We start from the raw sequence: 51791 nt of genomic DNA on the forward strand, positions 1-51791 counted from the left end.
GACAGCCCCGTGACCGCACTGCTGCGGGACGGCGAGCGCGTGTGCGGAGCCGAGGCGCGCGGCCGGCGCTTCGAGGCCGATCACGTCGTCAACTGCGCGGGTCCCGACGCCGGACACATCGCCGCACTGGCCGGGGTGCGGCTGCCGCTGCGGCAGATCCCCGGCCTGGTGGGCGAGTCCACTCCGCTGCCCGGACCGTTGCGCGCCATCGTCGCCACGCCCGGCGTCGATCTGCGCCCCGCCCCCGGCAACCGGGCCTGCGCCATCTCCTGGCCCGTCGACGCCCTCCTCGACCCGACCTCGGCAACCCCTGTCCCCGCCGAGGCGGAGCTGCTCACCCGGTGCTCCGCGGTCCTTCCGGCCTTCCGCGCCCTGGGCGGCACCCGCATCGGCGTGCGCCCCGTCCCCGAGGACGGCCTCCCACTGGCCGGTCCGCACCCGCGGGCCCCCGGCCTCTACACCCTCGTCAGCCACAGCGGCGTCACGCTCGCTCCCCTCCTCGGCGCGCTCGCCGCGCAGGAGCTCACCGGCCGGGCGCCCGTTCCCGAACTCGCCCCCTACCGCCCCGACCGCGACACCTCGCACCCGGTCCGCGACGAGAGTCTCGCGGTGATGAGTGGGCACCGCCCTCCCTCCCCCTGACGGGGCGCTTCCCTCCTGCGGGTCACAGCACCGCCACCGCTGCAGCGTTCAGCACCAGGGCGACAAGAGACAGCGCGGTCCGCAGCAGGTGCCAGCGGCGCCAGAGAGGGCGGGGGTCCTCCCAGTCGTGGGGCAGCGCGGTGGGGTCGGCCACCGCCTTGACCCGCCGGTTTATGGGAACGTTGGCCAGGTGGGAGACGGCGGAGACGCCCAGCAACAACACCGCCGCGACGGCGAACAGCACCCGGGCCGAGGGGTCGTCGGCGACGAAGGCGAGGGCGGCGGCCAGCACCGTGGAGGTCAGTACGACGACGGGCATGGTCGGGTCCCAGTTGCGTCCCAGCAGCTTGTGCGCGTGCACATAGGTTCCCGTCTCCATGGCGAACAGCGCGGGCAGCACGCTGAGCGCCACGGCGAAGAGGACCCCCGCCGTGACGCCGCTGCCGAGGAGAACGGCCACCCCGAGGACAGCGTCCACCCCCATCGGTTCAGCTCCCGGCCGGGTGCGTGTCCACGGTCAGCTGAGCGATGGACCGCATGGTGGCGTCGCGGAAGTAGGCGGCGAACGCCTGGGGGGAGGCGGTGTCGCGCTGCTCCGCGAGGTAGGGCTGGAGCTTCTCCTCCAGGAGGTGGACGCCCTTCTGCTGGGCCATGTGCTTGCCGACGGCCGCGAAGTCGCCCTCGTAGTGGATGACGCGCACCATCACGTCGTCCTTGATGAACACGCCGGTGCCCAGCAGCCGTCCGGCGGCCCGGCCCTCGTCGCCGGGCAGGTCGGGGGTGTCGACGCGCTCGAAGTTGGCGAAGATCTCCGCGATCTCGTCCTCATGACCGGGCTTGACCCGATAGGTGATCGCCGCGTAAGGCATCAGATTCCTCCATCTACGGTGAGCGTGGCGCCGGTGATGTAGCGGGAGGTGTCGCCCGCGAGGTAGAGGACCGCGCCGGCCACGTCCGCCGCGGTGCCCAGCCGGCCCAGCGCCGTCATTCCCGCCAGGCGCTCGACGAGCTGCGGCGGCAATCCCGCGCCCGGCTCGTCGTCGGTCGCCGTGACGCCGGGCGCGACGGTGTTGACGCGGATGCCCCGGCTGCCGACCTCCTTGCACAGCGCCCGGCCGAATCCGACGAGTGCCGCCTTGGAGGCGGAGTAGTGGGTGCCCAGCGCACGCCCCCGCAGCGCGACCGAGGCGCCGACGTTGACGATCGAGGCGCCGTCCGCGAGCAGCTCGTGGACGGCACGGGTGACCAGATAGGCGGAGGTGACGTTGGAGTCCATCAGCCGGTGCCATTCGGTCTCGTCCAGGTCGGCGAACTTGCTGTGCCCGTCGACACCGACGTTGTTGACGAGCACGTCCAGGCCGCCCAGGTGCGCCCCGCACTCCTCGGCGAGCCGGGCGGCGTCCTGCGAGGCGGTGACATCGGCGCGCACCAGGTGGTGTTCGGCGCCGGTCGCCGCCAGCGCCTCGGTCAGGGTGCGCGCGTCGTCACCGGCCGTGCGGTGGGCGACGACGAGCCGGGCACCCGCCTGGGCGAAGGCCAGGACCGTGGTACGGCCGATGCCCCGGGTGCCGCCCGTGACCAGGACGCGCTTGCCGGCGAGCCCCGGCGCGGGCAGCACACCGGTTTCCGGGCCGGCGGCGCTCATACCGCATCGGGCAGGTTGGCGTTGATCATCTTGAGCAGCAGCCGGGGCGTCTCCGCCTCCACCACGGCGTCGTCGGACAGTTCGACGCCGTACTCGCGCTTGATGACACCGGTCACCTGGAGCAGCGCGAGCGAGTCGTAGCCGAGTTCGAGGAACGGCACGTCCAGGGCCGCCTCGTCGGCGATGTCGCAGCCGTCGGCGTACTCGGCCTCGCCCGCGCACTCCTGCAGCTTCTCGGCCAGCTCGCGCTGGGTGAACTCGCTCACCGGGTCCTCCCTGAGTCTTTCGTCCATACGTAGAACGGGTTCGCCATCGCGTCCTTGGGCTCCTGCCAGTTCGGGTCGTAGGGCGACACGCACTGCGCGAGGCGGGTGTTGATGTCGTCGTAGAGGGGGTGGCTGCGGGCGCGGTAGAGATTGGGGGTGATGTCCTCGTCCGCCTCGACGAGGTGGAAGTACAGGTCGTGGAAGGTGAAGAGCGTCCGCCGCGCCACCCCCACCATGTGGGGCAGCTCGGTCGCGTCCGACTCCTCGAAGATCTGCGCGATGGAGTCGGCCTTGCCCGGCTCCATCCGCGCCACTATGAGCGTCCGGTGTGCCACCGTCGGCCTCCTTCGGGAAGGTGTGGAGCAGCCCGCCCCGGTCGGTCGGCGGGCCTGCCGGGCAGCGTGCCAGCGGCCTCTACAGCCCCGCTCGATCCGTGCCTCGAAGGGCGCGGGGAATTGCGCGACCAGCCACTGGGGGCACTTCCCGGACAACGGCTGGAGGAGGACCGCAGCCTGCGGACCTCGGGGCAGGGCACCCCGAACGGCTACCGCAGCGGCCCCGTGATCACCGTGCGGCGCTGCGCGGCCTCGTGCGACAGCAGCAGCGGTCTGCCGATGAGCCGGCCCTCCCGCCGTACTCCGGCGGCCCGCACCCCGTAGCCGCCGAAGGGCTGGTTGCCGTCCTCGATGTCGAAGGGGGTGGCGTCCCGCAGCACGACGGCCGTGCCGAGGGTGCGGCCGGTCAGCCGGGGCTCGCCGAGTACGGCCGCGTACATGCCGCGCTCCAGCTCCAGGGGGTGCCGCGCCCAGGCGCGCAGCAGTTCCGGGTCCTCGTAGGGGACGACGCAGAACAGGGGTCCGGCCAGCTGGGGCGGGTGGAAGCCGGGGTCCTCGTCGAAGACGAGGAGGGAGGGTTCGACCTGCATCCGTTCGGGGTCGGTGCCGCCGCCGGCCACCACCCGGTCGGCGTGCTCGGCCAGGAAGCGGGCGGCGCCTTCGACGGCCTCCCCGTAGGTGAGCGCGGTCAGTGCGGTGTCGGGCCAGCGCCGGGCGCCCACCGTCAGCACGGACAGCTCCGCGCGCAACTGCTCGACCAGCGCGTTGAGCCGCAGCCGGTGGACGAACAGCACATCGGGGCAGAGCCGGTCCTGCCCGGAGTTGTGCAGCCGGGCACGCAGTACGGCACGGCAGGCGGCGGCCGGTTCGGCGCGCGGTCCGACGATCAGCGGGTTGGGCCCGTATCCGAAGTGGAGGAAGAGCGGGCCGTCCCCGGTCTCGGTCATCAGCTGTCTGCCGGTCTCGGCGGAACCGGTGAAGACGACGGCGTCGGACGCGGCGCACACCGGGGCGAAGTCGCGCTGGGCGGCGTCGGTGAACCGGATGCGCGCGGCCAGTTCGGGGTCGAGCCCGCGGCTGACGGTCCGGTGCACCTCGTACGCCGTCTCGCGGATGCGGGGCGTGGGGCGTACGACGACCTCGTCGCAGTAGAGGGCGGGCACCAGGCAGTGGCGGACATAGGAGTAGAGAGCGGTGTGCTGCGGAAGCACGACCGAGAGCCGGGACAACTGCGGCACCCCGGTGCGGGCGAGCTCCCAGGGAGCTCCGGCCACCGCGCGCAGTGAGCGCAGCAGTTCGTCGCGGGCACTGGCGTAGGTGGCGAGCCGGGTGAGGACCGCCAGCAGTTCGGTGCGGCCGTGCAGCAGCGCGGCACCGGCGCCCGTGGCCCTCTCGTGCGCCGCCTCGATATCGGGCCACGAGCGGGTGACGGATTCCAGCACGGGCATGGAGGGCTGGGTCATATGACGACTCCTCGGGCGCGGGTGGGGTCGGGTCCGACCGGCTTCAACCGGCGCTCGACCCCGCCGGATTACCTTTCCCTGCGGCTCACCGCCGCATTTCCGAGGAATCACCGATGTCGTGCATGTCAGCTCATGACGGTGATTTCAGCGTAAGGGGACGAGGACGGGGTGTCGAGAGGGCGGCCCGGACAGCGGGCCGACCGGACCAGGAGGGGGACGTCCATGACTCTCACCGCGCACACCGTCCGCGACGCACTCACCGGCCTTCCCGCCCACGCGGGCGCCGCCGCGACCGGAGCCGGGGCGGGGGCCGGGCAGCGGGCGACCGTGTCCCGCGACCGGACGGCGCCCACGGTGCGACCGCTGACCGAGCGCTGGGAGACCGTCCGCGCCCTGGTGCGCGCCCTGCACGAGCGCACGGCCGCCCCGGCACCCGCTCCCCCACGGGACGCCGCCGTCTTCACCCCGGATGGCGAACTCCCCACCCTGGACGGGCCGCTGCGCGACCTGCTGTCCGCCGCGACCGCCCGCGTCACGCGGCTGCCGGACCACCGCGGCACCCGGCTGCACCTGCTCGACCTGCGCGGCGACCCCCGGGCGCACCCGGCGCAGCCGGCCGGGGCGCTGCTGGTCGTCGCGCGTGCCGTGCAGCATGTGCGGCGCACCGGCCGGCGGATCACGCTGCTGGCACCCTCGTCCGGCAACACGGCGACGGCGCTGCGCGAGGCGGTGCTGCGCGCCCAACGGTGCGGGCTGGCCCACCCCGACCAGATCCGTGTGGTCGCTCTGGTGCCCGCCTGCTCCCGCCACAAGGTGGCCGACTCGCCGCTGGCCCGGCACCCCCAGTTGCGCCGCCGCAATCCCTTGGTCGTCTACCACGGATCGGAGCCGGCCGCGGTGCACGAATTGGCCGCCGCCTACTGCCGGGAGCGCGCACACAGCCTGCGCACCGCGACCGGCACCGACCTGTGGCACGTAAGCGACCCGGTCGACCACCGGGCCGCCGACGCGCTGCGGGCGTTCGTCGAACACGACGCGCTCGGCGCCGCCGACGTGCGGGGCCGGCTGCACGCCCAGGCGGTCGCCACCGGATCGGGTCTGCTGGGGCACCGGCTGGGCAGCACACTGGTGGAGCCGCAGGACGCACCCGGGGCCGCCGCACCGCGCTATCTGCTGGTACAGCACCTGCGCACCCCCGACCTGGTGCTCCATCTGCTGACCGGCTCGTTCTCCCGCGAAGGCGTACCGCCGTACGTCCACGACCGGGCACGCGGCGTCCACCGGCAGCCCATTGACGGGCTCGATCCGCACTTCCCGCACACGGCCCACCACCCCCAGGAGGTCCTGGACCCCACCTTCTTCACCCGCGCCCCGGGCACCGCACGGGAAGTGAGCTCGCTCGTGCGCACCCACGGCGGCGACGGGATCGTCGTCTCGCGCTACGAGTGCCTGGCCCGCTATCCGTCCGTACGCGCCATGCTGCGCCCGGCGGGTGTCGAACTCCCCGCCGACCCGGCACGGCTGGGCGAGTGGTCGCTGGTGATGGCCATGACCGGCGTCCTGAACGCGATCGACCGGGGCCTGGTCACCGAGCCGGAGGTGGTGGTGCACGGCACCGGCTCGTACGGCATGGACGAACGCGCCCCCGTGCCGCCGGCGTCGGCACGGTACGCGGACTCCGTCGACGAGCTGCACGCCGTCCTCACCCGGGCGCTCGCCCCGCTGGGGCGGCGGTCATGACGGCGGCCTCGCACCGGCCCGGCACCCGCCCGCTGCCCACCGGGCCGTTCGTGCTGCCGCGCAGCCGCTACGACGAGCTCTTCGACACGACGGCCGCCTTGCTGGCACTGGTGCGCCGGGCCGTGCTGGCACTGGCCCCGACCTGGCCGGAGCGGCTGGTCGCGCTGGGCGCCGACCCCGCCGACCATCCGCCCCACTCGGGCCTGGAGGCCGCGGAGAGCGAGCACTGCGCCCTGCTGGCCGGCGCCGACTTCCTGGTCGACGAGACGGGGCCGCGGCTTGTGGGCCTGGACCCCGGCGGAGCGCTCGGCGGAGCGCGGAGGACCGGGATGCTCACCTCCGCCCGGCTGCACACGCGCACCCCGCCGCAGGACGGGCCGCTCTTCGGCCACGACCCGCGGGCCGTGCGCGCAGAGGCGCTCGCCGAGGTGTGCGCACACCGGGGGCTGCCGCGCACCGTGGCCCTGATCGGGCCGGGCTTCCACCCGCAGGACGTGCACGACCTGACCGAGCACGGCTTCGCGGCCGATCTCCTGGCCCCCGCCGACCTGCCGGGCGCGCTCGGCCGCCCGGGCGGACTGCGCTACGCACTGGGCCTGCTGGGCAGTGCACGGCGGGCCGCCGGCGCGGACCTCGGCCCCCTACGGGACACGCAGCGCGCCGGGACGTTGCTGCTGCCGCCGCTGAGCAGCGGGCTGCTGGCCGACAAACGGGCGCTGGCCCTGGTCTCCGAGGGGCTGCCCTGGATGACGCGGGGCGAGCGTGCCCTGGTGGAACGCGGGCTGCCGTGGACCCGGATCACCCTGGCGGGCCGTACCCGGTGGCACGACGGCGAAAGGGAGCTGCCCGGACTGCTGCTGGCGGAGCGCGAACGGTTCGTGCTCAAACCGGCGGTCGCCGGTGCCGGACCGGTGCTGGCGGGTCACCGGACCGACGAGAGCACCTGGGCGGCAGCGGTGCGGCAGGCCTTCGGTCAGGGGGACAGCGTGGTGCAGGAGCACATACGCCCGGCGCCGTACCCGCTCCGGATGGGCGACGGTACGGACACCTGGACGGTACCGGCCGCGCCGGTGCTCAGCCCTGTGCTGTTCGCCGGACGGCCGGGCGGCTGCCGGGTGCGGTATCTGACGTCGGCCGGCGGCTCCCTCCCGGCCGACGCCGTGCTGGCCCGCTAGGGACTCAGCCGCCGCGCAGCGCCCTCAGCGGCCCCCCGCTGCCGCTGAAGGCCGCCTCCCGGGCGGCGCCGCTCAACTCCAGCTCGACCGCCGAGTCGAGCACGGCGCACTGGAGTCGCTGCAGATCGGGTGAGGGGTCCAGGCCCAGTTCCCGGGAGAGGACGCCGCGCAGCCGCTGGTAGACCTCCAGCGCGTTGCCGCGTCTGCCCGAGCGGTAGAGGGCGAGCATCAGCTGCGCCTGGATGCCCTCGTGCAGCGGGTGCTGGGCGGCCAGCCCGGACAGTTCGCCGACCAGTTCGTGGTGCCGGCCCAGGGTGAGGTCCACCTCGATGCGCTGGTTGAGAATGCCCAGCCGCGACTCCTCCAGCCGGGTCGCCTCGATCTCCAGCAGCGGGCCGCACTGCACATCCACCAGTGCGGGACCGCGCCACAGCTCCAGCGCCCGGCGGAAGGACGCGGAGGCCCCCACGAAGTCGCCCGCTTCCAGTGCCCGGTGTCCGGCGCCGGAGAGCCGCTCGAACTCCAGGGCGTCGACCATTCCGCCCTGGGTGTCGAGCAGATAGCCGCCGGACTCGGTGATCAGCACGCTCTTGGCGCCGTTCGGCAGGTCGGCCGGGAGCCGGTCGCCCAGCGCCGCGGCGATGAGGTTGCGCAGCTGCAGTACGTACGTCTGCAGTGTGGTCTGGACGCTGCGCGGCGGGGCCTCCCCCCACAACTCCTCCACCAGGGAGGCGACGGAGACCACTTGGTCCGGATAGAGGGCCAGCAGGGCCAGCACCTTTCTCGGTTTGACCGCGGTCGGAACGACGGAGACCCCCGATTGGACGACCCTGCAGGGTCCCAGCACGCTGATGTCCATCTCTCGCTCCCTTCGGGTGCGTTGGTGCGCTGTGTAGGACTACATGGATGTCTCGGACAGGTGCGAGGCGCGCTCCGGGAAACCGGTGCGGCGCAGTTGGGCCGCCAGCAGTTCCAGGAGCGCGGTGTCGCGGACGAAGAAGTGGCCGCCGGGCACGCGGTGGAGGGCGAACGGGCCGCTCGCCCAGCGGCGCCACTCGGCGACCGCGGCGGGCGGGGCCGCCTCGTCCCGGGTGCCGGCGAAGGCGTGCACGGGGCAGTCGAGCGGCGCGTCCTGTTCCGCCTCCGCCGCGCCGCCGACCGCGCGCAGACTGGCGGCGAGGCGCAGATCGTCGCGCATGGTGGACAGCAGGGTGCGCAACCAGTGGGGGCGCTCGAACAGGTACCCGGGCAGTGTGCCGTAGCGGTCGAGTGCGGCCAGCAGTGCCGCGTCGGGCATCTCGCACTGGTCGGTCAGCGGCGTCGGCAGGTGCGGTGGGGGGCAGGCGCCCAACCCGACCAGCACCGGCGCCGGGCGGCCCGCGCGCCGCACCCGCTGGGCGAAGCGGTAGGCGACCAGGGCCCCCAGGCTGTGCCCGTACAGCGCGTAGGGCTGCTCCAGCAGCGGGCCCAGCTGCGCGTCGAGTTCGTCCAGCAGCAGGCGCCCGTCGGTGATGCGGGGCTCACGCAGCCGGGTCTCCCGGCCGGGGAGCCGGATGGGCAGTACGCACACGGCGGGGTCGAATCCGCGGCGCCAGCGCGCGAAGGTGAGCGCGCCGGCACCCGCGTGGTGGAAGCAGAACAGCCGCAGTCCGGCACCGGCGAGCGCCTCTCCCGCGGGCGGGGCGTCCGTCGGCCGTCTTCCGGGAGGTGCCGCGAGATACGCGTTCATCCCTCCCCCCTTCCCCCGTCCCCGTGACGGGGCCGGTCGTCAAGGGCCAGATCCTCACGACCGGCACTGGACGACAGCTCGAAGCGGGGTGGACCGGGCCCGGGGCGGGCGCATCACCCCGCGAGGCCGGCGGCCTCGCCCGATCCCGTACCGCGCCAGGCGTCCAAGGCGTCCTCGCCCCGGAGAATGGCCTGGTGGAGGCGGTCGATCCGGGGCGAGGGCTCCAGGCCCAACTCCTCCACGAGGGTGCCGCGCAGCCGCCGGAAGGCGATCAGCGCGTCCGAGGAGCGGCCGTCCTGGTGGAAGGCGACCATCAGCAGCGCGTGCAGGTTCTCGTAGAGCGGATAGCGGCCGCGCAGTGCGCACAGTTCGCCCAGCACCTCGCGATGCCGTCCCATGTGCAGGTCGGCGTCGATGCGTCGCTCCAGCGCGCCCAGCCTGCTCTCCTCCAGCCGGGTGGCCTCGATGGACAGGTGCCTGCCGTGCGGGAGGTCGGCGAGCGCGGGCCCGCGCCACAGTGCGAGCGCCGCCTCCAGCAGTCGCGAGGACTTGGCCATGTCGCCCGCCTCGTAGGCGGCGTGCCCGGTGCGGGTCAGCTGTGCGAACTCCAGCGCGTCGACGTCGCTGTCGGCGATCTCGAGCTGGTAGCCGCCGTGCCGGGTGGCCAGGATGTCCTTGTCGCTGGGCGCGTACGGGTCGCGGGCAGCGGTGCCGGTCCCGGGCAGCGGCCCCGGATCGCCGAGCGCGGCGCGCAGCCTGCGGCGCAGTTGCAGGATGTAGGTCTGGAGCGTGGTCGGAGCGCTGCGCGGCGGCCCGGCGCCCCACACCTCCTCCATCAGGTCGGACACCGGCACGATGTGCCGGCTCTGGAGAGCGAGCAGGGCCAGGATCTGCCGCGGCTTGGCCGCGCTCGGCGCGATCGAGACGCCCGCCGTCTCGGCGTGCAGAGTTCCCAGCACCCTGATGCGCATCTGGGGCCTCCCCGTTGGCGGTTCCCGCTGAAAAGGTCGCTGAAGGTGGCGAAGGTGTCGCCGGCCGGTGTCATCGACATCTGTCGCCGACCTCTCACCACGTACGGTCTGGAGAATCGCAGCCGTCCGCGCCGCGCAACAGTGAGCAACTCACGATCTCGGCGCGAAGATCGGGCGGGGAGGGCCGTGAGTTTTTCACATGGAGGGTCGTGAAGCCTCCACTGGCCCTCGCCCGGGGTCCCACTCACACTGCTGGTGCGCACCGGACCCACACGATCGGGCCACTCCCCACACAGCGTCGCCCCATGAGTCCACGGGGGGCCATGGGTTCCTCTCTCCAGACGGGAGACGTCACGATGTCAGGTCACGCGCTCGCCAAGGTCACCGTCAGCCGTGCACACGGCGCCGCGGACGTTGTCGACCACGACTGGCGCTTCGCCGAACTGACCGCCCAGTGCTGCCTGGACCCGGCGCTCGCGGTGCGCTACGCGGTCGAGCCGCGCAGTGTGCTGGCCGAGTTCGGCATCCCCACCGACGAGCGGACCCGTATTCCGGCGCTGCCCACCGGGCCCGGCGCCGAGGTGTCGATCACCAGCCTCAACCCGGGCGACGCCGTCGGACACGCCGCTCTCTGCGACAGCTGGACGTTCGCACTGCCGACCGAGCCGGAGCTTCCCACTCGCTCCCTCTCGCCGGCTGAAACGGCCCTTTGACGCCCGAACTCGGCACAGAGCGGGGGAGACAGAATGGAGACGAAAACCGAACTTCCCAGATTGGGATTCCGTAAGAACCTGCGACCGGCCGTCGTACCCGGCGATGCCACCTATCTCGTCTCCGAGCAGGGTGTCACGGCGGTCGAGGGAACCGAGGTGGCCGCGCTGGCGCCGCTGCTCGACGGCAGCCGGGACCTTGCCGCACTCGCCCGGGAGACACGCGGGCTGCTCTCGCCCGGCAGGCTGGGCAGCATCCTGGGCCAGTTGACGCAGGCCAACCTGGTCGCCAGCTTCGCCCCGCCCGCCGGGCAGGAGGTCGGGCGGGGCGCCGGGCTGCAGCCCGGCCCGTCGGACGCGACCGCGGCGTTCTGGGAGTCCGCCGGGCTCGATGGAACGCAGGCCGACGCCGGACTGTCCGCGGGGCGGGTACGGCTGCTGGCCGTCGGCGGCGAGGAGCAGCGCGCCGCCCGGGACGCCTTCCGCGCCGCCGGGATCGGGCTGGCCGAGCCGGAGGAGGAGGGAGAACACACCCTCACCGTGGTGCTGTGCGAGGACTATCTCGCGCCCGCGCTGGCCGACATCGACGCCGCCCAGCGGCGCACCGGCCGGCCCTGGCTGCTGGCCAAGCCGGGCGGGGTCGAGCCGTGGCTCGGGCCGTTCTTCCAGCCGGGTGAGGGCGCCTGCTGGCACTGTCTCGCACACCGGCTCAGACACCACAGGAGCGCGCACAGCTATGTGGGACGGGCACTGGGGCTGGCCGCGCCGGTCACTCCGCCGCGCGCCCACATCCCCGCGAGCCGCGCCTGCGCTCTGCATCTGCTGGCGCTCCAGGTGGCGACCTGGCTGGGCGGGTTCCGTGACGAGCGGCAGTCGGCGGTGTGGACCGTCGACAGCCTGCGCGGCGAGGGGCGCCACCACCCGGTCGAGCGACGGCCGCAGTGCCACGGCTGCGGCGATCCGGGGCTGGTCGCCGCACGTTCCCGGCAGCCCGTGCTGCTCACCTCCCGTCCGAAGGTGTCCACCGGCGGCGGGCACCGGTCGCTGACGAGCCACCAGATGCTGGAGCGGTACGAGCATCTGGTGGGAGAGGTCACCGGTGTCGTACGGCTGCTCCAGCGTGACCCGCGCTGCCCCACCGGCCTCAACGCCTTCGTCTCCGGCAGCAATCCGGCGCTGCACGGCAACGGGCTGCACACCCTGCGTTCGGCGCTGCGCAGCCACAGCGCGGGCAAGGGCGTCACGGAACTCGACGCCAAGGTGGGGGCGTTGTGCGAGGCGCTGGAGCGGTACTCGGGCACCTACCAGGGTGACGAGGCCCGCATTCCGGGGCGGTACGCCGAACTGGGCGAGGCCGCCGTGCACCCCAACTCCTGCCAGCTGTACGACGAACGGCAGTTCGCCCGGCGGCGGGAGTGGAACGCGCGGCACTCGCCGTTCCAGTTCGTCTGCGACCCGTTCGACGAACAGGCGCTCGTCGACTGGACACCGGTGTGGTCGCTGACCGAAGAACGGCACCGGCTGCTGCCCACCTCGATGCTCTACTTCGCCGCCCCGCAGGAGACCGGCGCCCCGGTCTTCGCCCGCGCCGACTCCAACGGCAACGCGGCGGGCAGCAGCCTGGAGGACGCCATCCTCCAGGGCTTCCTCGAACTGGTGGAGCGCGACGCGGTGGCGCTGTGGTGGTACAACCGCACCCGGCAGCCGCAGGTGGACCCGGAGTCGTTCGGCGAGGAGTGGGTCCCCCGGATGCGTGCCTCCTACGCCGCGATCGACCGCGAGTTCTGGGTGCTGGACCTCACCTCGGACCTGGGCGTCCCGGTGATGTGCGCGGTCTCCCGGCGCACCGGTGCGGCCGACGGCGGGGCGGACCGGGAGGACATCGTCTTCGGCTTCGGCTGCCATCTGGACCCGGCGCTGGCACTGCGCAGGGCCCTGACGGAGATGACGCAGATGCTGCCCGCCGTGCTGGACACCCGGCTCAGCTTCCAGGATCCGGTCTTCCGCGACTGGTGCACCCGGCACACGCTCGCCGACCAGTGCTATCTGGCACCGGACCCGGAGGCCGTCGTACTGGGGCCCGGCGACTACGCCTACACGCCCCGCGCGGATCTGGCCGAGGACGTGGCGGACGCCACGGCGCTGCTGCGCCGGCACGGTATGGAGATGCTGGTGCTGGATCAGACGCGGCCCGATCTGGGGATTCCGGTCGTGAAGGTCGTCGTGCCGGGGCTCAGACACTTCTGGGCCCGATTCGCGCCCGGAAGGCTGTACGAAGTGCCGGTCCGGCTCGGACGCCGTGCCGAGCCGATCGACTACGACCGGCTCAACCCCGTCCCGGTGTTCGTCTAGCCGATGGTCGCACCCGGTCCCCTCGCCTATGCTGTGCTCACCTTCGGCGGGGCGAGGGGAGAGCCCGGAGTGAGCTCAGGGGGCAAGCGCATCTCTTTACACCGGCAACGACCCGGTGCGCGGCAACCGCTCGTGTACGGAGTCGACGCCGCCATGGCTCCCCGCATCGTGCTGACCGTCTTCGTCGTGGCACTCAGCGGCATTCTGGGCGCCGCCGTGCTGCATCTGCTGACCATCGGCGGCTCGTTGAAGCAGATCCTGGTCGGCGGCGCCGCGATCGTCGTGATGTTCGCCACCCAGGTGGCCCGTACGACCCAGCGGGGTATGCGGCTGAGCCGTGCCTGCCAGCACTGGGTACTGGGGGTGCAGGCGTTCTGCACGTTCGTGCCGATGCTGCTGCTGGGAACGGCCTGGGTCGGGCTGCCGGGGCTGCTGGCCGGATCACTGCTGCTCACCTTGCGGAAGCCCTGGTCGTGGCTGGGGATGGCCGGCTGCCTGGCCTGTGTCATGATCGTCACCTCCTCCTCCGGCTGGCCGGCGCTGGACGTCGCCTACAACGGGGTGTCCACCCTCACCACCTGCGCCGTCGTCTACGGGCTCACCAAGCTGTCCGAGATCGTCATTCAACTGCGCGCGGCCCAGCAGGAGATCGCGCGGCTGGCCGTCGAGGAGGAGCGGCTGCGCTTCGCCCGCGACCTGCACGACCTGCTGGGCTACAGCCTCTCGGCGATCACGCTGCGCAGTGAGCTGGCGCACCGGCTGGTGGACGCCGATCCGCCGCGCGCCAAGGACGAGGTGACGCATGTGCTGGAGATCTCCCGCCAGGCGCTGGCCGACGTCCGCGCGGTGGCGCGCAGCTACCGCAACATCTCGCTGCCCGCCGAGATCTCCTCGGCCGTCTCGGTGTTCGAGGCGGCCGGGATCGAGGCGGAGGTGGACACGACGCTGGAGAACATCCCGGAGACGGTGGGCACGGTGCTGGCCACCGTGCTGCGCGAGGGCGTCACCAACATCCTGCGCCACAGCAAGGTCCGCCGGTGTCAGATCACCGTGTGCGGCGACGCGAACTGCGCCGTGCTGCGCCTGGTCAACGACGGTGTGCAGCCGCTTGCCGACCCGCTGGACCCGACCACGCCACGGCCGGACAACGAGGGTGGAAGCGGCATCGGCAACCTGTCCGCGCGGGTGGCGGCGATCGGCGGCACCCTGGAGGCACAGGTGCGCGAGGACGGCTGTTTCCATCTGGAGGCACGGATCCCGCCCCCGGCGCCCGGCCGGGCGGTGCCCCCGAACGGGGCCTCGGGACGTGCGGGGCGGCCGAGCCGTCCGGCCACGGCCTCCGGTACGGCTACAGCCAGCCCTGTTCCCGGGCGATCCGCAGAGCGTCCACCCGGTTACGGGCCCCGAGCTTGATGACGACGGCCGTCAGATAGTTGCGCACCGTTCCCACCGACAGGAACAGCCTGGCCGCGATGTCCGCCGCCTCCTCGCCCTCGGCCGCCAGCCGCAGCACCTCCGTCTCCCGCGCGGTGAGCGGGTTCTCCCGCGCCGACCAGGCGTCCAGGGCCAGTTCGGGGTCGATGACGCGCTCCCCGGCCCGCACCCGGCGGATGGCGTCCGCCAGCCTGCTCGGTGGCGCGTCCTTGAGCAGGAAGCCGGAGACATGGGCCTCCAGCGCGCGGCGCAGATTGCCCGGCTGGCCCAGGCTGGTGAGGATCAGGGTGCGGCAGCTCGGCAGCTTCTGGTGCACCTCGGCAGCCGCGGTCAGCCCGTCCATGCCCGGCAGGTCGATGTCGATGACGGCGACGTCGGGGCGGTGCGCGAACACGGTCGGCAGGATGTCGTTGCCCGAGTCGACCTCGGCGACGATCTCGATGTCCGTCTCGATGTCCAGCAGGGCCACCAGAGCACCGCGCACCATGTGCATGTCCTCGGCGAGCACCACTGAGATCATCGTCGAGTTCCCCCGCGGACTCGGCCTGCCTGACTTGCGGTCGAAGACGTGAGAATACCCCGTCCGGTCCTGCCCGACACCGACTCGACCACGAATCGAGGTCAAAGGTCAACAGTGTGTACATGGCCCAGGACTCCGCCGCCCGCGCCCGCCCCTACCCTCCGCCGCGCCGCTCGGCCACCGAGGTCCCCGACGCCTACGCGCGGCTGCGTGCCGAGGAACCGGTCGCCGAGGTCACCCTGCCCAGCGGCGACACGGGGCACCTTGTCAGCCGCTACGACGACGTACGGGCCGTGCTCGCCGACCCCCGCTGCTCGCGGGCGGCGACCGTGCTGCCCCAGGCACCGAAGCTGACGGCCGTCCCCTTCGACGCGGGCGGCCTGTTCACCATGGACCCGCCCGAGCACACCCGGCTGCGCGCGCTGGTCTCCCGCGCCTTCACCCCCCGCCGGGTGGCGGCCATGCGGCCCCGTATCGCCGAGCTGGCCGGGGAGTTGGCCGACGCCATGGCGGCCTCGCACCGAGCGGACGGCGGCGGCCCGAGGGATCTGAACGCCGCCTTCGCCTTCCCGTTCCCGGTGGCCGTCATCTGCGAGCTGCTCGGCGTCCCCTACGCCGACCGCGAGCGCTTCCGCACCTGGTCCGACGCGGTGGTGTCGCTGACCGCGCACCCGCCCGAGGAGATGCTGCGGCACAAGCGGGCGCTGCTGGCCTATCTGGGCGAGCTGGTCGCCGCCAAGCGGCGCGCGCCGGGTGAGGACCTGCTGAGCGCGCTGGTCACCGTGCGGGACGAGGAAGGCGGGCTCAGCGAGACGGAACTCCTCACCATGGCCATGACGCTGCTGATCGCGGGGCACGAGACCACGGTCGGGGTGCTGGGAACCTCCGTCTTCACCCTGCTGCGGCAGCCCGGACGGCTCGCGCTGGTGCCGGACGACGAGGAGCAGCTGGCGGCCCTGGTCGAGGAGTTGCTGCGGATCAACCCGATCGGGGACGGCGGCCCGCTGCGGGTCACCACGGCACCGGTCGAGGTCGCGGGGCGGGTGCTGCCCGCCAACAGCGCGGTGATCGCCGCCATCTGCTCGGCCAACCGGGACGCGGACCGCTTCACCGATGCGGACGGCTTCGAGCCGTACCGCCCCTCCCCCACCCCCCATCTGGCCTTCGGCCACGGCCCCCACTACTGCCTGGGAGCACCGCTGGCCCGCGCCGAACTGGCCATCGCCCTGCGCGTACTGGCCGACCGCTTCCCCACCATGCGGCTGGCCGTGCCCGCCGACACCGTCACCATGCACACGGGGTTGCTGGTCAACCGCCTCACCCGGCTGCCGGTCAGCTGGGACTGAGGCCGCGCCGCACCCGGGTCACAGACGCGACCCGTCCCGGGCCCGGGGGCCGTAGCCGAAAGCGCGGTCCACGGCGACATGGGCGAGCCAGCCGCAGGCGGCAAGGCGCAGATCGCGGCTGCCCAGGGCGTGCGCGGCGCCGAAGAGGACGAGCGGGACACCCGGCGAGTGCAGCACGTTGTAGGGCCGCACGGCACGGCGCGGGAGCGGATCGAAGGTGGGCGCCGAGGCGGCCCCGTACAGCAGGGCGACATCGGGCAGCACCGCACAGGTCCACAGCACCCGGCTGCGGGCCCCGCCCAGTCGTACGCCCGCGTACAGCGCCGTCACGCCGACCGTGCCGCTCAGCAGGCGGCCGCGCGGGCTGCGCCATGTCCAGCCGTTCATGTCCGCACCCGGCCGCGCCGCACCCCGCGCACTCCGGCCACCGTGGTGAGAGCCGCTCGCCGGACGGGGTGGAGGCCCAGCCCGCGCAGGGCGGAGCCCAGCAGCACGGCGCGGACCCGCGCCAGATGGGCGGGGGCGCCGTGTTCGTCGTCGAGTACGAGCAGTTCCCGCCGGGCGGCGGGGTCCCGGGCCAGCAGCGCCGCGTCGCCGAGCGGGACGATGTCGTCGCGCAGTGCGGCGACATAGGTGACGGGCAGAGCGGTGAGCCGGGCCAGCTCCGGCGCTGACAGGGCCCACTCCCCGAGCGACGCCGGCACCTGCGCCGGTGGGCGGCCGGTCAGCCGCGCGAGCGTGTGCACCGTGGTCGCGGGTATCCCGGCGTGCCAGTCGCCGTCCGTGAAGAAGTGGCGTACGGGTGCGCCCACCGTGGAGACGCCCACCAGCCGGGGGTCCGTCAGCGCGGCACGCAGCGCCAGGTGGCCGCCGAAGCTGAGGGCTATGGCGTGGGTGCGGCTCACCTCGGCGCGGTCGGCGAGGTGGTCGAGGAGGGCGCCGACCATGGCGGGGGCCGCGGTGTCGTAGGGCAGCGTGTTCTCGCCCACGCCCGGCAGTTCGGTGACGGCGACGGCGGTGCCCAGCGCGGCGGCGCGGGCCAGCAGCGGTGCCCACTGCTCCTTGACGGAGACGATGCCGCCGCACACCACGAGCAGCGGGCGCGGCGTCCGGCTGCTGAGCCCGGCCGTCCACGCGGTGAACCGGCCCGTGCCCGAGGGCGGTTCGATCTCCTCACGGCCGATACCGGGGCGGTCGGTCCGCCACTGGTCGAAGGAGCGCACACACAGCCGCTGGGCCCGCTCGCGGGCGGGCCCGTCCGGGTAGGGGAAGCGGGCCAGCGCGTAGTGCCGGGCGGCGTCCAGATGGCGGCCGCGCGCCGCGAGGGCGTCGCCGGCGCGGCTCCAGACGGCGGGCCAGGAGTCGGCGTCACCACCGTGTGCGCTGCGGATGCGGGAGAGGACGGCGCGGCACCGGTCGGCGGGGATGCCCTGTGCGCGGGCGTGCAGGGGCGCCAGCGCGCGCAGCTCGGCCAGCGTGGGGGCTTCGGTATGTGCTGCGGATTGCACCGCTGCAGTGCGCGTTGCTGCTTCGGGGTGCGCTGCCGCTGCGCTGCGTGCTCCGGCGTCGCTCATACGGGTGCCGCCTCACTCGCGGCGTCCTGTTGCTCCTGCGGGGCGACGGGCCGCTGCCCCGGGAAGTAGGCGGGGGCCAGCACCCGGCGGCGGAGGGCGGGGCTGGCGTCGAGGGCGCGGTAGACCGTCCGGCGCAGCGCGGTCGCGGCGGGCGCGGTGAGGGTGAACATCCGCTCCTGCCGCAGCTGCAGGGCGCGTGAGCGGCCCACGTCCGGCTCCCGGCACCGTTGGAAGTGCTGCAGTGCCTCCGAAAGGGCACGGCCGTGCGCCCGCCGGTCGCGGCCGAGCGCCTCGGCGACCAGCGGTGCGAGCGTCACCGCGTCGGCCAGCGCGTGGTTGACGCCCTGGCCGAGGACGGGCGAGAGGGTGTGCGCGGCGTCGCCGATCAGCACGACGCCGGGCGCCGACCAGCGCGGCAGTTCGGTGGTGAAGATGTCCAGCAGCGCCGTCTCCGACCAGCTGCGCAAGCCGTCGCGGGCGGCCTCGGCGGCCTCGGGTGCCAACCGGCCGATGCGGGCGTGCAGCTGGCCGAGGCCGCCCGCGCGCAGCGCCCGCAGCCCGCCCTTGGGGATGTTGAGGCCCACCCGGACCGTGCCGTCCGTGCTGGGCAGGAACAGGCCGTGGCTGTCCCCGGCGATCCGCACCCGGTAGGCGCGCCGGTCCCATTCGGCGGGGAAGGGCAGCTTCAGCCACACCACATCGCGCTCCAGCGGCAGCTGCCGGGCGTGCTCCGCCAGCCCGCTCAGGCGGCGTACGGCGCTGTAGCGGCCGTCGGCGCCCACGGTCAGCGCCGCGCTCACCCGCACGGTGCCGGCCGGGGTGCTCGCCCGGACGCCGGTCACCGCGGGGCCCTCCACCAGCAGCCCCACCGCCGTGGCGGGCTCCAGCACGGTGCAGGTCCCCGGCAGCGGGCCGGCCGGCGCGGCGAGCGCCGCCAGCAGGATGGGCTGGGCGAGCTCCACCGGGTGCCGGTAGCGGTAGGGGAAGTCGGCGAACCGCACATCGAGCACACGGCGGCCCGCGTCCTCGATCTCCAGCCGGTCCACCCGGTGGGCCGCCTTCCGCAGCCGCTCCCAGACCCCGAGCCCGTCCAGCAGCCGCACCCCGTCGGGCGAGACCGACTCGCCCCGGAAGGCGGGGGCGCCGCCGCGGGCCGGGTCGCGCTTCTCCAGCAGGACGACGTCGCACCCCAGCCGGGTCAGCGCCAGCGCCAGGGCCCGGCCGCCGGGTCCACCGCCGACGACGCACACGTCCGCGCCCAGTTCCGTCCCCTCGCTCGCCTCACTCCGCACGGTCGCCCGCCTCCCCCGTCTCGTCCACCAGTGCCGCGATCAGTCCCGCGTCCAGCATCGTGGCCGCCGCCGTGTCTCTCGTATCGCCGAAGCCCGCGTCGAAGAGGGCGACGCTGACGGTGTAGGCCCGGTCCACCAGGCAGGTGTGGAACGCCCACTCCTCACCGGTGCCCGGCGCCCCGTCGGGCCGCAGCACCTGCACGTTGCGGTCCTGCGGGCTGAAGCCGAACTCGGTGAAGCGGAACCGCATGCCCTGGCCGATGGCCTTGCTGTACGCCTCCTTCAGCGTCCACAGCCGCACCAGCGCGGCGTTGCGCCGCTCTTCGGCGATCTGCGCCAGCGTGCGGCTCTCGTAGGGCGTACACACCTGGTTCTCGGTGCCCAGGCCCAGCATCGGGCGGTCCTTGGCCTCCGCGTCCACACCGATCCAGCCGCGCCGGGTGAGGCCGACCAGCAGCAGGTTCTCGGTGTGGCTGAGGCTGATGTCGATCTGGTCGAGGCCGCGCAGATAGGGGCGGCCACCGGGCTTGTACGCCAGTTCGACCGATTCGGGTGCGGCCTCGATGACGGCACAGGCCACATGTTTGAGCAGCAGCCGCGACGCCACGAAGCGGGAGCGGACCTGAGGGTGGGTCATCGCCTGGAAGCGGGCGTGGTCCCGGCCCAGCAGCGGGCGCAGCCGCGGGTCGTCCAGATCGTCGGGCAGCCACTCCTCCAGCCGCCCGTGCACGACGACGCTGCCGTGCCGCGCGACCGCCTCACGGACCCGCTCCCAGGGTCCCTCCGGTCCGCTCATCCGCACCGGCCGGGCGAACGCCTCCGCCGTCCGACCGTCCGTCGCGGGGCCCAAGGTGATCGCCATGCCAGCCCTCCAGGCGTGTGGCCACGCCGTCGAGTACGTCGGCCGCGCGGTGGCCCGGCGAGCCCACCGCGAGCCTGCCCGGCAGCTCCTGCCGGGCGGTCGGAGCGCGGGCGGTCATGCGCCCACCGCCACGGCCCAGATGTCGCGCAGGCTGCGCGCCTGGAGCACGGCGTCCACCGGCACCGGACGGCCCAGTTCCTGCTCCAGCAGCGCGATCAGCCGCAACAGGTGCACGGAGTCCCACTCGGCCAGCTCGGTCAGCTCCGCCGCGGCGTCGGCGGGTGCGAGCGTCGTGCCCAAGTGCGTGTTGGCGAGTTCGATCAGTTCTTCGACGGTGCGCATGCCGTCACCTCCCCCTCCTCCCGGGCCTGCTGTTCCTGCTCCCGGGTCAGCCGCAGCTCCAGCCGGATGTGCCCGGGGACCGGCTGGAGCTGCCGCAGCGGGTGCCGGAAGCGGACCTCGGCCGTGCCGGGGTCCGGTCCGCCGAGGGTCGTGAAGCCGTGCGCGGGGCACAGCGTCCGCAGGGCCGCGTTGGCCCAGGTGGGGCGCCAGCCGGCGTGTACGGCGGTCAGCCCGGCGCTCCGCGCCGCCCGCAGCAGCCCGTTGATCACGGCCTCCTCGATACCGCGGCCCAGCACCCGGCAGCTGAGCACCAGGTTGTCCACCCACAGCCGGCCGGCTTCCGTGCGGGCGAAGACGGCCCCGACCACCCCGTCGTCGCCGAACCGGTCGGCCGCGCGTACCGCCAGCACCACAGCGCCGGGTGCGGCAGCGCGCTGGCGCACCTGTTCGGTGCTCAGCCGCTCCCCGGTCAGGTTGAACCTGTTGGTGCGCAGACTGAGCTGGGCCAGCCTGGCCAGCTCGTGGTCCTCGGCGGGCGAGACGTCCACCCGCAGGGCCAGACCGGCCAGGAAGGCGCGGTAGTCGCTCGAACCGGCCTCGGAACGCTCCCGCGCCGCCCGCCGGGCATAGCGGACCGGGCGGAGCCGGTCCTCGTCGGTGAGCGTCGGGGTGTCGAACCAGCCGTCCGCGAGCAGCCGTTCGGGGTGCAGCGCCGGCTCACCGTCCAGCGGGACCACGGCGGCACCGGGCACACCAGCGCGCACGCTCTCCCGCTCGAAGGCCGTGTCGTCGGCGAAGACGACCGCCTCCGGGGCGATGCCAAGCCGCTCCGCGATGGTGTGCACGCCCTCCGCCTTGGAGCCCCAGTCGGCGACGACGGTCACGAAGTCGGCGGCTCCCAGCGGGAACTCGGGGTGTTCGGCCAGCGCCCGGGTGACGGCCTCCGGGTCGTTCTTGCTGCAGACGGCGAGCAGCACGCCCTGCGAGGCGAGCTGTTTGACGGTGCGCTGGAAGGTGCCGAAGGCCGCGCCGCGCAGGGACCCGGAAGCGGTGACGCCCTCAGGCCCGTCCTCGGCGAGCACGCCGTCCCACAGGGTGCCGTCCAGGTCGAGCACCAGGCACTTCTTGGCGGCTCCGCGCAGGCCGCGGATCAGGTGGGCGGCCTCATGGGCGTAGCCGGCCAGCAGCTCGGCGGTGCAGTGCGCGTCGGCGTAGGCGCCGAGCCGTGGCTCGTCCGCGCGCACACCCGCACTGGTGACCGGCTCGAGGTCCAGGACGGCCAGCCCGGCGCAGGGGCGGGCCATGTACAGCAGGTCTGCGTTGAACTGCCGCCACAGCCCGCCGAGTTCCGCACGCTGGGCAAGTGAGGTGAGCTGGTGGGTGAAGCGGCGCAGCAGCGGCACGGTGTTGAGTACCAGGGTCGCGCCGGGCGGCGCATGGGCGCCGTGCGCCTCGGCCAGTTCGCCGAGCACCTTGCGCTGCCGCTCGGCCGCGACGCTCACCTCGATCGGCTGCCAGGGCGCGGCGACCTTGTCCCAGACGGTGAGCGGATCCAGCACACACAGCGTGATGTCGGGCGCGTGGGCGTAGAGCGGGGAGCGCGGGTCGGCCAGCTCGCCGAGGTAGGCCCCGGTACCGCACACCAGGGTGCGCGGCAGTATCCCGTGCCGCGCCAGCTGACCGGTGAGCGCCGGCACCACGTCGCCCACCGTGCCCCGCCCCGTGACGGCGATCCGGACGGTGGGGGTGTCCGGGTGGTGGCGCAGCACCTCCTCCGGGTCGAGCGGTGCCAGGACACGGCCCGCGAAGTCGAGTTCATCCGCGTCCGCACCGGCCAGCAGCTCCCGCACGGCCGGGTAGGCGGCGGCGAGCCGGCCCCGGGCGTGCAGCGTGCGCAGCGACGGAGCCGGCTCCCGGTCGAGGGGCCGTTCCGGCGCGACGTCCCGGTCACGCATCAGGTGCCTCCTGCGGTGCCTCGACGGTGAAGCCGGCCCGGATCCACTTGCTGGACTCGACGGCCAGGGCCAGGGCCCGCTGGGTAGGGGCGAGGCGCGGCAGCAGGCGGTCGAGCTGGAAGAAGACCAGCGCGTTGCCGTTGTTGCCGGTCTCCGCGACACAGGAGACCTGCTCCCACTCGAATCCCTGGCCCAGCTCGCTCGTGATCCGCTCGGTCATCCGGCCGCTGAGCTGCGGGGGCAGCAGGTAGTCGACCGTCTCGGGCCGCCAGCCCGCGGCGGTGAGCAGTGCGTCGAGCAGCTGGCGGGCCAGCACCGGGACCCGGTGTTCGACGGCCTTGTAGTCCTCGGTCACCGCCGGGCGCCGGCCGTCGCCGGAGCGCAGATCGGCTGCGCCGAACCACTCGACGCGCTGCCCCGGCGGCACCCCGAACCCGGCCGCCCGGTGCTCCAGGTGGGTGAGGACGGCCCGGGTCCCGTCGCGGGGCGCGCCGCTGACGACGGCCGCGCCCGCGCCGTCGCCGAACAGCACATAGTTGACGAGGGCGCCGGGCGGCAGCTCATGGAAGTCCTCGCCGAGGTCCAGATGTTTGCTGCACACGTCGCCACCGACCACCAGGCCCAGCCCGGACGGGCTGACGGCCAGCAGGGCGCGAGCCACCGCGAACGCCTGTACGGCACCGCTGCAGCCGGACTGGAGCTGGTAGGCGGCGGCGTCCTCGATGCCGAGCCGGTCGGCCAGCAGTGCGGCGGTGGTCGGCATCAGCGCGTCCGGGGTGGCGGTCGCCAGCACGATGAAGGCGACCTCGGAGGGTTCGACTCCGGCGTCGGCCAGCGCCCGGTCCGCCGCATCGGTGCACAGGTCCTCCAGCGTCCAGCGCACCCGGCCGCTGTCCAGATCGACGGCGAAGTGCCGGGTCCTGGTGCCGATGAACGTCTCCACCCACGCGGAGGGGAGGCCGAGGCGGTGGGCGAGCCGGTCGTTGCCGACCGGCTCGCCGGGCAACGCGGTCCCCGTGCCCAGCACGTGCACGGGCGGCGCGCCCGCCGCGCGGGCCATCACACGGCCGCCGGTGTCAGCAGGCCGCACACGTAGGCGGCGAGGGAGCCGATGCTCACCAGGCTGGAGAGCATCTCGGGCAGCGAGAGCTCACCCAGCTCGGGGAAACGTTCCTCCAGCCGGTGTTTGAGCTCCATCAGCATCACGGAGTCGAAGCCCAGGTCGTCGTAGAAGCGCAGCTCCTCGTCGAGTTCGCCCGGCGTGCTGTCGATGATCTCGGCCACCACGGCGCGGACGCCCGCGTGGACGTGCGCGGTGTGGTCCGGCGGGGCGGCGGGCGATTCGGCCGGCGGCGGGAGTGTACGGCGCTCACCGGCACCCCCGTGGCCGTTGCCGGTTCCGTTGCCGTTGCCGTTGCCGTTGCCGTGGGCGGTCCGGGGGCCGTCGGCGTGGGCCGCGCCGTGCCCGTTCCCGTTCCCGTGCCCGTTCCCGTTGCCGTTCCCGTTGCCGGTGGTGGTGGCCGGGGTCTCGTACGGCGCCGAGGGCGGCTGTCGCCAGGAGCGCCAGCGGGTGGCGAAGACGTGCGGAGGCATACGTACGGTCCGCCGGTCGGTGTCGGCGTAGAGCCGCTCCCACTCCGGATCGAGCCCGTCCTGGTACAGGCGGGCCACCACCTCGGCGAGCTGCCGCGGGCCCGAGTCGGCGTCGCGGCACGGGGCCAGTGCGGGGATGCCGCGTGCCGCGGTGATCCGGCGCAGCAGTCCGGTCAGCACCGGCTTGGGGCCGATCTCCACGATGTGGGTGGGCGGTTCGGCGCACAGCGAGCCGACGGCCTCCTCGAACAGCACGGTCGCCGGTATCTGTCCGGTCCAGTACGCGGCGTCCGGCGCGGCCTGTTCGGGCAGCGGCCCGCCGTGCACCGTGGAGTGGAACGGGATACGTGGCGGCGCCCCGCGCACGCCGTCGGCCGCCTCGGCGAAGGCCTCCAGCATCGGCTCCATCAGCGGGGAGTGGAAGGCGTGCGAGACCGTCAGCGGGGTGCAGCGGAAGCCGCCGCGCTCCAGCTGTTCCCGGAGCCGTGCCAGCCCCGCCAGATCGCCGGAGAGCACGGTGGCGCCGGGGGCGTTGACGGCGGCGACCGCGCACAGCGGCTCGTCGGCCACCAGCGTCCGCACCTCCCGGGCGCGGGCCCGGGTGGCGAGCATGCCGCCTCCCTCGGGCAGCGCCTCCATCAGCGCGCCCCGCTTCGCCACCAGCCGGGCGGCCTCGGCCAGTTCCAGTCCCCCGGCGATCACCGCGGCGGCGAACTCGCCGATGCTGTGCCCGATCACCGCGCAGGGCCGCAGCCCCAGCTCCGTCAGGGTCCTGGCCAGCGCGTACTCGATGGCGAAGAGCGCGGGCTGGGTGACACCCGTGCGGTGCACTCGCGCGCTGCCGTCGAGGATCAGCTCGTGCACCGGCTCCCCGGTCCAGGGGCGCAGCGCGGCGGACGCGTCCTGGAGGAAGCCGCGGTACAGCGGCGAGCCCGTATACAGCGCTGCCGTCATTCCCGGGTACTGGGCGCCCTGCCCGGTGAACGCGAAGGCCACCGAGGGCTCCTCGGTGGCCGCGACCGGTTCCGGCATCGTGTCGGCCGCCGTGTGCAGCGCCTCGGCCAGCTCCCGCGGGGTGCCGGTCACCGTCGCGAAGCGGCACGGCTGCGCGGAGCGCACCCGGTTGCTCGTACGGCACAGCGCCGCCAGGTCCCGCTCGGGCGTGGCGTCGGCCGCCGCCACCTGCGCACGGAGGTTGTCGCGCAGCGCCTCGGAGGTGTCGGCGGAGAGGGTGAACACACCGGGCGCGGCCTTCTGCCCGGCTGCGGGGCAGGAGCGCGGTGCCGGGCCCAGCACCAGGTGTGCGTTGGTGCCGCCCATTCCGAAGCTGGAGACACCGACCCGGCACCCCGGGCCCTCGGCGGCCAACTGAAGCGGCTCGGTCAGCAGCTCCATCCGCCGCTTGGCCAGCCCGAGTTGGCCGTTCTCGGCACCCGGCGGCGGCCCGGGCGGCACGGTGCCGTGGTGCATCGCCAGCACCATCTTCACCAGCCCCGCCATACCGGCGGCGCCCTCCGTGTGGCCGACGGCGGCCTTGACGGAGCCGAGCGCGAGCGGCGCCTGTCGCGGGCCCTGCCGCGCGCCCAGCGCGTCGTCGAGGGCCAGGACCTCGATGAGATCGCCGAGCGCGGTGCCGGTGCCGTGGGCCTCCACATAGCGGATCTGCTCGGGTTCGGCACCCGCGCGCACCCGGGCGGCGGTGACCACCTCCCGCTGCGCGGCACGGTGCGGCGCCATGATGCCGTTGCTGCGCCCGTCCTGGTTGACGGCGCTGCCGTGGATGACGGCGTACACCGGGTCGCCGTGCCGCACCGCCTCGTCCAGCATGCGCAGCGCCACCACGCCCACACCCTCGCCGCGCCCGATCCCGTCGGCCTCGGCGGCGAACGGCTTGCACCGCCCGTCGGCCGCCGCGAGCCCGGCCTGCTGGTAGATCCGGTCGAGCGCCGTACCGATGACGATGTTGACGCCGCAGGCCAGCGCCAGGTCGCACTCGTCGGTCAGCAGCGCGTTGCAGGCCAGGTGCACGGCCACCAGCGAGGAGGAGCAGGCGGTGTCCACGGTGAGGCTGGGGCCGCGCAGATCGAGCTGGTAGGCGAGCCGGTTGGCGAGCATGGAGCGCCCGCTGCCGGTGCCGGTGCGCGGGGTGATGCCGGCCGGGTCGGCCAGCGAGAGCCGCGCCCAGTCGTCGGACATCGCGCCGACGTAGGTTCCGGTGCGGCTGCCGGCCAGCTCGGACGGCGGCACCCCGCAGTCCTCGACGGCCCGCCAGGCGCACTGCAGCAGCAGCCGCTGCTGCGGATCCATGGCGCCCGCCTCGGCGGTGGAGATGCCGAGGAAGCCCGGGTCGAAGGCGTCGGCGTCGGCGAGGAACGCGCCGGTGGCCCCGGCGCGGAAGCGGGTCGGTGGTGGGGCGCCGACGGTGTGCTCGGTGCCGTTCAGCAGCCGCCAGTACGCGGCCGGATCGGGTGCCCCGGGAAAGGCGCAGTCCAGGCCGACGACGGCGACGGCACGCGAACCGGGCATCGGATCCGGGGCGGCTGCGGTGTCGGTGCGCGGCATCGTCACACCTCCGCAGGTCCGGCCGGGCCCGGACGGCCGCCGCTGTGCGCGTACGCGCCGGCGAGGCAGCGGGCCAGCGCCTCGACGGTGGGGTGGTCCCAGGCGACCGTGGGCTCCAGGTAGAGCGCGAACTCGTCCTCGATGTCGCCGTAGAGGCTCAGCGCGGCGACGGAATCCAGGCCGTACTCCGCGAACGGCGTGCGGGGGTCGATGTCCTCGGCGGACCGGCCCAGGAACTCCGCCAGCCGGGCGGTCAGCCACCGCGCGAACTCGCGCTCCCCCAACTGCTCGGGGAGCGCCGCCCGGGCCTGGGTGCGGCTGCCCGGTGGGCGGGTCCCTGACGGATCCGGGGCCGGGGCCCCGGTCGGTTGCGGCACCATGGCATGCTCCTCGCCTTGCTCGTCCTGGCGCTCAGCCGGCGAGCGGGGTGTCGTACAGGTCGTAGCTGCGGGCCTCGTGGTACCGCGTGAGCACCTCGTCCAGCAGGTGTTCCTCCCAGCCGGCGGGCAGCTTGGGCAGCGGGCGGCCGAGCCGTTTGGCGAGCCGGGTGAGGGCGACGGTCGGCCACACCGGAGAGGCGAGGAAGTCCGTCGAGGCGGCGTGCGGACCGGTCTGCCCGCCCGCGTCCTGGCCGGTGCCCTGGTTGCGCCACACGCCCAGGCAGGCCGCCGCCGCCAGCAGCAGCGCGTAGCGGTCCGCGCCCGCGTAGGCGCGCGGGCTGGCCAGTACCGTGCGGTCCTTGGCGGGCATGGCGGCGCACTCCTCCTGCAGCCCGCGCAGCTCCGCCTCCACCTCCCCGGCCAGCGCCACCAGCGCCTCGCCGTATGCGCCGGTGCGGGCTCCGGGGCCGGTCCGGCTGTCGTCAGCCAGCTCGTCGGCGGCCCCCGCCAGCGAGCACGCCAGTCCGTCCGCCGTGGCCACCAGCTCCAGCCGCGCGGGGTCCAGCGGCGGCAGCGGGTCGCGGATCCGGAACAGCCCGTCGGGGGCGGGCGGGCCCGTGAACCACGCGGCGCGGGCCAGCCGCGGCAGCTGCGGGATGATCGTCGCCTGGCAGGCCGCGGTGCCCGCGTGCCCGAGGCTGATCATCGGCAGGTCCCGTACGTGCTTCTGGAAGGCGCCGTACTCGCCGCCGCGCACATAGAAGTTGGCACCCAGTACGACGGACAGGTCGTAGGTGGTCTCCGTCAGCAGCTTGGGCAGCAGGTACTTGACGGCCGCCGCGTACACGCTCGTCTCGGCGGGCAGCAGATGCACGGCACGGGTGGCGGCCAGCGCCAGACAGTCGCAGATCAGCAGATCGATGAAGGCGCCGACGAGTGTGGCGCGGGCGTGCGGGATCTCCAGCACCGAGCGGTTGTACAGCTGCCGGTTCAGCGCGAAGCTCACGGCGGTTCGCAGCGCGGTGTCGCCCCCGCCCAGGATCATCGACGGTACGACGCTGCGGGTGATCTGGAAGGAGCGCAGCGCCAGTTCCACACCGTCGCCCAGTTCGCCGACGAGTGCGTCACCGGCCACCGGGCAGTCGGTGAACTCGACGCCCGCGTTCTGGCAGCCGCGCACCCCGACGGTCGCATAGCGCGGCAGATAGCGCAGCCGGCCCGCGGGGAGCCGGTCCTTCTCCACCAGCAGCACCGAGTGGCTGCGGCTGCCCGCCGCCTCGTCGGTACGGCTGAAGAGGACGAGCGCCTCGGCACGGACGACGTTGTTGATGACCTGTTTGACACCGTCGAGCCGGAAGCCGCCGTCGGCGGTGGGGGTGGCGCGGAACTCGTTGCGTACGAAGTCGTTGCCGTGCGCCAGCTCGTGGTACGCGATGGCCAGCCGGCCGCCGCTCAGCAGCAGTTCGGCCACCCGGCGCCGCTGCTCGCGGGTCCCGGCCGCCCATACCGCGACGGCGGCGAGGAAGGAGGTGGCGCCGTAGCCCAGCCCCAGACTGGCGTCCCTGCGGAAGACGGCGCGCAGCACCCGGCCCATGGTGTCGACCCGCTCCAGTCTGCCGCCCCACTCGCGGGGCACGAACTCGGCATTCAGCTGGAAGTCGGTCAGCACGTCCTCCGCCTCGGCGAGCAGTTCGCCGCGCTCGTCGGCGGCCAGCAGCGCGGTGATGCCCAGCGGGTTGTCCGGGTCGGCCGGGTCGCCGAAGCGGCGCTCCAGGTCGGCGATCCGGTACTGGATGCGGAGCTCTTCTTCGGCACCGGTGCCCCCGGTGCCCTCGGTCGGCGTCAGCATGGCGGTCCCTCCGCTGTGCGGCACGGGAGCAAGGAGAACAGCTCCCCCGCCGCGTACTGTGCGGCCATCCGTTCCAGCAGCCGCTCGTACAGCGGCTCCCGCGCCTCCTCCTCCACCCCCCAGGGCCGCGGCAGCGGCCCGGTACTGCCGGGTACAGCCTCCTCCAGACCGCTCGAGAGCCGGTCCAGCACCGCATGGAGCCACAGCGGCGACACGGCCCCTCCCGCTGCGTTGTACCGCCACAGCCCCAGCGCACAGGCCGCGGCGAAGCAGGCGCTGTAGCCGCGCGCCAGATCGAAGCTCTCCACGGGCGCCCCGCCGGGCAGCAGCCGGGCCGCGCCCATCCGCGCGTGCAGCTCGCGGCAGGCCACCGTGAGGGTGTCGGCCGCGCGGGCCGCGGGGAGCAGCCGCACGTCCTCGGCAGCCGCCCGCTCCAGGGCCGCCGCACTCGCCGGCAGGGACGCCATCAGCGCGCTGCCGTGCCGGGCCAGCAGAGTCAGCCGGTCGGGCCGCAGATCCGGCAGCGGGCGGGTGAGGGAGAAGGTGTCGGTCTCCCAGCCGGCCGCGCCGTCCGGTGCCGCGAACCGGCGCGCCAGTGTGCGGAACTGGGCGATGAGCGCGTAGAGGTTCACCATCGTGTTGCCGTCGAAGATGCCCACGATGCGGTGGTCGCGCTCCAGCTTCTGGAAGCGTCCGTGCGCGTGGTGGTCGCTGAGGAAGGCGCGGGCCCCCAGCACCCCGCGCAGCCGCAGCAGCGTCCGGTCCACCATGGTGGGCACCAGGTACTTGGCGATGGCGGAGGTGACGCTCAGCTCGCCCGGCAGCGTGTGGATGCTGCGCGCCGCGACCGTGCTGAGCGCCTCGGCTGCCAGCAGATCGGCGTAGCACTCGGACAGCGTCCGCCGCACCTGCGGCAGCTCCAGCATCCGGCGCCCGTACAGCTCCCGTTCGGCGGCGAACCCGTGGGCGAGCCGCAGCCCGTGGTCGGCGGCGCCCAGGGAGAGGGCCGTACACAGCGAGCGGGTGATCTGCAGCGCCTTCAGCACGGTTTCGGGGCCCTCGCCCTCCCGGCCCACCAGTCGGTCGCGGCCCACCGGTGCCCCCTGGAAGGCGATGCCGCTGATGTCGGCGCCGCGAATGCCCAAGGTGGGCACCTTGGGCAGGGTGCGGTACGTACCGGGCGGCAGCTCCGCCTTGTCGACGAGCAGCAGACTGAAGCCGCGCGGGCCGCCCTCGGGCGCCGTGCGGGCCAGCAGGCAGACGAGGCGGCCACGGGTGGCGTTGTTGATGAGCCACTTCTCGCCGGTGATGCGGTAGCCGTCCGGTACCCGCTCGGCGACGACCTCGCCGGCCATCAGGTCGCTGCCGTGCGCCCGTTCGGTCAGCCCCAGCGAGACGGGCTCCCCGGCGCGCACCAGATCGGCCAGCCGCGCCGCGCCCGCGCCCTGTTCGGCGACCCAGATGCACACGGCGCCCAGGAAGGTCTTCCCGTGCCCCACAGCGGTCGTCAGGTCCCGCCGGGCGAGGGTGCGCACCAGCTCCAGCAACTGCGGCAGCCCGGTGAGCGTGCCGCCGTACTGGGCGGGCACGTAGTAGTGCTGGACGCCGAGTTCGTCGAGCGCGGCGCAGGCGGCCGAGGGGAACCGCTCGGCGGCGTCCTCGCGGGCGGCGGTGGCGTAGCCGAGCGGACCCGCGTCGTCGTCGGGATCACCGAGCCAGGCGTCCAGGCGTTCGGCAAGCGACCAGCGTGCCGTCGGCGCTGCGGCCGGCCCGGACGCCGCACGCGCCCCGGCCGCCTCCGGACCGCGCTGCGGGGCACGCCGTCCGCGCAGCACCGTCATCCTCGCTCCTGAGCGCCACGGCGGCTGCCGGCGCGCGCGTCGGCCCCGGCCTCGACGAGCTTGCGCACCTCGGGCGCGACCACCTCGTGCAAGGGCTGGATCTGGCCTTCCAGGAACATCTGCCGCATCGCGCGGCGCTGCAGCTTGCCGCTGGTGGTCCTGCGTACGGTGCCGGGTCGCACCAGCAGCACGTTCTCGGCTGCGACCTCGAACTCCCGGGCCACGCACTGCTGCACGTCCGCCGCCAGTGACGCCAGCTGCGTGTCGTAGTTGCGGCTGGTGCGCACCTCCTGGACGACGACCACATGGTCGCGGTCCGACTCCACCGAGAACGCCGCGCTGGAGCCGAACAGCGCGCTCACCTGCTGCACGCTTCGCTCGATGTCCTGCGGGTACAGATTGCGCCCGGCGACGATCATGATGTCCTTGAGCCGTCCGGTGACGAACAGCTCCCCGCCGTCCAGCACCCCCAGGTCCCCGGTGCGCAGGAAACCGTCGGTGCCGTCGGCCATGGTGGCGCAGAAGGACTGCGCGTTGTCCAGCGGCCGGTTCCAGTAGCCGTGCGCCACGCTGTCCCCGCGTACCCACACCTCGCCGACCCGGCCGTGCGGCAGTCGCGCATGGCTCTCCGGGTCCACGATCCGCACCTCGCAGCCGCGCGGGATGCCGGAGCTGACCAGCGTGCGGCTCGGTCTGCCCGGCCTCGCCTCCCCCACGGTGTGCCGCTCCAGCTCGGCGGCGTCGACGGTGCGCTCCAGCGCCGGCGCTCCCGGGGTCCCGCCGGAGACCAGCAGGGTGGCTTCGGCCAGCCCGTAGCAGGGGTAGAACGCCGAGCGGCGGAACCCGGCGGGGGCGAACCGCTCGGCGAACGCGTCCATCGTCTCCGCACGCACCGGCTCGGCGCCGTTGACGGCCGTCGTCCAGCGGGAGAGGTCGAGTCCGGCCAGCTGCTCGTCGGTGACGCGGCGCACGCACAGGTCGTAGCCGAGGTTGGGGCCGCCGCCCGTGGTGATGCCGTAGGCGTCGATCATGCGCAGCCAGCTGACCGGGCGCTTGACGAAGCTGATCGGTGGCATCAGCACGCCCCTGCCACCGAGCCACAGCGGGTGCAGCAGATGACCCGCCAGTCCCATGTCGTGGTGGAACGGCAGCCAGCCGCCGACCACCGAGTCCGCCGTCGTCCGCATTCCCTGCCGGACCGCCTCCTGGTTGGCGAGCATGTTGTGGTGCGTCACCATGACGCCCTTGGGCTCGCTGACCGACCCGGAGGTGTACTGAAGGTAGGCCACATCGGCCGGATAGAGCCCCGGCTCGTGCCACTCCGGCTCACCGTCGTTGACCGCCGTACGGTCGGTCGCCAGGCAGACGACCTCGGAGTGGCCGATGGTGGCCAGCAGTTGGGAGACGGCGGAGGCGTTCGCACAGTCCGTCATCACATAGCTGACGGCGGCGTCCTTGATGATGTTCGCGACGCGCTCCACGTTCTGCCGGGCGCCGCTGGGCGGCGGCGCCGGAACAGCCACGGCACCGGCGAACAGGCAGCCCAGGAAGCTGGTGACGAACTGCGCCCCGTCGGTGTGCAGGATCAGTACCCGCTGTCCGTGACAGCCGCGCTCCTGGAGCCAGGCGGCCAGGCGCAAGGAGCGCGCCCCCAGGTCGCCGTAGCTGAGGGAGTCGGCGTCGAGCCGGCCGTCGCGGCCCACCCGGACGAACTGGTAGGCGGTCGCGTCGGGCCGCTCGTGGATTCTCCGCAGTGCGAGTTCCATGAAGTTCCTGGGCACAGCCATCATCGCCCCCATAGCCCCGTTGGCGACCCGCCCGACGGGCGGGCCGTTGCAGACGACCGCGAACGCGTCATCTATGGCCAGAGCTTGACTCGAAGCTCTCGAGCTCCCCTTTATTCACCGTGGACCGCCCCGGATCGTCCTCCGTCACATTGAAGTGCGGCACCACCCAGAGCAGTCCGTAGGTGGAAAGCGCCCTCCACACCACCGCCAACGCCTTGCGCCACACAGTGCCCTCCCGGGGTAGCCGACTGGGCCCCCAGCGTGAGCGGCCCCACTCGCGGACCGCTCTAGAGCACCGGCTGCCCGCCGAGACGCAGGGCCGCGTCGATCAGCGGGACATGGCTGAAGGCCTGGGGGAAGTTGCCGACCAGCCGCTGCCGCTCCGTGTCCCACTCCTCGGCGAGGAGACCCACGTCGTTGCGGAGGGCCAGCAGACGCTCGAACAGCCGACGGCCCTCCGCGGGGCGCCCGATGAGGGCGAGATCGTGCGCCAGCCAGAAGGAGCAGGCGAGGAAGACACCCTCCCCACCCGGCAGCCCGTCCCCGGTGGGGAGCCGAGTGCCGCCGAAGAGGCCGTCCCCGCCGGAGAGGCCGCCCACCTCGTCGGCGACGGGATAGCGCCGTACGAACCCGTCCTCGCACAGCTCCCGCTGCACCGCCTCCACCGTGCCGATGACGCGCGGGTCGTCCGGCGGCAGAAAACCCACCTGCGGTATCAGCAACAGTGACGCGTCCAGTTCCCGGGAACCGTAGGACTGTGTGAAGGTGTTGCGATCCGCGTCGTACCCCTTGGCACACACCTCTCGGTGCACCTCGTCCCGCAGGGCGCGCCACCGGGAGACCGGGCCGTCCAGGCCCGGCCGCGACAGCCGCCGCACCGTACGGTCGGCGGCCACCCACGTCATCACCTTGGAGTGGGTGAAGTGCCGGCGCGGCCCCCGGACCTCCCAGATGCCCTCGTCCGGCTCCTGCCAGTTGGACTCCAGATGGTTCATCAGCTTCATCTGGAGGATGTGGGTGCTGTCGTCGCGGACGTCGGGCGTCAGCCCGGAGGTCTGGCCGAGCCACAGCGCGTCCACGACTTCCCCGTACACGTCCAGCTGCAGCTGATCGGCGGCCCCGTTGCCGATCCGCACCGGCCGCGAACCCTCGTACCCGGGCAGCCAGCCCAGTTCCGACTCGGCCAGCTCCCGCTCACCGGCGACCCCGTACATGATCTGGAGATTCTGCGCGTCTCCGGCCACCGCCCGCAGCAGCCACTCGCGCCAGCGCCGGGCCTCCTCCCGGTACCCGGTGCGCAGCAGCGCGCCCAGTGTGATCGCGGCGTCCCGCAGCCAGGTGTAGCGGTAGTCCCAGTTGCGTACCCCGCCGAGCTCCTCGGGCAGCGATGTGGTGGGCGCGGCGACGATGCCGCCCGTAGGCGCGTAGGTGAGGGCCTTGAGGGTGATCAGGGAACGGACGACGGCCTCCCGCCAGCGCCCGGTGTAGCTGCACTGAGCGATCCAGTCGGCCCAGAACCGCTCGGTGTCGCACAGCAGTCGGTGCGCGTCGGGCCGCGGCGGCGCGGCCAGGTGCGAGGGCTGCCAGCTGAGGGCGAGCGTCACCCGCCGGCCCGCGGTGACGGTGAAGTCGGCGTGCGTGGTCAGGTCGCTGCCGTACGTCTCGGCCTCGGTGTCCAGCCACAGCGAGTCGGGCCCCGCGACGGCGACGGTGCGGTCGGCGAGCCCACCCGCGCACCGCCCGCCCTCCCGCCGCACCCATGGCACCACCCGGCCGTAGCTGAACCGCATCCGCAGCGCCGAACTCATCCGCACCCGCCCGGTCACACCCTCCACGATCCGCACCAGACACGGCGCTGCGTGCCTGCGCGGCGGCATGAAGTCGATGACCCGTACGGTGCCCTCGGGCGTGTCCCACTCGGACTCCAGAACGAGCGAGTCCCCCCGGTACCGGCGCCGCGCCGTCGCCGTCCGCCCCGGACCGCGGGCAGCCGGAGCCAGTCGCCAGAACCCGTGGTCGTCGGTGCCCAGGAGACCCGCGAAGACGGCCGGCGAGTCGAAGCGCGGCAGACACAGCCAGTCCACAGAGCCGTCCCTGGCGACCAACGCGGCCGTCTGCATGTCCCCGATCAGCGCGTAGTCCTCGATCAGCGTCGCCACCCGGCCTCCCCGAAACCGCCGTAGGGCCCACCACGGCTTCGACCAGCACAAGTGCCGCCCATGGAGCCTCGCTAGAAGCCCGCTGGTGCGGGCCGGCGGGGGGCGGGATTGCGGGGGCGATCAGCCGGAGAGCCGACAGCCTCAGCGCAGGCCCAGACAGGGGAGCCAGGTCCGACTGCCCCCCGTCGCGGTCAGCATGGCGGCAAGCGCGCCGGTTCCCCCCGACAGCAGTCCGTACCGCTCATCGGCGAGCGTGGCCAACTCCTCCTCGTGCGAGGCCAGGTGAGCCAGCAGCCGGGCCCGTAGCCCGGTGGCGGCGGGCAGCCGGCCGTGCCGGTGCAGCGCGTCGGCGACCAGCAGTACGCCCCCGGCCCCATGGCACAGGCCGAGCCGATCGCCGATGTGGTCACCGAAGAGGTGGTAGCCCTCATGGAAGCCCTCGGCCAGCGAGGTGAAGGCCGACGCCGCCCAGGCAGCGGCCACCCCGTCCCCCAGCACGTCCGCCGCCTCCCACATCGCCCAGGAGACGCCGGGGGTGCCGTAGCACCAGCCTTGGCGCGCGTTGGCGCCGGGCAGCCGAGGAGCACCGTCGGATCCGCAGCCGTTCCAGGTGCGGATGTCCCGCGCGTCGTCGAAGGACTCACCGGCCAGCCAGTGGCAGGTGTGACTGAGCGCGGCGGTCAGTTCGGGGCGCGGACCCAGCCGCCGTACGGCCGCGCCGAGTGCGGCGGTGACTCCCGCGACGCCGTGCCCCATACCGGTGTTGATGCGCCCGTCCACCCAGCCCAGCAGCGGGCGACCGGGGTAGCGGGTGCGCAGCCCGGCCAGTTGCAGGTCGTCGCAGAGGGCGGCGAGATGCTCGGCGTACGCGGACAGCCCGGCCTCGACGGGACCGCCTCCGCTGCCGCGCCCACTCGCGACACCCGGTCCGCCTCCATCCGGTCGCTGTCCACCGGGCCCGGGTCCGTACGGGCCGGGTCCGTCCTGGCCGGGTCCGTACGGGCCGCCGTCGCCGCCCGATGCGCCTCCCTTCGTCGTACAGCCCTGGGCCAGCCCCTTCCCGAAACCCTTCGGGGCGCGCCTGGTGTCGTCGATTCCGTCCGCCGTGCTGCGGGTGTCGGCCACCGCGCCGCGTGCGCCACCCGCACCCGGCAGGTCCGCGGTCAGCGCGAGCAGCACACCGGAGGGGCCGAGCATCAGGTCGTAGTCGGGGAAGGTGACGGCCCCGTACCGCACCCGGCCGCTGACGGAACGGTCCAACAGCCGGTCCCGCAGCCGGTCGGCGACCGGATGCAGCGCGGGATGCAGTACGGCGCACTGCCGCAGCCCCACCAGCGTCCCGGCGAGCCCGCCGTCGTACAGCCCACGGTGACCGGGGCCGCGCCCCGCCCTGCGGGCCCACACAGCGGCGGCGCGGCCGGCGACCGTCGCCGCCTCGGCGTCCCCGGCCGCCGCCACCAGCCGCGCCAGCACCGGAATCCCGGGGTCACCGGGGTACTCGGGCGGGGACCCGTGCGGGTCGTCGGAGGGCGTACCCGGGGAGGGGTCGGAGAAGGTTTCGGGGGACACGTCGGGCGGGCGCTGCACCGCGGCCCGTCTGGCACGGTCGGTCCACCGGTCGAGCGCGGTCAGGGCGAGGCGCAGAGCCACCGTCCGGGTTCCGTTCTCGGTGAGAGCCGGCTGGTACATGGTCCGCCCTCCCTTTCTTGCTCTCTTGTCTTCCTCTTATCGGGGGTGTGGCGTCCGCCCCGGCTCCGTGCCGCCACCGGAGGCAAGCGGTACGCCGGGGAGGCTGATCGCTGCCCCGCGCCAGACGGCGGCAGCACGTTCGGCGAGTTCTTCGGCTGTACGGTCGTGCGGCAGCCGGAGCAGCAACTGGGCTGCCACGCCCCGCCGTTCCGCGGTGTTCGGCGCGGGCAGCGCCTCCTCGAACAACAGATCCGTGCCGGGCTCGGCCTGACACAACCGCTCCAGCGCTTGGAGCGCCGGCAACGCGGCGAGATCCACAGGCAGCGGCTTGGCGCCCGGACGCGTACGGGCATATCCGAACCGGGGCAGCCCGGTCGACCGCCGCAGCCCGGCGAGCGCCGCCACCTTCACGGGTTCGGGATCCGCCGGCCGCCACAGCGCCGCGCGCGGCACCCGCCACTGCGCGGGGCTCACGACGAGCAGTCCACCGACCGTCAGCCGCGGCACCCGCGCCGCTTCGGGGAAAGCCCCGGCGAGCCCGTCCAGCCGCACCATCCGCACGGTGGCCGGATGTCCAGTGGCGGTCAGCAACCGCAGCAGCCTGTCGTACGGCGGCGCGGGGAGGCGGGTGGCATGGTGCACGGGGAGAATTCGCACGCCGTCGGCCTCCGCCACGAGGGCGCGGCCTTCGGCGGTGTCCGTGACGCGCAGGGTGACGCTGTCGAGAGGCAGATGCCGGACAGGCGGGAGCGGCGTGGGCCTGCTGTGCCGGTCGGCGGCACCAGGAACGCTCTCCCGCGAGCGCCCGTAGTAGAGCGGCGTGTTGGGATCGCCTGTGCACCAGCTCGTGGTGATCGGACGGCGTACGGCGTTGGCCGCCGCCTCGGCCAGCGGTGGCACCAGAAGCTCCACGAACCGCACCCCGGTACGACGCTCGAACGCGGCGAGGAAGTCCCGGTGCGCGACGGGGTTCGGATATCCGCCGTACGGCTCGTGCAGTTCGCCCAGCGCTTCGGCGAAACGCGCGTCCAGCACCCCGGCCGGCGACGCGGACTCCAGCACCGCCGACGCTCCGCACACGGCAGGAGCGGGAGCCGTCGGCCGCAGCAGGCAATCGACGGGCCAGGCCTCCAGCAGCGGCGACACCCGGGGCGTTCCCAGCCCGTCCAGCAGTGTGGCGTCCAGGTCGACGCACTCCGCGTCCAGCCGCGCACCGATGTGCGCCACCAGCCGGGCGTACCCGGAACCGGGCGTACGCACCGGCCGCCACCCCTCGTAGCGGGCCCGCGGCACAGGTTTCGCCGCTGCCGCGTCGTACTCGTGATGGTGCGCGTCCAGCAGCCGTACGACGGAGACGGGTTCGGCACCGAGCGAGGCCGCCTCCGCCAGTTCCTCCCACCCGCTGCCTTCCTGACCCCCGTCCGCCGCGCACAGGGCCGCGACCCGCCGCGCCAACGCCAGCCCCTCGGCCACGGCGGCCACCCCCTGGCCGCCGACCAGCGGGCGCGTCGCCTTCCCCCGGGCGCCGGGCGCCGCCGACGGCCCGAGCGTGCGGTAGGAATCGAGGAACGAGCCCCGCGCGCCACGCGCCGCAGCGCCAGTGCCCTCGCCGGGGCTGCCGAGTGGCAGGTGCTCGCCCGTAGCCGGTGGCGGTGTCCAGGAGAGGCGGCGGACCTCGGGCACGGCGCAGATCTGCAGAACCCCCAGACAGTGCAGATGCGAGAGGAAAGCGCGCAGCACCGGACGGGACGACGGCGGCCCCAGGCCCGCCTCCAGCGCACCCACGGTGCGGGGCGTCGAACCGAGGAGTTCCAGGACGGCTTCCAGCACCGGAGTGCGGCGCAGCGTGAGGCGCCGCAGCCGCCCGCCGCCTTCCGGCCGTGGATCGACGACGCAGAAGTGCAGTCCGCCCGTACCGGGTACGCCCGTGGCGTGGTACAGCGGAGCGGGCGCCAGCAGCGTCTGCGGGCCGACGGCGGACAGATCCAGCTCGCGCAGCCGGGACCACAACAGATGCACATTCTCCGTCCGCCGCGCGGCGACATCACCCCCGACCGGTCGTGGCTGCGGCAGCAGTGGCCCGTCGTCGGCCACGGCGCACACGGGAAGAGCCGCCAGTTGACCGGCCCAGCCGCGCGGAGTGGTCTTCGCCACGGTCCGCCCCAGCGCGCGCCACAGATAGCCGACGCCCTTGCGCTGCCGCTTGTCCTGCCAGGACACGCCCGCCGCAGCACGCCGCTCCAGGTCCGCCACGGCACGTGGCGCGGCGTCCTCGACGAGACCGCGCAGCGCGGGATCGGTACGCGCCAGCTCCAGCAGCGCCAGGCTCACCCGCTCCCGCTCGGCGGCGACCGCGCGTTCGAACGCGCCGAACGAGGCCCGGAGCACCCCGGCGTCGTCGCCGAGCTCCCGCAGCTCCCGTGCGAGGTGCGGATCGAGCACAGCGACGGCCCCGGCGGCGGTCTCCGGGGCGTCCGGGGCCTGCGGGGTGTCCCGGGCCTGCGGGGTGTCCGGGGCCTGCGGGGCTTCCGATGCGGTTTCCCGGGCTTTCGGGGCGTCCGATGCTGATTCCGGGGCAGTTTCCGCGGTTTCCGGAATGGTTGCTCCGGTTACTCCTGTTGCTCCGGTTGCGGCGGTTGCGGCGGTTGCGGGAGCCACGTCCAGGAGGTCACCCGCGTGCAGGCGGCGACGCAGCGCCAGCACCGCACGTCGGCCGGCCGTCGTCAGCCGGTCGTCGGGCACGATCTCGTTCCCGAGCCGCACGCTCAACGCTCGGGCCCGCGAAGCAGTCCGCGCCTGCCGCTCGGCCAGTTCGTCGGCCCGGCCGAACACTTCAGGACTCCCCGCTCCGCACCAGGCGTCGACCGGCACCCCTGCGAGCCGCAGCAGGGCCGCCGACCCGAGCGGTATCCCCACGCCGCAGGGGCCCGGAGAGCCGAGAAGGGCGGGGGAGCCGAGACCTTCCGACGGTGCGCGGGGCGGCGGCGGGCCGCCCCCGCACGGGGTGGCGGTGTCAGGGCCCGGACGGCGTGGCCTCACGCGGGACACCCCCCTCGGTCACCAGCGCATGGGTCAGCAGCTTCTGGCGGGGCAGGGACAGTCGCCCCCGATTCCAGTGGAAGACGGTGAAGTACGCCGCAGCCGTGCGCGGTCCGACCGTCGCCTCACCACCCTCGAAGTACCCCTTCCGCCAGCGGACGGCGGCCTGGCGGATCGCCTGGGCGTGCCGCACCAGCGCCGGGCGGCGCTCCTCGGGAAAGGCGAGCAGCGCCTCCTCGCGGGGTGCCCGCCAGAACGCGGCGATGCCGGCTGCGGCCTGCTCGCGAGCAGCACGATCGGTACCCCCCGCAGCCCCCAGTCCGCGTCCGGCCTCCCGGCTCAGGGTGTGCCACACCCCGCGGTGCTCCCAGCCGACGATGCCCAGCCCGGTGAAGAGCTCCCGCAGGAGCAGGAGCGAGTGCCGCCAGGCCGCCAACTGGCCCGCACGGCCGGGATGCCGGACATGGTGGTCCAGCCAGGCGAAGGAATCGAGGGTGAAGAGGTCGTGCACGTACGCCATCGACGCCGGGCCGCCGAAGAGATAGTGCTCGGGCTCGTAGACCACGCACACCGGCCGCGTCCGCGCCCCCTCGCACCGGGCGAACCGGCGCAGCAGCGAGGCACGCAACTGCGTGGCGCCGTCACCGTCCGGCTCGGGGGCCTGAAAACGCACCCGGATTCCGGGGTCCTTGTGCATGAAGAAGAAATTGCGCGCCCGTTCGGCGCCGAGGAATTCCCGTGCGACGACACCCAGTTCCGCGCAGAACTCCGTACGCACCCGCTCTTCCGGTTCCACAGCCAGATTGACCTGCGCCCAAGGCGCCTCGGCGCCCGCATCCCGGGCGGCGGCCAGCCCGGCGGCAAAGCCCACCGACAGCGCCGCCCGGCCACGCAACCGCATCTCACGGAGCCGTTCCGCTACGGCGGACCGGGCATACGGCGGACGCAGCAAATACCAAGCATCGGGCAATTCTCGCCCCCTTCGCCGGTGATTACGCTGCCCGCAATCACGTCATGAAGGGGACTTGCCCGCCCTCCCGATCAACCAACAACCGAGCCATATTCTTCATATGACCGGCAGTTGTGCGCCGGTGCACTCGGGCCTGCCCGGCGAACCTCGCGTGCCCGGCACCGACGCTGCACCTCACCCGAAGGGGGCACGAGCGAAGGGCACACGGGCGAGGCCCCACGGGCGAAGGGGAAGCACGGGTGAGGGGGGCATGGGCGAAGGTGGGGGCATGGGCGAAGAGGGCATGGGCGAAGGGGGGCACGGGCAAGCTGCTGAGCACCGGCAGCTCAGGGGTGCATCCGCGCACCTTTGAGAACCTTGTCCACCGCGTTGCGCGGCCCATGGACCGCCATCCCCACCAGGTCGAGCTGGTCGGTGCCCACCGCCCGTACGGCCGCCCGGTTGTCCCGGTCGTTGCCCGTGCTGAACAGGTCCGAGGTGAACACGGCCCTCGGCAGCGAGCGGGACAGCGCACGACGGTGCGCCGTGGTCAGCGTCTCCTTCGTCCCCTGGAAAACCAGCACGGGCTGGCGGAACATCGGCAGATACGCGGTGCCGTCGGCGTCCTCGTACGGCTCGCCGATCACCTCGGGCGACACCGTACCGAGCCCGCTGACGACGAAGGCGGTCACATTCAGCCGCTGCCAGGGCTCCAGATCGTCGCGCAGCAGTACAGCGATCTTCGTGTCGAAACGAACGGGAAAGTTCCGCACCGCCGCACCGGTCGCGACCCCGGCTTCATCCATCTTTCTCATGCTCTGAGATTGCAGGTTGCGAGCCTGCGCCGTCTTGTACGTTCTTTGCATGGCGTACCAGCAGGAGATCTCTGCCTGGCGCCCGTCGGTCCCGGGCGTCAGGGAGGTCTTCCATGCCCACTACACCGAGCACACGTACCCCATGCACGTCCACGACGCCTGGACCCTGCTGATCGTCGACGACGGCGCGGTCCGCTACGACCTGGACCGCCATGAGCGCGGCACCCCGAACGACACCGTCAGTCTGCTGCCGCCACAGATCCCGCACAACGGCTCTCCGGTCACCGCTCGCGGCTTTCGCAAGCGTGTGCTCTACCTCGATATGACGCAGCTGGACGCCGGCCTCATCGGGCCGGCGGTCGACGGCCCGGACCTCACGGATCCTCTGCTGCGCAGACGCGTCGGACAGCTGCACACCTCCCTCGCCGACCGGGGAGACGAACTGGAGGCCGAGAGTCGTCTTGCCCTCATCAGCCAGCGCCTGCGCGAGCACTTGCGCCCCCGAGCGATCATCGACAGTGCCGGGCCGGACCGCGGTGTCGCCCACAATCTGCGCGACCTCCTCGACGAGCGCTTCCGCGAAGGCACCACCCTGGAAGAGGCCGCGCGGCTGCTCCACGCCCACCCCGCGCACCTCGTCCGTGCCTTCAGCGCCGCGTTCGGCATCCCGCCCCACCAGTACGTGACGTCCCGACGCGTCGACCTGGCCCGCCGTCTGCTGCTCGACGGGCAGCCACCGGGCGAGGTGGCAACCGCGGCCGGCTTCTACGACCAGTCCCACCTCACCCGGCACTTCAAGCGCGTACTGGGCATCGCCCCGGGCAGCTACGCCCGTACCGGCCCCCTGGGCTGAGCGACGCCGGCGCCGGCGAGCGCGCTCTTGCCGGGGGCCGCCAGGGCGGCTGCCCTCTCACGGGCGGTGGCGGCGAGGGCCGCCTGCCCCAGCTGGTCGGCGAGACGGGCCTGCCCGAGCCAGTTGTAGGGGCTGGTGGGACGCAGGTTGAGACGCTCACTCAGCAAGGTGCGGGCCAGCTCCCACCGTTGTCCGCGCAGCGCCGCCTCGACCAATGTGCGCTGCACCGCGTCCCGCTGCGCATGGCTGCCACCGAACGTCTGCAACCGCCCGCGCAGCGGCAGCAGCAGGTCGACGGCCTCCGTGTAGCGTCCCCGGGCGAAGGCGATCAGTGCCCGGCACACCGGCAGCCCGACCTCGGCCGTCATCGTGTGATTGGTGACGCCGGGATGTGGACGCGCCGCCCACTCCGTACGGTCGGCCACCAGTTCCTCCGCCTCCCGCACCCGCCCGGCACCGAGGTAGGCCATGACGGCGTGGGTGTCGTTGAAGGCGTAGTGCGGACCGTCGTCACGCGCCGCCCAGGCATCGGCGAGCGCGCCCCAGCGGTCGCCGACCAACTGCTGAGCGTCCTCTGCCGTTTCGGCGTCCACATAGAACCGCCACAGCAGCGCTGCCGCGTCCAGCAGTTCGAGCGCCAGCCCCGAGGAGGACGCGGGGTCCAGCGTGGCGTCGTAGATCTCCAGCACCCGGTCCGTATCGCCCGACTCCAGCGCATAGAGGGCGTAGTGCCACCAGTTGTGCACCGCCATCATGTTGTTGGCGCCCCAGTCCCTCCGTCGCGCGTCGAGATAGCGGATACCGTCCGCGAAGCGGCCCTGCATCTCGAAGGCGTGCACAACGGCGTGGATGCCCCACACGTCGCGGGGCTGCCGCTCCACGGCGGACATCGCCACCTGCCCGGCCCTGGAGTATTCGCCCGACTCCTCCAGGCCGAAACCGAACATGCCCAGCAGCGGCCCGTAGTGCGGATCCTCCTCGTCCCAGGCCGTCAACGCCCCGGCGATCCGATCGCGCAGCGAGTCGGCGTTCCCCGTGAAGAAGTCGATCTGGTGCCCGACCACCAGCGCCAACGTGTCTCGCGGCCAGCCGACGTTGATCTCGCGCAGCATCGCACCGGCCCGCTCGATGTCCCCGCCGAGCCAGACGGACGCCGCACGCAGATGGGCGCGCTCGCGCTCGGTGAAGGCAGTGTGGTCCGCCTCGGCACGGAAGCGTGCGAACTCCTCGCCCGCCGCGACCGCCTGGGTCCGCTCCGTACCCAGCAGCCCCAGATACGCGGCGAACGCCTGCCCCAACGGCGCCCCCGGCGCCACCCGGCGCATCGCCCCCACCGACTCGGCGACATCGCCCCGGAAGAAGAGCAGCGAATCGACCGCACTCTCGTACCACGCCGCAGCCTCCTCACCCCCCTCTCCACCGCCGAGCCCACTCATCTTCAGCCCGTGCCGATCCCTCCGCCGACGGCCACCCGGCCTGCTCCGGCCCGTCTCACCCGGAGCACTTTCACCGGGGGCGGCACCGCCCCTCCGTGGAGCACCGCCGATACCCACAGCGCGCCCGCTCCCGGTGCTCTCCGCCGGAGCATCTACCGTCCCACCGTCGCGCTCCTCCTTTGCGTGCTCGTGCTCTTTCGCAGCCGCCCCGCCCGGTGCGCTCCCACCCCCCGACGACGCGGTCTCACTCGGTGCGGCGACCGGACCGACCGGTGCCGTTACGGGGACCCGTCCCTCCGTTCCGCTTGCCGCGTCCTCCACGCCCGGTGCGCTGCCCATTGCCGCTCCTCCCGCCGACGCCAGTGCCACCGCCGACCGGGGTGGCCTTCCCACGCGGCATACCCCGCGCCTGCTGCGAGGCCTCATGCTGCCCGGGTGGAGGGCCGGGCAGCCAGTGAGCGGGGCGGGTCAGCGTGTCGGGGACAGCGGTGGCGGCGTCACCGCGCGCGGCATTCACTTGCGCCTGGGTCACAAAGAGCGAGTCCGACAGATCGGCGCCCCGCAGATCTGCGTCACGCAGGTCGGCGCCGAGGAGATCGGCCCGCCGCAGATCGGCCCCGCGCAGGTCCGCAGCGATCAGCAGCGCCCCCCGCAGGGTGGCCCCGCGCAGCCGCTCGCCCCGCAGCCGAGCTCCCATCAGGTCGGCCCGCCGCAGATCCCGTCCACCCAGACCGTCCCGCACCTGCTGACTGACCTGCTCCAACACCACCCCCACCCGCGCCCGCCACGCGTCCACATCCACATCGCGCAGCACCTCCGCGTCCGCTTCGACGAGCGCATCGATCTCCGCGATCAGCGAGGGGGCCTCCTCGCCGTGCCCGACGGCTTCGGCCTCCGTCAGCAGCCACAGCAACTCGTGCAGCTGCCTCGTCACCCGGAAGACGGCGAACATCTCCGGTCCCGGCGTCAGCCCGTCCCGGCCGGTCACCCGCTGCCCGGCGCCGAAGCAGTCGAAGACCGCGCAGCCGGTGAAGCCGCTCTCCCGCAGCCGCGCATGAATCGAGCACCGGTTGTCGGTGGTCAGGTTTCCGCATCGCTTCCCGGCAGGCTTGTCGACGGCGAAGTCGGCCGACGCCGTGAACGGCAGCGCCACACAGCACAGCCCCGCGCAGTTCGCGCAGTCGGCCCGCAACCGTTCCACACTCCCCCGCCCTCTCATCTCACTCACCCATCCAACCTAACCTGCCCAGAACCACCCACTGTCCTGCGACGATGCCGGACCTGTACCCGTACCGCCGCCACCCGCCGTGCCCCGCGCGCCGGCCCGGGCGCCGGGCGAGCACCGGGTGGCGGGCCAGGCGCCGGGCGAGCCGGGTAGCGGCCGGGCGCGGGCAGGCGTCGGGTGGCAGGCAGGCCCCGGGCGACTGCCCCAGGCAGCAGGCACGCGCCGGGCGGCAGGCAGCAGGCGGGCAGCCGGTGCGCGGCGGCCGCCGGTCGGTCTCGCCCGTCCTCCAGACCGGTCCACCCGCCGCGCTCTGCCCCCGACCCCCGGTCCGCGGCGACGTCACCCGCCCTTCCCCGTTGACCCATCACCCCTCACCTCTCTTCTGTTGGTCCCTCACCTCGCAAGGCACCCGCCCCAGGAAGCCGCCGGCCACCCGCAGAGTCCCGCCATTGGAGCCCCATCCCGGCGAGGCCCGGGAGCCCTCCGAGAGGGAAGGCTTCAGGGGCGCGCCCCCGGGGGGGAGAGAGCTGGCGGGACGGGCGGCGGCTCCAAGAGCTGTCAGGCGCGCGCGTCCGGTCTACCGGCCGGCCCTCTCAGCAGCCCGTACGCGGGGACGACGCTCGCCACCAGGCCCAGTACCAGGCAGCCGCCCACGGCACCTGTCACCCAGGGCCAGGCGATCACCGCCTCCACCGGAACGCCCAGGCTCTCGCGTAGCCCATGGACCATCCCCATCAGCGCGGGTATGACCACAGCCATCCCCAGCACGGCCCCCAACGCGACAGCACAGACGGTTTCCCCCGCGACCGCCCGCAGCGCCTGTCCGCAGGTGGCCCCCGAGAGCCGTAGGATCCGCAGATCCCTCGCTCGGTCAGCGGTGGCCGTCAGCAAAGTAGAGGCGACGGCTATGGCGGTGTATCCCGCCGTCATGGCCACCAGCATCAGTGTGAAGATCCACACCAGGCGGTCCTCTTCGGCTTCGGCCGACGAGGCGTAGCTCCCCACCGAGACCTCGTGCGCCCTCAGCACACTGCCGAGCTGCGGCAACGCGTCCTCACCAGTGCGGTAAGCGACATCCGCGAGAGCCGACGGGTCGTGTTCGCGCACCACCGCACGTGGAAGTACCAGCTGATACGGCACTTCCTCGTCGCCCAGCACCGCCACCACCCGCAGCCGCTCCTTGCGGCCGTCCTCGAAGGTGACCACCGCACTGCGCCCCGACCGCCATCCGTGAGCCGCCGCGACGGACTCGGCCACCACGACGCTTCCGGCCCTTGGCGCGGGGTGACCATAGAGCTGAGGGAAGCCCTCACCGACCCCCACCGCCATCAGCGCAGACTGCCCGCGTCCGCCATACACGGTGGTGGACAGCATCGCGTTCCGCGTCAGGCCGGTTTCCTCCGTCGCGGCATCGCTGAGGCCGGGGGTGCCTGTGGGCGCCAGTGCGGTGCGCGCCTGCACGGCAGCCGCTTGCCGGTCGGTGTCCGCGGTCTCCGTCGTCTGCACCGTGCTGGTGATGAGCACGGCGAACGTCACGGTGGCCAGCACCGGAGCGACAGTGGCCGAGGTGCGACGCACCGCTGTTCGCATGTTCTCCCGCACAAGCAGAGCTGTCGCTCCCGGCCGACGGGCCAGCGGGCGGGTGAGCGCTCCGATGACGGGCCGCACCAGCGCCGGTATGAGCAGGGTGAGCCCCGCGGTCAGACCTGTTGCCGTGCCCAAACCGAGCAGCACCATGGTGTCGCTGTCGGCCAATGCTGTTCCCACTGCGCAGCCCAGTCCGAGGGCGGTCACCACCAGCCCGACCATCCAACGCCTGCGGGTCATGGGTTGCTCGTCGACAGCCGCCTCCCGCATCGACTCCATCGGCGCCACTTTCGCCGCGCGCCGGGAGGCCGACCATGCTCCCGCCAGCGCGACAGCGGCCCCCAGCGCCACCGCTGCGCACGGCACCCACCAGCGGGACCGCACCGTGAAGCCCTCCGGTTGCAATCCGGCGTCCACCAGGACCTCGGCCACCGAGGGGGCGAGAGCCGACCCCGCGATCGCCCCCAGGGCGGCTCCGAGCACTCCTACGGTCATCGCCTCGGCACAAACTGTGCGGCGCACCTGCTTCGGCGTGGCTCCGATGGTACGCAGCAATCCGAACTCGCGGCGTCGCTGCGCCACGGTGAACGCGAACGTCGAGGAGACGATGAAAACGGTCACGAAGGCCGAGAGTGCGGCCATGGCGGTGAGTACTTGTCCACCGATCCACCGGGTCATCTCGTCCTGCTGGGGTGCCAGGGCGTCGCGGCTCTCTCCGGTGAGGACTTCGCCTCCTCCGTCCGCCCGGATCACCACTCGCTCGGCGGCAGCTGCGATCTGCGCGACCGGCGTACCGCTCTCCAGGGCGAGCCCGATGACCCGGACCCCTCCGGCGAGGGCCTCCGCACGAGCGTCGGTGACGTAGTAGCCGGGCCCGTCCAGCGTGCCGGACACGGTGAAGCGGTGAGGGCCGTCAGCAGTGAGGACCGTCACCTGTTCTCCGGGCTGGTGTCCGTAGGACCGGGCGAGAGCGATGTCGTCGCGTTGCGTGGGAGGTCGCCCGTCGTGGAGGCCGTAGGAGGCCAGGGCGGCCGAGGACCAGCCATGGCCCTGCCGCTCCCCCTTCTTCTGCTCGATACCCGGCAGTTGGGCGTAGAAGGAACGATCGGCGACGGCGGCCCGCACCCCGGGGAGGTCGGCCAACTGCCTTCGCAGTTGCGCAGCGTGGCCCGGCTCCCAGGGGCGCGGCTCAGCGAACTGGCCTCCCGTCTGCTCCCCTGTCGGCGCCCGCACCAACACGGGGGCACCGGCCAGCCGTTCGGGCACCCCGGTGCCCCCGGACAGCAACATCAAGGCGCTCATCGTCACGACCGTGACGCCGAGCGCCACGGCCACGAACGATCCCAGGAACGCCGACCAGCGCTCCCGTACGGTCGCCAAGCTGATCACGGCCGCACCGCCCCTCGCCCTTCGACCGCCGGCCCGGAAACCGGATACGGCCCAGCGGTCCCGACCGTCGACTTCTCCAACGCGGCCATCCGGGCCGCGATCGCCTCCGCACCGTCACTGCCGGGAAGTTCGCTGACGGGCAAGCCGTCGGCGAGAAGCACTACCCGGTGCGCGTAGGCGGCGGCTGCGGGATCGTGGGTGACCATGACGATCGTCTGCTCATGCGTGTCCACCAGCTCGCGTAGCAGCCGAAGGACCCCGTGTGAGGTATGGGTGTCGAGCGCGCCTGTCGGTTCGTCGGCGAAAAGCACCGCTGGGCGGGTGATGACGGCGCGGGCCAGAGCCACTCGCTGCTGTTGGCCTCCGGACAGCTCGCTGGGCCGGTGTCCGGCGCGCTCGCCGAGTCCGAACCGCTCCAGAGCCGCCACCACTTCTCCCGGCCGGGCGCGCCGCCCGGCGAGCCGCAGCGGCAACTCGACGTTCTGGGCGGCCGTCAGCGCCGAGACGAGGTTGAAGGACTGGAAGACGAAACCGATGCGCTCGCGGCGCAGCACCGTCAAAGCGTCCTCGCTCAAGTCTCCCAGCGCCACGCCGTCGACCAGCACGCTTCCCCTGGTCGGCCGCTCCATACCTGCTGCGCAGTGCAACAACGTGGACTTGCCGGAGCCGGACGGGCCCATGACGGCGGTCATCGTGCCGCGCCCGAATCGGAGGGAGACGCCCCGCAGCGCGGTGACGGCTCGTTCCCCTTCTCCGTACCGCTTCTCCACCCCGCGCAGTTCCACGGGTGTCGGCTCTGCGGGTGTCGGCGGGCCGGGGCGTTCGGCAAGATGCTCGGCCGCCGGCTCGTTGGCCTGCGGCGTGGTCTGTTCTGTGGTCATGGCTCAAGGGAACGCCGCGGGATGCCCCGAACACAGCAGTGCCTGGGCGAGTATCAGGACTACACCTGGCACTACTGCCCTGGCCCGCGCCGCCCGGCTACGGTCGTTCGGTGATCTCACGAACCGTTCTGGAAGCTCTCGGCCGTGCGCCGCTACGGTTTCCACTCACCGCCTGGCCATGGCGCTCGCTGGCCTATCTGCTGTCCGGCGGCGGACTGGCGGCCGCGGTGTATCTGACCGTCGCGGCCGTCCTGGCCGCGCCGTTCGGAAGAACGGCGGGAGTGCTCTGCTCGGTGCTGGCCATAGCGTTCGGTGCCGCGCTTGCCGGACCGCTGGAACGGTGGCGTCTCGGCTTGGTGGAGCCCGAGGCCCCGCTCCCGCCCAGGGACCGGAGAACCTATGGGTACGGTGCCGTCTCCGTGTTGGCCGTGGCGTGGGCCGACCTGGCGGTAGCGCTGGTTTCGCTCGGCATACCCGGCGTGCTGCTGCTCTCTCCGTTCCAGCCGACCGCGACGAGTTGGGAGAAGGTCGCAGGTCCGATAGCCGGTGCGATGCTGTTGATCGTCGCGACCTACCCAATAGGCGCATGGGCGGGAGTCCGTGGCGCGGTCACGCGTTCGGTGCTGGCTCCCGAGGAGAGCGAACTGCGGGAAGTCGTCCGCTCCCGGGCCCGGCTGGTGGACGCCTTCGAGACCGAGCGGCGCCGCATCGAACGCGATCTGCACGACGGGGCCCAGCAGCGGCTGGTGGCGCTCAACGTTCGGTTGGGGCTGGCCGCGTTGGACGTGCCTGCGGGGAGTGTCGCGGCCAAAGAGATCGGTGAAGCGCATGCGCTGGCCAAGGAGGCTCTGGCCGAGTTGCGGGAGCTGATCCGCAATGTGCATCCGCAGGTGCTCAGCGAGCGGGGACTGCACGCGGCGGTGCGGGACATAGCGGGTCGCTCGCCCATACCTGTCGATGTGGACATCGAGCTGCCGGGCCGGCTGCCGGCAACTGCGGAGACCACCGCGTTCTTCGTGACGTCCGAGGCGTTGGCCAACGTGGCGAAGCACAGTGGGGCGGCGCACTGCCGGGTGAGAGTACGGGTCAAGAAGGGGGTGCTGGATGTGGAAGTGATGGACGACGGAGTGGGCGGTGCGGATACGGAGGCGGGCTCGGGCCTTACAGGCTTGGCCGACCGGGTCGCGGCAGCCGACGGCAGAATGTTCCTGTCCAGTCCGATGGGTGGGCCCACCCGGGTGAGAGCGGAGATCCCATGCAGACCGAGCGTCCTCTCCGCCTCGTAATAGCTGAGGATGCGGTGTTGCTGCGTGAGGGGATGGTCCAGTTGCTCCAGCGCTTCGGCCATGAGGTGTTGGCGGCGGTGGGCGACGGCGACGCTCTGCTCGCGGCGGTACGGGAGCATCGGCCGGAGCTGGTGGTGGCGGATGTGCGAATGCCGCCGGACTTCACCGATGAGGGCTTGCGTGCGGTGCGCACTCTGCAGATGGAGCAGCCGGGGCTCGCCGTGCTGGTGCTGAGCCAATACGTCGAGCAGACCTTCGCCGAGGAGCTGATGGATCAGGGGGGTCAGCGGGCCGGAATGGGATATCTGCTCAAGGAACGGGTGGGCGATGTCGGCGAGTTCATGGACGCGGTGGCCCGTGTCGCCCGGGGCGTCACGGTTGTCGACCCGGATGTGGTGAGCCAACTCCTCGCTCGCCGTCGTGGTCCTTTGGAACGGCTCACTCCACGGGAGCGCGAGGTGCTGGCGCTGATGGCGGAGGGGCACTCCAACACGGCTATCGCTCGGCGTCTGGTGGTGACGGAAGCGGCCGTCGCTAAACACATCGCGGGGATTCTGCTCAAGCTCGACCTGCCGGCCGACAATCCGGAGGTCAACCGCCGCGTAGTCGCCGTGCTGACGTACCTGCGAGGGGAGGACGCATGAGCATATAAGAGAGCAAAGGGGTCAGGGCTTGCGGGCCACGGCGCCGAACTGAGCGACGGCTTTCTCGTCCGCTGCCACATATCCGGGCCGCCATTGCGCACACGAGACGATGCCGGGCTCCAGCACCTCCAGCCCCTGGAAGAACCGGGCGATCTCGGCACCGGTGCGGGCGGTGATGGGGGGTGTGGCGTTCTCGTTCCAAAAGCGCATCGCCTCGACGTTGCCGGCACCGCCCAACTCCAGAGTGGGGTGCGTGAGCACCAGATAGCTGCCCGAAGGCATGGCCGCCATCAGGGTCTTCACGATGCCTTCAGCCTCGTCCGTGCTGTCGATGAAGTTGAGAATGCCCAGCAGTATGACGGCGACCGGTTCGGCGAAGTCGAGGGTGTCCGCAGCGGCGTCGAGGATGGCTTGCGGCTGGTGGGCATCGGCGTCGATGTAGTCCGTTTCCCCCTCCGGGGTGCCTGCGAGCAGGGCACGGGCATGGGCGAGCACGGTGGGATCGTTGTCGACGTAGACGATCCGTGAGGTGGGGGCCACAGCCTGGGCCACCTGGTGGGTGTTCTCGACGGTGGGCAGCCCGGTGCCGATGTCTAGGTACTGCCGGATGCCTGCCTCACCCGCCAGAAACCGTACGGAGTGGCCGAGGAAGGCGCGGTCCGCGCGGGCAACCTCGCGGATGACGGGAAACATGCTGGTGACGTGGTCGCCGACCTGCTGGTCCACGTCGTAGTAGTCCTTGCCGCCCAGCCAGTAGTTCCACACCCTGGCGTTGTGCGCGACGTGGGCGACCGGGGGCGTCTCCCCTGGAGGGTCGCTGCGCTCGCTCACGTTGGTGCCCTCTCCACTCGACGCTGCGCCCAGGCGTTGTGGGCCGAGTCTAGGCCGGGCCCCCGGCACTCCAATAGTGCAGCGCCGCGTCGAGCCCCGCTCGGCGCAGAAGAGGGATTGGTGCTTCCTCCAGGCGAACCTGGCAGATGCTATAGAAAGGAGAGCCAAAGATTGCAGATGCGAGCCCAGACCCCATACGTTGACGCACATGCAGTCATACACCATCGGGCAGGCCGCACGGCTGCTCGGCGTCAGCCCGGACACGGCTCGGCGGTGGGCTGACGCCGGCCGAGTCGCCACCCACCGTGACGAGAGCGGGCGACGGCTGATCGAGGGACGCGACCTGGCCGCCTTCTCCGTCCAGCTCGGCCAGCACACCGGCGAGGACGAGGAGACCCCCTACACCTCGGCGCGCAACGCGTTTCCCGGCATCGTCACCGCCGTCAAGCTCGGCGATGTGGCGGCTCAGGTCGAGATCCAGGCGGGCCCGCACCGGCTGGTCTCCCTGTTGACCCGGGAAGCCGTCGAGGAGCTGGGGCTGGAGGTCGGGATGCAGGCCGCCGCCCGGGTGAAGTCGACGAACGTCCACATCGACCGGCCCTGAGGCCTCGGGGTCGAGTCCGCTGTGCGGGCTGCGTTCCGT

General features: G+C 73.1%; 43 protein-coding genes. 11 read left to right on the forward strand and 32 right to left on the reverse strand.

Annotated elements, in window-relative coordinates; genetic code table 11:
* A partial coding sequence (locus tag KBY19_RS22295) for an FAD-binding oxidoreductase (RefSeq protein WP_210966539.1) occupies positions 1 to 642 on the forward strand: 642 nt, incomplete at its 5' end.
* A 22-nt stretch (positions 643 to 664) separates the two neighbouring features.
* On the opposite strand, the gene KBY19_RS22300 is transcribed toward KBY19_RS22295, so the two are convergent.
* The 6 genes from KBY19_RS22300 to KBY19_RS22325 form a co-directional block, all read right to left on the reverse strand.
* Positions 665 to 1126, reverse strand: coding sequence for a DUF1772 domain-containing protein (locus tag KBY19_RS22300; RefSeq protein ID WP_210966540.1), 462 nt, complete (start codon positions 1124 to 1126; stop codon positions 665 to 667).
* A 4-nt stretch (positions 1127 to 1130) separates the two neighbouring features.
* Entirely contained in the window at positions 1131 to 1511 is a 381-nt protein-coding gene (locus KBY19_RS22305) for a TcmI family type II polyketide cyclase (protein ID WP_210966541.1), read from the reverse strand.
* Positions 1511 to 2287 (reverse strand): SDR family NAD(P)-dependent oxidoreductase, encoded by a 777-nt coding sequence (locus KBY19_RS22310; protein WP_099879642.1) that lies wholly within the window; start codon positions 2285 to 2287, stop codon positions 1511 to 1513. The genes KBY19_RS22305 and KBY19_RS22310 overlap by 1 nt, the downstream gene beginning before the upstream one ends.
* Entirely contained in the window at positions 2284 to 2553 is a 270-nt protein-coding gene (locus tag KBY19_RS22315) for an acyl carrier protein (protein WP_099879644.1), read from the reverse strand. The genes KBY19_RS22310 and KBY19_RS22315 overlap by 4 nt, the downstream gene beginning before the upstream one ends.
* The gene (locus KBY19_RS22320) at positions 2550 to 2888 is read right to left on the reverse strand and encodes a TcmI family type II polyketide cyclase (protein ID WP_099879646.1); all 339 of its coding nucleotides are present in this window, start codon (positions 2886 to 2888) and stop codon (positions 2550 to 2552) included. The genes KBY19_RS22315 and KBY19_RS22320 overlap by 4 nt, the downstream gene beginning before the upstream one ends.
* Positions 2889 to 3097: 209 nt before the next feature.
* Positions 3098 to 4351 carry an aldehyde dehydrogenase family protein gene (locus tag KBY19_RS22325; RefSeq protein ID WP_210966542.1) on the reverse strand — a complete coding sequence of 418 codons (1254 nt, stop codon included), beginning with the start codon at positions 4349 to 4351 and terminating at the stop codon, positions 3098 to 3100.
* A 222-nt stretch (positions 4352 to 4573) separates the two neighbouring features.
* On the opposite strand from KBY19_RS22325, the gene KBY19_RS22330 reads away from it, so the two are divergent.
* Together KBY19_RS22330 and KBY19_RS22335 are read left to right on the forward strand one after the other, a co-directional pair.
* Positions 4574 to 6091 (forward strand): DUF6002 family protein, encoded by a 1518-nt coding sequence (locus KBY19_RS22330; RefSeq protein ID WP_210966543.1) that lies wholly within the window; start codon positions 4574 to 4576, stop codon positions 6089 to 6091.
* A complete protein-coding gene (locus tag KBY19_RS22335) occupies positions 6088 to 7266 on the forward strand; it encodes a hypothetical protein (protein WP_210956089.1) in 1179 nt (392 codons plus the stop codon). Before KBY19_RS22330 ends, KBY19_RS22335 begins: the two co-directional genes overlap by 4 nt.
* 4 nt (positions 7267 to 7270) lie before the next feature.
* Here KBY19_RS22335 and KBY19_RS22340 read toward each other — a convergent pair whose 3' ends face one another.
* The 3 genes from KBY19_RS22340 to KBY19_RS22350 all read right to left on the reverse strand — a co-directional run bounded on the left by KBY19_RS22340 (position 7271) and on the right by KBY19_RS22350 (position 9966).
* Positions 7271 to 8125, reverse strand: coding sequence for an AfsR/SARP family transcriptional regulator (locus tag KBY19_RS22340; RefSeq protein WP_099879654.1), 855 nt, complete (start codon positions 8123 to 8125; stop codon positions 7271 to 7273).
* 39 nt (positions 8126 to 8164) lie between these two features.
* Entirely contained in the window at positions 8165 to 8995 is an 831-nt protein-coding gene (locus KBY19_RS22345) for a thioesterase II family protein (RefSeq protein WP_210966544.1), read from the reverse strand.
* Between the two features lie 113 nt (positions 8996 to 9108).
* The gene (locus KBY19_RS22350) at positions 9109 to 9966 is read right to left on the reverse strand and encodes an AfsR/SARP family transcriptional regulator (RefSeq protein WP_099879659.1); all 858 of its coding nucleotides are present in this window, start codon (positions 9964 to 9966) and stop codon (positions 9109 to 9111) included.
* Between the two features lie 356 nt (positions 9967 to 10322).
* Here KBY19_RS22350 and KBY19_RS22355 point away from each other — a divergent pair, with 356 nt between their 5' ends.
* From KBY19_RS22355 to KBY19_RS22365, 3 genes are all read left to right on the forward strand, one after another.
* On the forward strand, positions 10323 to 10679 hold the full coding sequence (locus KBY19_RS22355; RefSeq protein ID WP_099879661.1) for a hypothetical protein: 357 nt from the start codon (positions 10323 to 10325) through the stop codon (positions 10677 to 10679).
* A gap of 33 nt (positions 10680 to 10712) precedes the next feature.
* The gene (locus tag KBY19_RS22360) at positions 10713 to 13028 is read left to right on the forward strand and encodes a TOMM precursor leader peptide-binding protein (RefSeq protein WP_185016566.1); all 2316 of its coding nucleotides are present in this window, start codon (positions 10713 to 10715) and stop codon (positions 13026 to 13028) included.
* A 153-nt stretch (positions 13029 to 13181) separates the two neighbouring features.
* Positions 13182 to 14441: a sensor histidine kinase gene (locus KBY19_RS22365; protein ID WP_099879665.1), complete on the forward strand. Its 1260-nt coding sequence runs from the start codon at positions 13182 to 13184 to the stop codon at positions 14439 to 14441.
* On the opposite strand, the gene KBY19_RS22370 is transcribed toward KBY19_RS22365, so the two are convergent.
* On the reverse strand, positions 14377 to 14982 hold the full coding sequence (locus KBY19_RS22370) for a DNA-binding response regulator (protein ID WP_099879667.1): 606 nt from the start codon (positions 14980 to 14982) through the stop codon (positions 14377 to 14379). The two genes, KBY19_RS22365 and KBY19_RS22370, sit on opposite strands and share 65 nt — an antisense overlap.
* A 122-nt stretch (positions 14983 to 15104) precedes the next feature.
* Here KBY19_RS22370 and KBY19_RS22375 point away from each other — a divergent pair, with 122 nt between their 5' ends.
* Complete coding sequence (locus tag KBY19_RS22375) at positions 15105 to 16328, forward strand: cytochrome P450 (protein ID WP_099886406.1); 1224 nt, start codon at positions 15105 to 15107, stop codon at positions 16326 to 16328.
* 18 nt (positions 16329 to 16346) lie between these two features.
* On the opposite strand, the gene KBY19_RS22380 is transcribed toward KBY19_RS22375, so the two are convergent.
* The 17 genes from KBY19_RS22380 to KBY19_RS22460 all read right to left on the reverse strand — a co-directional run bounded on the left by KBY19_RS22380 (position 16347) and on the right by KBY19_RS22460 (position 41016).
* Entirely contained in the window at positions 16347 to 16715 is a 369-nt protein-coding gene (locus KBY19_RS22380; protein ID WP_247691285.1) for a DUF4260 family protein, read from the reverse strand.
* The gene (locus KBY19_RS22385) at positions 16712 to 17836 is read right to left on the reverse strand and encodes an alpha/beta hydrolase (RefSeq protein WP_307843584.1); all 1125 of its coding nucleotides are present in this window, start codon (positions 17834 to 17836) and stop codon (positions 16712 to 16714) included. Before KBY19_RS22385 ends, KBY19_RS22380 begins: the two co-directional genes overlap by 4 nt.
* 62 nt (positions 17837 to 17898) lie before the next feature.
* Positions 17899 to 19194: an FAD-dependent monooxygenase gene (locus KBY19_RS22390; protein WP_210966546.1), complete on the reverse strand. Its 1296-nt coding sequence runs from the start codon at positions 19192 to 19194 to the stop codon at positions 17899 to 17901.
* A complete protein-coding gene (locus KBY19_RS22395; protein WP_099879672.1) occupies positions 19184 to 20056 on the reverse strand; it encodes a 4'-phosphopantetheinyl transferase superfamily protein in 873 nt (290 codons plus the stop codon). The genes KBY19_RS22390 and KBY19_RS22395 overlap by 11 nt, the downstream gene beginning before the upstream one ends.
* A 114-nt stretch (positions 20057 to 20170) precedes the next feature.
* Positions 20171 to 20398 (reverse strand): acyl carrier protein, encoded by a 228-nt coding sequence (locus KBY19_RS22400; protein ID WP_210966547.1) that lies wholly within the window; start codon positions 20396 to 20398, stop codon positions 20171 to 20173.
* The gene (locus tag KBY19_RS22405; RefSeq protein WP_210966548.1) at positions 20377 to 22353 is read right to left on the reverse strand and encodes an HAD family hydrolase; all 1977 of its coding nucleotides are present in this window, start codon (positions 22351 to 22353) and stop codon (positions 20377 to 20379) included. Before KBY19_RS22405 ends, KBY19_RS22400 begins: the two co-directional genes overlap by 22 nt.
* Positions 22346 to 23413, reverse strand: coding sequence for a 3-oxoacyl-ACP synthase III family protein (locus KBY19_RS22410; protein WP_185019352.1), 1068 nt, complete (start codon positions 23411 to 23413; stop codon positions 22346 to 22348). The genes KBY19_RS22405 and KBY19_RS22410 overlap by 8 nt, the downstream gene beginning before the upstream one ends.
* Positions 23413 to 26508, reverse strand: coding sequence for a type I polyketide synthase (locus tag KBY19_RS22415; RefSeq protein WP_210966549.1), 3096 nt, complete (start codon positions 26506 to 26508; stop codon positions 23413 to 23415). Before KBY19_RS22415 ends, KBY19_RS22410 begins: the two co-directional genes overlap by 1 nt.
* Positions 26509 to 26510: 2 nt before the next feature.
* Complete coding sequence (locus tag KBY19_RS22420) at positions 26511 to 26888, reverse strand: acyl carrier protein (RefSeq protein WP_210966550.1); 378 nt, start codon at positions 26886 to 26888, stop codon at positions 26511 to 26513.
* 31 nt (positions 26889 to 26919) lie between these two features.
* Entirely contained in the window at positions 26920 to 28737 is a 1818-nt protein-coding gene (locus KBY19_RS22425; protein WP_185016572.1) for an acyl-CoA dehydrogenase family protein, read from the reverse strand.
* A complete protein-coding gene (locus tag KBY19_RS22430; RefSeq protein ID WP_210966551.1) occupies positions 28731 to 30578 on the reverse strand; it encodes an acyl-CoA dehydrogenase family protein in 1848 nt (615 codons plus the stop codon). The genes KBY19_RS22425 and KBY19_RS22430 overlap by 7 nt, the downstream gene beginning before the upstream one ends.
* Positions 30575 to 32344: a fatty acyl-AMP ligase gene (locus KBY19_RS22435; protein WP_247691286.1), complete on the reverse strand. Its 1770-nt coding sequence runs from the start codon at positions 32342 to 32344 to the stop codon at positions 30575 to 30577. Before KBY19_RS22435 ends, KBY19_RS22430 begins: the two co-directional genes overlap by 4 nt.
* Positions 32345 to 32652: 308 nt before the next feature.
* Entirely contained in the window at positions 32653 to 34524 is a 1872-nt protein-coding gene (locus KBY19_RS22440) for a glycoside hydrolase family 15 protein (RefSeq protein ID WP_210966553.1), read from the reverse strand.
* Between the two features lie 141 nt (positions 34525 to 34665).
* The gene (locus KBY19_RS22445; protein ID WP_247691287.1) at positions 34666 to 36213 is read right to left on the reverse strand and encodes a lanthionine synthetase LanC family protein; all 1548 of its coding nucleotides are present in this window, start codon (positions 36211 to 36213) and stop codon (positions 34666 to 34668) included.
* Between the two features lie 36 nt (positions 36214 to 36249).
* A complete protein-coding gene (locus KBY19_RS37565) occupies positions 36250 to 39129 on the reverse strand; it encodes a lantibiotic dehydratase (RefSeq protein ID WP_210966554.1) in 2880 nt (959 codons plus the stop codon).
* 97 nt (positions 39130 to 39226) lie between these two features.
* On the reverse strand, positions 39227 to 40153 hold the full coding sequence (locus KBY19_RS22455) for a thiopeptide-type bacteriocin biosynthesis protein (protein ID WP_210966555.1): 927 nt from the start codon (positions 40151 to 40153) through the stop codon (positions 39227 to 39229).
* A gap of 395 nt (positions 40154 to 40548) precedes the next feature.
* Positions 40549 to 41016: a DUF2000 domain-containing protein gene (locus KBY19_RS22460; RefSeq protein WP_247691288.1), complete on the reverse strand. Its 468-nt coding sequence runs from the start codon at positions 41014 to 41016 to the stop codon at positions 40549 to 40551.
* 49 nt (positions 41017 to 41065) lie between these two features.
* Here KBY19_RS22460 and KBY19_RS22465 point away from each other — a divergent pair, with 49 nt between their 5' ends.
* Positions 41066 to 41869: an AraC family transcriptional regulator gene (locus tag KBY19_RS22465; RefSeq protein ID WP_210966556.1), complete on the forward strand. Its 804-nt coding sequence runs from the start codon at positions 41066 to 41068 to the stop codon at positions 41867 to 41869.
* On the opposite strand, the gene KBY19_RS22470 is transcribed toward KBY19_RS22465, so the two are convergent.
* The 4 genes from KBY19_RS22470 to KBY19_RS22485 form a co-directional block, all read right to left on the reverse strand.
* On the reverse strand, positions 41842 to 43305 hold the full coding sequence (locus KBY19_RS22470; protein WP_099879693.1) for a tetratricopeptide repeat protein: 1464 nt from the start codon (positions 43303 to 43305) through the stop codon (positions 41842 to 41844). The genes KBY19_RS22465 and KBY19_RS22470 overlap by 28 nt on opposite strands.
* Positions 43306 to 43549: 244 nt before the next feature.
* Positions 43550 to 44524 (reverse strand): pentapeptide repeat-containing protein, encoded by a 975-nt coding sequence (locus KBY19_RS22475; RefSeq protein ID WP_099886411.1) that lies wholly within the window; start codon positions 44522 to 44524, stop codon positions 43550 to 43552.
* A 564-nt stretch (positions 44525 to 45088) separates the two neighbouring features.
* Positions 45089 to 47506, reverse strand: coding sequence for an FtsX-like permease family protein (locus KBY19_RS22480; RefSeq protein ID WP_210966557.1), 2418 nt, complete (start codon positions 47504 to 47506; stop codon positions 45089 to 45091).
* Positions 47503 to 48387 (reverse strand): ABC transporter ATP-binding protein, encoded by an 885-nt coding sequence (locus KBY19_RS22485; RefSeq protein ID WP_210966558.1) that lies wholly within the window; start codon positions 48385 to 48387, stop codon positions 47503 to 47505. The genes KBY19_RS22480 and KBY19_RS22485 overlap by 4 nt, the downstream gene beginning before the upstream one ends.
* A 110-nt stretch (positions 48388 to 48497) precedes the next feature.
* Here KBY19_RS22485 and KBY19_RS22490 point away from each other — a divergent pair, with 110 nt between their 5' ends.
* Together KBY19_RS22490 and KBY19_RS22495 are read left to right on the forward strand one after the other, a co-directional pair.
* On the forward strand, positions 48498 to 49673 hold the full coding sequence (locus KBY19_RS22490) for a sensor histidine kinase (protein ID WP_099879699.1): 1176 nt from the start codon (positions 48498 to 48500) through the stop codon (positions 49671 to 49673).
* A complete protein-coding gene (locus tag KBY19_RS22495; RefSeq protein ID WP_099879701.1) occupies positions 49643 to 50317 on the forward strand; it encodes a response regulator transcription factor in 675 nt (224 codons plus the stop codon). The genes KBY19_RS22490 and KBY19_RS22495 overlap by 31 nt, the downstream gene beginning before the upstream one ends.
* 21 nt (positions 50318 to 50338) lie before the next feature.
* Here the strand turns inward: KBY19_RS22495 and KBY19_RS22500 are convergent, their stop codons facing one another.
* The gene (locus KBY19_RS22500; RefSeq protein WP_099879703.1) at positions 50339 to 51148 is read right to left on the reverse strand and encodes an SAM-dependent methyltransferase; all 810 of its coding nucleotides are present in this window, start codon (positions 51146 to 51148) and stop codon (positions 50339 to 50341) included.
* Positions 51149 to 51356: 208 nt separating this feature from the next.
* On the opposite strand from KBY19_RS22500, the gene KBY19_RS22505 reads away from it, so the two are divergent.
* Positions 51357 to 51752, forward strand: a complete 396-nt coding sequence (locus tag KBY19_RS22505) for a molybdopterin-binding protein (protein WP_210966559.1) — start codon at positions 51357 to 51359, stop codon at positions 51750 to 51752.
* Positions 51753 to 51791 lie beyond the last annotated feature (39 nt).

This window comes from Streptomyces sp. B15, from assembly GCF_018070605.1.
Taxonomy (GTDB): domain Bacteria; phylum Actinomycetota; class Actinomycetes; order Streptomycetales; family Streptomycetaceae; genus Streptomyces; species Streptomyces smyrnaeus.

Coding starts and splice junctions, on each gene's coding strand:
- KBY19_RS22375 (WP_099886406.1), top strand. CDS start 15,105: ATGGCCCAGGACTCCGCCGCCCGCGCCCGCCCCTACCCTCCGCCGCGC.
- KBY19_RS22395 (WP_099879672.1), bottom strand. CDS start 20,056: ATGGCGATCACCTTGGGCCCCGCGACGGACGGTCGGACGGCGGAGGCG.
- KBY19_RS22400 (WP_210966547.1), bottom strand. CDS start 20,398: ATGCGCACCGTCGAAGAACTGATCGAACTCGCCAACACGCACTTGGGC.
- KBY19_RS22335 (WP_210956089.1), top strand. CDS start 6,088: ATGACGGCGGCCTCGCACCGGCCCGGCACCCGCCCGCTGCCCACCGGG.
- KBY19_RS22380 (WP_247691285.1), bottom strand. CDS start 16,715: ATGAACGGCTGGACATGGCGCAGCCCGCGCGGCCGCCTGCTGAGCGGC.
- KBY19_RS22415 (WP_210966549.1), bottom strand. CDS start 26,508: ATGCCGCGCACCGACACCGCAGCCGCCCCGGATCCGATGCCCGGTTCG.
- KBY19_RS22410 (WP_185019352.1), bottom strand. CDS start 23,413: ATGGCCCGCGCGGCGGGCGCGCCGCCCGTGCACGTGCTGGGCACGGGG.
- KBY19_RS22355 (WP_099879661.1), top strand. CDS start 10,323: ATGTCAGGTCACGCGCTCGCCAAGGTCACCGTCAGCCGTGCACACGGC.
- KBY19_RS22465 (WP_210966556.1), top strand. CDS start 41,066: ATGGCGTACCAGCAGGAGATCTCTGCCTGGCGCCCGTCGGTCCCGGGC.
- KBY19_RS22310 (WP_099879642.1), bottom strand. CDS start 2,287: ATGAGCGCCGCCGGCCCGGAAACCGGTGTGCTGCCCGCGCCGGGGCTC.
- KBY19_RS22420 (WP_210966550.1), bottom strand. CDS start 26,888: ATGGTGCCGCAACCGACCGGGGCCCCGGCCCCGGATCCGTCAGGGACC.
- KBY19_RS22430 (WP_210966551.1), bottom strand. CDS start 30,578: ATGACGGTGCTGCGCGGACGGCGTGCCCCGCAGCGCGGTCCGGAGGCG.
- KBY19_RS22300 (WP_210966540.1), bottom strand. CDS start 1,126: ATGGGGGTGGACGCTGTCCTCGGGGTGGCCGTTCTCCTCGGCAGCGGC.
- KBY19_RS22425 (WP_185016572.1), bottom strand. CDS start 28,737: ATGCTGACGCCGACCGAGGGCACCGGGGGCACCGGTGCCGAAGAAGAG.
- KBY19_RS22350 (WP_099879659.1), bottom strand. CDS start 9,966: ATGCGCATCAGGGTGCTGGGAACTCTGCACGCCGAGACGGCGGGCGTC.
- KBY19_RS22330 (WP_210966543.1), top strand. CDS start 4,574: ATGACTCTCACCGCGCACACCGTCCGCGACGCACTCACCGGCCTTCCC.
- KBY19_RS22305 (WP_210966541.1), bottom strand. CDS start 1,511: ATGCCTTACGCGGCGATCACCTATCGGGTCAAGCCCGGTCATGAGGAC.
- KBY19_RS22475 (WP_099886411.1), bottom strand. CDS start 44,524: ATGAGAGGGCGGGGGAGTGTGGAACGGTTGCGGGCCGACTGCGCGAAC.
- KBY19_RS22485 (WP_210966558.1), bottom strand. CDS start 48,387: ATGACCACAGAACAGACCACGCCGCAGGCCAACGAGCCGGCGGCCGAG.
- KBY19_RS22470 (WP_099879693.1), bottom strand. CDS start 43,305: ATGAGTGGGCTCGGCGGTGGAGAGGGGGGTGAGGAGGCTGCGGCGTGG.
- KBY19_RS22345 (WP_210966544.1), bottom strand. CDS start 8,995: ATGAACGCGTATCTCGCGGCACCTCCCGGAAGACGGCCGACGGACGCC.
- KBY19_RS22460 (WP_247691288.1), bottom strand. CDS start 41,016: ATGAGAAAGATGGATGAAGCCGGGGTCGCGACCGGTGCGGCGGTGCGG.
- KBY19_RS22340 (WP_099879654.1), bottom strand. CDS start 8,125: ATGGACATCAGCGTGCTGGGACCCTGCAGGGTCGTCCAATCGGGGGTC.
- KBY19_RS22370 (WP_099879667.1), bottom strand. CDS start 14,982: ATGATCTCAGTGGTGCTCGCCGAGGACATGCACATGGTGCGCGGTGCT.
- KBY19_RS22325 (WP_210966542.1), bottom strand. CDS start 4,351: ATGACCCAGCCCTCCATGCCCGTGCTGGAATCCGTCACCCGCTCGTGG.
- KBY19_RS22495 (WP_099879701.1), top strand. CDS start 49,643: ATGCAGACCGAGCGTCCTCTCCGCCTCGTAATAGCTGAGGATGCGGTG.
- KBY19_RS22435 (WP_247691286.1), bottom strand. CDS start 32,344: ATGGAACTCGCACTGCGGAGAATCCACGAGCGGCCCGACGCGACCGCC.
- KBY19_RS22505 (WP_210966559.1), top strand. CDS start 51,357: ATGCAGTCATACACCATCGGGCAGGCCGCACGGCTGCTCGGCGTCAGC.
- KBY19_RS22405 (WP_210966548.1), bottom strand. CDS start 22,353: ATGCGTGACCGGGACGTCGCGCCGGAACGGCCCCTCGACCGGGAGCCG.
- KBY19_RS22365 (WP_099879665.1), top strand. CDS start 13,182: ATGGCTCCCCGCATCGTGCTGACCGTCTTCGTCGTGGCACTCAGCGGC.
- KBY19_RS22360 (WP_185016566.1), top strand. CDS start 10,713: ATGGAGACGAAAACCGAACTTCCCAGATTGGGATTCCGTAAGAACCTG.
- KBY19_RS22455 (WP_210966555.1), bottom strand. CDS start 40,153: ATGCGGTTGCGTGGCCGGGCGGCGCTGTCGGTGGGCTTTGCCGCCGGG.
- KBY19_RS22445 (WP_247691287.1), bottom strand. CDS start 36,213: ATGTACCAGCCGGCTCTCACCGAGAACGGAACCCGGACGGTGGCTCTG.